Source organism: Bradyrhizobium sp. USDA 4506 (assembly GCF_054058795.1).
The window spans coordinates 2234312-2288695 of sequence record NZ_JBSSBM010000002.1 but is presented as its reverse complement, the minus strand read 5'-3'; the positions used below and the strand labels follow the sequence as shown (position 1 = coordinate 2288695).

Below are 54384 nucleotides of genomic sequence, written 5' to 3'. Positions count from 1 at the left end.
GCTGGCAGGGCAAGTGCGATTCCTGCGGCGAGTGGAACACGCTGGCCGAGGAAGACATCACAGGCTCGGTGCCGGTCTCGATCCGCAGCAAGCGCAAGGGGCGGACGTTTGCGCTGGAATCGCTGTCCGGCAAGACCCAGGACGCGCCGCGGCTGTCCTCCGGGATGGCCGAGCTCGACCGCGTCACCGGCGGCGGCTTCGTCCGCGGCTCGGTGCTTTTGGTCGGCGGCGATCCCGGCATCGGAAAATCCACGCTGCTGACCCAGGCGACCAGCATGATGGCGCGCGCCGGCCACCGCGCCGTCTATATCTCCGGCGAAGAGGCGGTCGCCCAGGTGCGGCTGCGCGCCGAACGGCTCGGCCTCGCGGACGCGCCGGTGCAGCTGGCTTCGGAAACCTCGGTCGAGGACATCGTCGCGACGCTGTCGGAAGGCGCGGTGCCGCGCCTGATCGTGATCGACTCGATCCAGACCATGTGGACCGACACGGTGGAATCCGCGCCCGGAACGGTGACCCAGGTCCGCGCCTCGGCGCAGGCCCTCATTCGTTTTGCCAAGAAGACGGGTGCCGCGATCATCCTGGTCGGCCATGTGACAAAGGACGGCCAGATCGCCGGTCCCCGCGTGGTCGAGCACATGGTCGATGCGGTGCTGTCGTTCGAGGGCGAAGGCTCGCAGCAGTTCCGCATTCTGCGCTCGGTGAAGAACCGTTTTGGCGCGACCGACGAGATCGGCGTATTCGAGATGACCGGCCTCGGCCTGCGCGAGGTCACCAACCCCTCGGAATTGTTCCTCTCCGAGCGCGAGCTCGGCAGCCCCGGCACGGCGGTGTTCGCCGGCATCGAGGGCACCCGTCCGGTGCTGGTCGAGTTGCAGGCGCTGGTGGCGCCGACCTCGCTCGGCACGCCACGCCGCGCCGTGGTCGGCTGGGACCCGAGCCGGCTGTCGATGGTGCTCGCGGTGCTCGAAGCGCATTGCGGCGTCAAATTGTCCGGACATGACGTCTATCTCAACGTCGCCGGCGGCCTGCGCATCCAGGAACCGGCCGCGGACCTTGCCGCGGCGGCCGCGCTGGTCTCCTCGCTGGTGAACGCGCCGCTGCCGACGGATGCGGTCTATTTCGGCGAGATTTCGCTATCGGGCGCGATCCGCCCGGTGGCGCAGACCCCGGCCCGGCTCAAGGAGGCCCTCAAGCTCGGCTTCGCCCGCGCCATCCTGCCCGAATCGGCCCGCGGCGAGAGCGGTGGCGATTCAGGGCTCACCCTCAACAGCGTCGGCAATCTCACCACGCTGGTCGCCGAAATTGCGGCACGCGGTACGCCAAGAGGCGACCGGGGAACACCGCGAGGCGACCGGCGCGACCCGGGCAGCTCCGGAGGCCCTGATGCGGCTGAGAAAAATGCCACACCGGCCCGATTCCGTCGCGAGACCAGCTAAAGCGGGCGTGACGTATCAGCCCCCCGCCGCTATACATCCGCCGCGCGGGACAGGTGGCGCTCTGGCCTTGCCGGATGCCCCCAATGCGCCTCAGTTAGGACGGCACCGACTTCGCCGATTCGCGAGAGCACTTAGCAGCGTAGGCCCTTAACAACGTAAGCCCTTAACAGCGTACAGAAACGTACCAGCGGACCTGACCAGCCGATGCCCATAACGATACTTGATCTCGTCCTGCTCGGCGTGATGCTGATTTCGGGCCTGCTCGCGATGGTGCGCGGCTTCATGCGCGAGATCCTGTCGATCGCGGCCTGGGGCGCCGCCGCGCTGGTCACGCTGTATGCGTTCTCGAAGCTTTTGCCGACCGCCAAGACCTACTTCAACAACGACACGGTCGCGGCCGTCGTCGTGGTGGCCGGCGTCTTCATCGGCACGCTGATCGTGGTCTCGATCGTCACGGTGCGGATCTCGGACATGATCCTGGATTCCCGGATCGGTGCGCTCGACCGCACCCTCGGCTTCCTGTTCGGGCTCGCCCGCGGCCTCCTGATCGTGGTCGTGGCGTTCATGTTCTTCACCTGGCTGGTTCCGGACAAGCAGCGGCCCGATTGGGTGACCGGGGCGAAGTCCCGCGTGGTGCTGCAGGGAACCGGGGATTGGCTGATGTCGCTCTTGCCTGACGACCCCGAGAACACCATCTTAAAGAAGTTCAAGAAGAATAAGCCAGACGACGATTCTGCGGCCGATACCAATGATCAGGCGACGCCGGCGTCGGGTGATGGCTATAGCAAACCTGCGCGTGACAGCTTGAAGAAGCTGATCGAGAAACCCGCGGGCCGATAAACTATTTGGGCCCTTACGAGAGGCGATGAACGAGATGCAGACCCCTTCGGATCATACCGACCAAATGGATCTCGACCTCGGCCCGATCGAACTGCAAGACCCTCTCAGATACCACCCCGACCTCGATGGCGACACGCTCCGCGAGGAATGCGGTGTGTTCGGCATCTTCGGCCATCCCGAGGCCGCCGCGATCACCGCGCTCGGCCTGCACGCCCTGCAACACCGCGGCCAGGAAGCCGCCGGCATCGTCTCCTTCGACGGCAGCCGCTTCCACAGTGAACGCCGCCTCGGCCTGGTCGGCGACGCCTTCTCCCGCCGCGAGGTGATCGAGCGCTTGCCGGGCAACGCCGCGGTCGGCCATGTCCGCTACTCCACCACCGGCGGCACCATCCTGCGCAACGTGCAGCCACTGTTCGCCGAGCTCAGCGCCGGCGGATTTGCGGTCGGCCACAACGGCAACCTCACCAATGGCCTGACCTTGCGCCGCGAGCTGGTCAAGGGCGGCGCCATGATGCAGTCGACCACCGACACCGAGGTGATCCTGCATCTCGTGGCGCAGTCCAAGCGCACCCGCTTCATCGACCGCTTCATCGAGGCGCTGCGCACCATTGAGGGCGCCTATGCGCTGGTCGCGCTGACCAACAAGAAGCTGGTCGGCGCGCGCGACCCGCTCGGCATCCGCCCGCTGGTGCTCGGCGATCTCGACGGCTGTCCGATCCTGACCTCGGAGACCTGCGCGCTCGACATGATCGGCGCGAAATACGTCCGCGACATCGAGCCCGGCGAGATCATCGTGTTCGACGAGCGAGGGGCTCACAGCCACAAGCCGTTCCCGCCGAAGCCGGCCCGGCCCTGCATCTTCGAATACATCTATTTCGCGCGCCCGGACTCGATCGTCGGCGGCCGTTCGGTCTACGACGTGCGCAAGGCATTTGGCGCCCAGCTGGCGCGCGAGAGCCATCCCGAGGTCGACGTCGTGGTGCCGGTGCCGGATTCCGGCGTGCCCGCCGCGGTCGGCTACAGCCAGTATTCCGGCGTGCCGTTCGAGCTCGGCATCATCCGCAACCACTATGTCGGCCGCACCTTCATCCAGCCGACCCAGAGCGTGCGCGAGCTCGGCGTGCGCATGAAGCATTCGGCCAACCGCGCCGCGATCGAAGGCAAGCGCATCATCCTGATCGACGACAGTCTGGTTCGCGGCACCACCTCGAAGAAGATCGTGCGCATGATGCGCGATGCGGGCGCCCGCGAGGTGCATTTCCGCCTCGCCTCGCCGCCGATCCTCTATCCCGACTATTACGGCATCGACCTGCCGGACCGCGGCGGCCTGCTCGCCGCGACCCATTCGCTCGAGGAGATGCGCGACATCATCGGCGCCGACTCGCTCGCCTTCCTGTCGATCGACGGCATGTACCGCGCGATGGGCTATGAGGGGCGCGACCCGGCAAATCCGAGATTCGCCGACCATTGCTTCACCGGCGCCTACCCGACCCACCTCACCGACCAGAGCGAAACCGAGGCCCCGCCGCGCCAGCTCTCGCTGCTGGCGGAGGCGAGCTAGCCACATCCGCGCTGTCGTCCCTGCGAAAGCAGGGACCCATAACCACCGGCCTATCTGGCTGGCGACAGTGTTAGACACGAACTTCCATTACCGCCGTCACGGCGTATGGGTCCCTGCTTTCGCAGGGACGACGATTTGTTAGAGTCCCTTCCATGACAACACCCCTCGCCTCCCGTATCGCCCTCGTGACCGGCGCCTCGCGCGGCATCGGCTTTGCGACCGCGGTCGCACTGGCCAAGGCCGGCGCGCATGTCGTGGCGGTGGCGCGCACGCAAGGCGGGCTGGAAGAGCTCGACGACGAGATCCGCAAGGCGGGTGGCAGCGCCACCCTGGTGCCGCTCTCGCTCACCGATTACGACGGCATCGCGCGGCTCGGCCTCGCGCTGCATGAGCGCCACGGCAAGCTCGATATCCTGGTCGGCAATGCCGGCACCGCAGGGCCGTCGTCGCCGCTCGGCCATATCGAGCTGAAGCCATGGAACGACGTGTTCGCGATCAACGTCACCGCCAATTTCCAGCTGATCCGCTGCATGGACCCGCTGCTGCGGCAATCCGACGCCGGCCGCGCGGTGTTCGTGACGTCGGGCGTGGCCCACAAGGCCAACGCCTATCTCGGCCCCTATGCGGCCTCGAAGGCCGCGCTGGAGGCACTGGTGCGCTCCTGGGCCAACGAGACCGCCAACACAAAGCTCCGCGTCAACCTGTTCAGCCCCGGCCCGATCCGCACCCGGATGCGCGCGCAGGTGTTTCCCGGCGAAGACCCGATGACGCTGGATACGCCCGACATGGCCGCCGAATTCATCGTGCCGATGTGTTTGCCCGCATGGACCGAGACCGGCAAGCTCTACGACTACAAGGCGCGCACGCTGCGCAGCTTCCAGCCGCCGGCGTGAGCGCGGCTCTCTCTCCCGTAGCCCGGATGGAGCGAAGCGCAATCCGGGATAATCTCTACGCGGAGAAACCGGCCCCGGATTTCGCTTCGCTCCATCCGGGCTACGCACCTCCTTGCGATTGACTCGCTCGCATCCCCACGATTGACTACGCTCCCCAGCGGGACGACCGCCAAGAAAAATCTCGGGAGGCAACCAATGACGCCGACGTTCAATCGCGCGCGCTCCATTCTGTCCGGATTGTTTCTCTCCGCCTGCATCGCATCATCAGCCCTCTTCGCTACACCAACCCCCGCGAAAGCCGGCGACATCCCGACCTTCACCGTGGATGCATCATGGCCAAAGCCGCTGCCGAACAACTGGATCCTCGGCCAGGTCGGCGGCATCACGGTGGATTGGCAGGGCCACATCTGGATGATTCACCGGCCGCGCTCGCTGACCGACGACGAGAAGGGCGCGAGCCTCAATCCGCCTCGCTCGAAATGCTGCGTCTCGGCGCCGCCGGTGCTCGAATTCGACGCTGACGGCAATCTGCTGCGGTCCTGGGGCGGTCCGGGTGACGGCTATGAGTGGGTTGGCCGCGAGCACGGCATCGAGGTCGACGAGCGCGGCTTCGTCTGGATCGGCGGCAACGCCGACAATGACAATGCGATCCTCAAGTTCACCCTCGACGGCAAGTTCGTCTCACAGATCGGCTCGATCGCACCGAGCAAGGGGTCGAACGACACCACGCAGCTCGGCAAGCCCGCCGAGACCGCGATCGACAAGGAGGCCAACGAGATCTACGTCGCCGACGGTTACGGCAACCGGCGCGTCATCGTGTTCGATGCCACCACCGGCGCCTACAAGCGGCACTGGGGCGCCTATGGCAACAAGCCCGATGACGCCAAGCAGCCGCCCTACGATCCGAAGGCGCAGGTCGCGCAACAGTTCGGCAATCCCGTGCACTGCGTGAAGATCGCCAATGACGGACTGGTCTATGTCTGCGACCGCATCAACAACCGCATCCAGGTGTTCAGGAAGGACGGCGGCTTCGTGAAGGAGTTCTTCTTCGAGAAGAGCACGCTCGGCAACGGCGCGGTGTGGGACATCGCGCTGTGGCCCGATCCCAAGCAGACCTACCTACTCTCCGCCGACGGCGAGAACAACGAGATCCGCGTCATCAGGCGTGACGACGGCGCGGTGGTCGGCAACTTCGGCCGCAACGGCCGCAACGCCGGGCAATTCCACTGGGTGCACGCGCTCGCGGTCGACGCCAAGGGCAACGTCTATACCGCCGAGGTCGACACCGGAAAAAGGATCCAGAAATTCAAGCTGACCTCCGACGCGCTCAAGTAAGGGTTTCACCGGATGACGCTTCGACGCAGGCCCACCCGGCTTTAGGCGGATTGCCGCGTCCCCCGGGAAAGGGTAAGCGGGAACTTGAGCGACCGGCAAAAAGGCTCCGCAAGAGGGCTGCCCGGGCTTTAGACAGTGGAGGGAATTTCATGACAACGACGTTTGCGCGGCGCTGCGCCGCGCTTCTTGCTTGCGCCGCACTCGGCCTTTCAACTTCTGCGTTCGCGCAGGACAAGACCGTCAAGATCGGCGTGCTCAACGATATGTCGAGCCTCTATGCCGACATCGGCGGCCCGAACTCGGTGGTCGCGATCAAGATGGCCGTCGAGGATTCCGGCCTGCTCAAGAAGGGCTGGAAGATCGACGTCCTCAGTGGCGACCACCAGAACAAGCCCGACGTCGGCGTCAACATCGCTCGGCAATGGGTCGACAACGAGAAGGTCGATGCGATCGCCGACACGCCGAACTCCGGCGTGGCGCTTGCGGTCAACAATCTCGTCAAGGAAAAGAACATCGTCCTGCTGAATTCGGGCGCGGCGACCGCCGACCTCACCGGCAAGGCCTGCACGCCGAACACGATTTCATATACCTACGACACCTACATGCTGGCCAACGGCACCGGCAAGGCCCTGACGAAGGCCGGCGGCGACACCTGGTTCTTCCTGACGGCCGATTATGCATTCGGCCACGCGCTCGAGCGCGACACCACCGCGGTCGTCAACGCCAATGGCGGCAAGGTGCTCGGAAGCGTCAAGCATCCGATCAACACCGCCGATTTCTCCTCGTTCCTGCTGCAGGCACAATCGTCCAAGGCCAAGGTGGTCGGCCTCGCCAATGCCGGCGGCGACACCACCAACGCGATCAAGCAGGCGGCTGAATTCGGCATCGTTTCCGGCGGCCAAAAGCTCGCGGCGCTGTTGCTGTTCATCAACGACGTGCATTCGCTCGGGTTGAAGACCGCGCAAGGCCTGACGTTCACGGAGTCCTTCTACTGGGACATGAACGACCAGACCCGCGCCTGGTCGAAGCGGTTCTCCGCTTTGGCCAACAAAAACGCGATGCCGTCGATGACCCAGGCGGGCAACTACGCGATGGTGCTGCACTATCTCAAGGCAATGGAAGCGCTCGGCGGCAATCCGCATGACGGCGCCAAGGTCGTCGCCAAGATGAAGGAATTGCCGACCGACGATCCGCTGTTCGGCAAGGGCCCGCTGCGCGCCGACGGCCGGCGCCTGATTCCGGCCTATCTGTTCGAGGTGAAGAAGCCCGAAGAGTCCAAATATCCCTGGGACTATTACAAGCTGATCGCCACGATCGCACCGGAGGACGCCGCGAAGCCGCTTGAGGCCAGCGACTGTCCGCTGCTGAAGAAGTGACCGCGTAGCGGTCATTCCGGGGGCGCGCAACGCGCGAACCTCAGATGCGCAATTGCGCATCGGGGACTCTCGAGATTCCGGGTTCGATGCTGCGCATCGCCCCGGAATGACTTTTTGCATCTTCTTACTTCGCCGCCGACTTCGCCTTGACGGGCGGCGGCAACGATGCCGATTCCCTGTCGGCACGGGGGCCGCCGACATCGCCGGTCAGGCCGACGAGCTGGCCCGGCTGCACGTCCAGCGTCTGCGTCCAGGTCTGGGTCTGGCACAGCAGCTTGAGCAGGCATCCCTTGAGCTTCAGCCGGTCGGACTTGTCGCGCCACAGCGAGACCGCATAGGACTTGCCGTCCTCGGCGTTGTAGATGTCGCCGTCGAACCTGCCCTCCGGCGTCAGCTTCAATCCGAGGATCAGCTGATGGCCGAGCAGCGCACGCGTCCGCCTGTCGGGATCGGGATTGAAGCTGTCGCGGAGCGGCTGGCCGTGTGAATCGAGCGGATCCTTCATCCACACGATGAAGCCGCAGACGCGGTCACGCGCCGTGCCGCATCGCTCGAGGCGGATGCGTGCGCGGCCGTCTTCGGTCAGCCAGGTGCCGCTGGGATCGGCCGGGGCGATCGTTTCGGCGCGGCCGGTCGAGCTCATCAGCAAGGCAGCGACGAGGCTGCGCAGAAACATGCGAACCAGAAAGTTCATGGTAAGGGACCTTTCAGTGTCGGGATGGTTTGCGGACGCGCGCGGCGCGCCTCACTTCAATTGCGCTATGAAAGCATCAGCGCCCTTGTCGATGCCAGCGGTGGCCGCGGCGAGATCGCCGACGCTGGCCTTGATGTCGTAGGCATTGGGATATTGCTTGCTGACATAGGCGCCGAGCAGGCGCGAGGTCGAGCTGTCGAACATCTCGACGGCATAGATGACGGAGCCAGTCATCGTTCCCTCGCCGTCGCGCGCGGCCTGCACGCCGTTGTAGACCGCGCCTGCCAGGTCGAAACGCGACAGCGTGCCGAGCACCGGCGTGTTGGTGACCGCGCCGGTCAGCGTCAGCCGCAGGCGGAACGTGTTCGGCCCGCGCGTGTTCACCAGCGTGAAGCGGCCGCGCAGCTTGTCGGCAAAGCGGGTCTGCATGTAGGCGGCGAGCGTCTGCTTGTCCTTCTCGGACATGTCGCCGAACTGATGATCCGCGCCGCGATAAATCACGACCGGATCGATCACCACCTTGTTGTAGCTGCGCCAGTCGACCGGCGGCGCATAGCGATACGGCACACGTCCCGAAGAATCAGACGTATCCGGCGTCATGTAGGCCGACGATGCCACCTCCGAATAGGCCACCGGCGTGACGGCGGCACATCCTCCCGCGAGGACGCAAAGCGCCATCGCTCCCAGACCGCGCGCGGCGATCGAGCTCTCCATTCCAACCTCCTCATCCGACCCTAAAGCGGAAGAGCAGCTCGGCCGCAGCCGCGTCCGGGGCTGAAAGTACGGCTGCGGCCGTCACTGCCGACCTAGCTCGCCGTCGCGGCGCCGCCAGATCTTGCCTCAGTACGATCAACTATAAAACCGACCAGTTGGTTTGTAAAGTTGCAATCGCAGGAAACGCGTCAGAAAAATGCGGCGGTCGAAATGTCGTGTTGGCTGGCGAGGCGGCTTCGCGAATGGCGGCCGCGCGTTGTCACAAACCCGCGACATCTCGTGTGGTACGGCAGAAATCGCCGGGGGATTTCAGGGGCCCGGTGCCGATCCAACGCCGCCAAGCGATCCATATTCCGCTTGGGCGGCGTTGTGCTTTCGGCAGCGCCGGAAATTCAGCCGCGCTTGCGCGCCGATGCCGGCTTTGCCGCGCGCGCGCCGGCCGGAGGCGAAGATGCCGTGCGCGCCGCCGTCGCCTTGGCTGGCTTTACTGCCTCCGTCGCGCCCTGCTCCATCGCGGTCCACTTGCTGTCGTCGAGCAAGCGCTCGAACAGGCGATCCCGCTCCGCCTCGGTCAGCGACAACATGCCGAACAACGAACTGAGCAGCAGCCCCCGCGCCGCCGCCCAGCGCAGCAGCGCGAGATCGGGATCGCTCGCCTCGGCCTTCATCAGCGCGACCTTCTTGATGTCGACATCGCGCGGCATCGCCATCAATTCGGGGTTCTCGTTCATCGCCGCCAGCAGTGCGAACGCCCCTGCCCGCGGCGTTGAGATCGCCTCCCGGAGCGTCGCGATCTGCGCCGACAGTTCGGGCTGGTCCGTGGTCCCGCGTACCTTTTCGATGTAGCGGTTCGAGAATTCCTCGAAATGCGCCATCTGCTGCTCAAGCAAGGCGCGCAGCACCGCTTCCTTGGTGCGGAACTGATGCATCACGCCGCCCTTGCTGAGACCGCTCTCGCGCGCGATCGCGTCCAGCGTCAGGCGCCCCGGACCGTCGCGCGTCACGATGGTGATCGCGGCGTCGAGTGCGGCGTTGCGGGAGCGTTCCGAGCGGGAAGGATTGTCCATGGTGTACTCAGGAAGGAGTCGCTTGAGATCACAGTATCTCAGCGGCTTCGGTCAATCTCAAGCGCTGCATCTGATCTGCGAGGCAGCGCGAACGGCGTCCCCGGAATGGCGGTGTCGCCGTCGGAAGACGCATCAATTTAGGAATCGGTCATCAAGCTATCCGATCGCTCACGCACACAAGCGAACCTTCTGCAGCAGGCCATGAAGGAAGCCGTAGGCCATTCGGCCGACGACCCGTTCCCCTCGACCGCGTGCGCGGGCGATGGCCTGCGCCTCGGCATAACTGGCGGCGACGATTGTCCCGTGCCTGCCGCCATCGAGCTTCAGGTCGGTCAGGTAGACAACGCCGCGCGACGTCAGCAGCGCCGCCTGCGCGGCGCTGAAGCGGGTCAACTCATCGCAGATATCAACGGCCTCGTCGGTCACCATGCTGCTCCTGGCAGAGCGCCCCCGGAGCGAGGCGCGCGTCTCCAACTGGTATCAGTTCTTATACAAACCAACCGGATGGTTTGCAAATGGACAATATGACGCAACCCGGCAGGTGCGGCCGGACGCATCATCGTGTCGGATCGGCGCGCTCGCATTCGTCCTCGAAGCATCAGCCAGCACTCGGAGGTACGCGAGCGATGACACACCAGAAACAGACGGCGGAAACCGAAATCAGGACGCTCATCGATGCCTGGACGGACGCCGTCCGCAGGCAGGACTATCCGGGCATTTTCGCCCATCACGATCCGGACATCGTGATGTTCGACGTTCCGCCGCCATTGCAGTCACGCGGATTGGATGAGTACCGGAAGACGTGGGACTTGTTCTTCAGGTATCACCGCCCCTCCTACGCCTTCGACATCGAGGAGATCGCGATCACGGCCGGCAATGATGTGGCCTTCGCGGTCGCGGTGATGCGGTGCGGCCCGCCTGATGCCGCGTTCCAGTTCAGGCTGACGATCGGATTCCGCAAGGTCGACGGCGCGTGGCGCGTCACGCACGAGCACCATTCGGTGCCGGCGACGGAATAGAACGTCTCGTGGTGGATCCGTCGGCGGCTTGCCCGCCCTAGGCTTGCTTCGCCGCTGTCGCGCGCCACGCGATGGCGAGCGCGAGCAGCAGCAGCGCGCCGGCCAGATAGAACGGCGCGCCGGGCATCTTCACCGGCACGTTGTCGCCGATGAAATACGCAAACGTCAGCGTGAACAGGAACGGGCCGATCAATTCCGACATGCTCTGCACGCTTGAAGTCGCGCCCTGCAACTGGCCCTGTTGATCGGCGGCGACGAGCTGCGTCGTCAGCGCCTGCGTCGCAGCGCCCGAGAGGCCCCACAGCGCCATCACGGGAATGCCGATCCAGAACAGCTGGCCGGTCGGCGCGGCGCCGAAGATCACGAAGCCCAGGGCGCCGCAGACGAGGCCGAGGAACAGCGCGTTGCGCTCGCCGAGGCGCTGCACGATCGGGCCGATCGCCGCGCCCTGCACGATCATGCCGCAGAGCCCGACCAGCGCCAGCGTCGCGCCGACGGTGCCGGTGTCCCAGCCATAGCGATAGGTGGCGTAGAGCACGAACACCGAGGGCAGCACGACATGCGCGAGCTGGCCGAAGAACGTCGCCAGCGACAGGCCGGCGAGCGTCCGGTTCGAGCGCAGGAAATGCAGCGCGCCGATCGGATTGGCGCTCTTCCATTTGAACGGCGCGCGCCGCTCCACGGGCAGCGATTCCGGCAGGATGAACAGGCCATACAGCCCGTTGACGAAGCTCAAACCCGCCGCCGCCCAGAACGGCAGCCGCGGGTCGATCTCGCCGAGCAGCCCGCCGAGCGCCGGTCCGAGGATGAAGCCGGCGCCGAAGGCAACGCCGATCTTGCCGAACATCGCGGCGCGCTGCTCCGGCGCAGTGACGTCGGCGATATAGGCGAACACGGTCGAGATGCTCGACGAGGTGATGCCCGAGATCGCCCGACCGATGAACAGCCAGATCAGGTTCGGCGCCAGCGCCATCAGCACATAGTCCGCGGCAAGGCCGAAATTCGACAGCAGCACCACCGGCCGGCGGCCGAAGCGATCGGACAGCGCGCCGAGGATCGGCGAGCAGACGAACTGCATCAAGGCCCAGATCGAGCCGAACACACCGAAGATGCGCGCCGCATTTGCGGTGTCGTTGTTGACGAAGCCTTCGATCAGCTTCGGCAGGATCGGGATGATGATCCCGAGCGCAAGCATGTCGAGCAGCAACGTGATGAAGATGAAGATCACCGCGCCGCTGCGCGGTTGCGCTACAGCAACCGTGTCACCCCCCGACCTTTCGCTCACGACGGGCGTTTGCGCTTGTGGGCGAACGGATTGGCCTTCTCGCGCAGCGTGATCCGGATCGGCGTGCCCGGCAGATCGAACGTCTCGCGCAGCGAGTTGATGAGGTAGCGCAGATAGGATCGCGGGATCGCATCGGCGCGCGAGCAGAACAGCACGAAGCTCGGCGGGCGCGCTTTCACTTGCGTGATGTAGTTCAGCTTCAGCCTGCGGCCCGAGACCGCCGGCGGCGGGTTGGCCTGGATCGCCTGCTCGAACCAGCGATTGAGCGCCGAGGTCGGCAAGCGCCGGTTCCAGACCGCGTAGGCCTCCTGGATCGCCGTCATCAGGCGGTCGATGCCCTCGCCCATCAGGCCGGAGACGGCCACGATCGGCGCGCCCTTGACCTGCGGCAGCCAGTGGTCGGCATCGGTGCGCAGTTGCGAGATCTGGTTGGGCTTGCGCTCGACCAGGTCCCATTTGTTGACCGCGAGCACGATGGCGCGGCCTTCGCGCTCGATCAGGTCGGCGATGCGCAGGTCCTGCTCCTCGAACTTGTTCTGCGCGTCCATCATCATCACGACGACTTCGGCAAAGCGCACCGCGCGCAACGCGTCGGCGACCGAGAGCTTCTCCAGTTTCTCCTCGATCCGCGATCGGCGGCGCAGGCCGGCGGTGTCGAACACCCGGAACTGGCGGCCCTGCCAGGTGATCTCGACCGCGATGGAATCGCGCGTGGTGCCGGCCTCGGGGCTGGTCAGCAGCCGCTCCTCGCCGAGCAGATGGTTGATCAGCGTCGACTTGCCGGCATTCGGCCGGCCAACGATGGCGACGCGGATCGGGCGCTGCGCGGCCTCCTCCTCCGAGATCTCCTCATCGTCCTCAAGCTCGTCGTCTTCCTCCGGCGTCTCCGGCACCAGCGCGCTCAGCGCCTCGTGGAGGTCACCCATGCCCTCGCCATGCTCGGCCGAGATCTGGACGGGATCGCCGAGCCCGAGCGCGTAGGATTCCATCGCGCCGATCTCGCCATGCTTGCCCTCGGCCTTGTTGGCGACCAGCACCACCGGCTTGTTGGCTTTTCGCGCGAAGTCGGCGAAGGCTCGGTCGGTCGGCGTCAGGCCGACGCGGGCGTCGATCACGAACATCAGGGCGTCGGCGAGTTCGATCGCGGTTTCGGTCTGCTCCTGCATCCGCGCCGTCAGCGAACCCTTGGCGCCTTCGTCCAGACCTGCGGTGTCGATGATGGTGAAGTCGAGGTCGTAGAGCCTGGCCTGGCCCTCGCGACGGTCACGCGTCACGCCGGGCTCGTCGTCGACCAGCGCGAGCTTCTGGCCGACCAGCCGGTTGAACAGCGTCGACTTTCCGACATTGGGCCGGCCGATAATGGCGATGGTGAAAGGCATGGATCATCCAGGCGCGGTCTGTTGTCCGCGGGTCAAGGTGCTGGAAAGAACTACAGCAGGAATGGGGAGCGGTCGAAGCAAATGATGGAGCATCTTCTCCCTCTCCCCGCTCTTACGGGGAGAGGGTTGAAACTCCCCCTCACCCGGAATTCAAGCTGTGCTTGAATTCCGACCTCTCCCCGCAGGCGGGGCGAGGTAGAATCCCGCTCGCAATTAGCGTGAAAATCCGCCGCTCGGTAGCGGTGCGGGGAAGGCGCCGCCGGATTGTTGCGTGGTCTGGGTCTGCTGAGCCGGCGCTGCAGGCTGCGCCTGCTGATCGTCGGCGGGTGGCGCGGTGGTGCGGCGGCGGACGATCTTCTTCGGCTTCGGCTCCGGCGGCAGCGCGGCGGGCGCGCCCTCCTCGGCTGCGGCATCGGGAGCAGCCGCCTGATCCGCGGCCGGCGCTGCGCTACCCTTGGCGTGCTTCTTGGCGCCCTTCGGCGGCTCCGGCGGCGGGGCCGGCTGGGCAGCGGCGGCTGCCGCGGCGTTCTGCTGATCGAGCTGTTCCTGCTGCGAGCCCTTGTACAATTCCTTCGGCACGCCCTGCTCCAGGCCGGGCACGCCTTCGGGGAATACGGGCTTGCGGTCGCCCTGTAGCTTCTTCTTGGAATCGAGGAAGTCGAGCAGGTCGCTCGGATCGAAATTGGACATGCCGCCACCGCCGCACCCCGCCAGCACGCTGCAAAGCGCTGTCAGAACTGCGGCTGCGATCAGGCGTTGCGAGCGGCGCATGGTCGATCTCTCACTCAAACTCGGGTTTCGCGCCAAGTCAGCTTTTCGCGACCGGCGGCAACAAGGCCTGCAGCGCTTCGGCACGCGAGCGCAGGCTCGGCGGCGTCTCGCCGTCATTGGCAATCTGGTCGAGCCACTGCCGCGCGGCGGTGGCATCGTTGGCGCGCCAGGCCGACAGCGCCAGCAGCTCGCGGGCTGAGTGACGGAACGTCGAGTCCTTCGCCGTTGCCGTGGCCTCGAGCCGTTGCAGCATGTTCGGATAGGTGGTGGTTTCCATCGCGAGCTGCGCGGCACGGATCCGCGCCAAGTCGTGCTCGGGACCGCCGACGCTGCGGTCGGCTGCGATCTCGTCATAGAGCTTCGCGGCAGCCGGCTGATCGCGGGTCGCGACCTCGGCGGCCATGCGCAGCCGCGCCAGATTGCGGTAGCCGGACGGTGCCTTGGTGATGAGAGCGGCGAACGCAGCCTCGGCCTCGGCGTGCTTGTTCTGATCGGACAATTCGACGGCACGGTCGAACGCCGCACCGGCCTCGGCGGCCTTCTTGGCCTCAAGATACTGGTAGCCGCGCCAGCCACCGACGCCCGCAACGATCAGGATCGCCAGGGCGATGATAAAGAGCGAGTACTTGTCCCACAGCTTCTTGAGCTGATCGCGACGGACTTCCTCGTCGACTTCGTCAAATAATTCAGACACTTAAGGCTATCCCATCCCCTCGGGACCGCTGCTATCGGTGGGGCCCAGCCCTACCCGATCCCCACATCGCGGCGGCGTTACCCTAATGGTGTGGCGGAGGCAAGGCAAAGCGAGGTGGATCAAAGCGTTAACGGGGGACGTTTGCGACTTGCCGCAACAGGCCCCCAGCCCGCGCTGCACGTGCCGACCTAAGAGCGAGCTTCGCTGTCTCGACCCCCGCAAGCGGGAGCGGTGCACCGAATTCGCGGATGGTACGTCCACGCCGCGCTACGCGCCTATCGCGGACAGGCTCTCCCTGATCTGGCGCTTGATCACCTTGCCGTTGGCGTTGCGCGGCAGCGGCTCTGCTGTCAGCGCCACTGTCTCCGGCACCTTGTAGTCCGAGAGCCGCTCGGCGCACCAGGCGCGCAGGCTCTCCGCATTCACGTCGGTGCGGGTCACGATCACGGCGTGCACGCGCTCGCCGAGCACCGGGCACGGCTTGGCGATGATCGCGCTCTCGACCACGGCGGGATGGCCGGCCAGAACAGACTCGACCTCGGCGGAATAGATCTTCAGGCCGCCGCGGTTGATCATGTCCTTCTGGCGATCGAACACACGGACGAAGTTTGCCGCGTCGATCGAGCCGAGATCGCCGGAATGCCAGAAGCCGGCCGTAAAACTCTCGGCTGTCGCCTTTGGATTGTTCCAGTAACCCTTGATGACCGAGGCGCTGCGGATCCAGAGCTCGCCGATCCCGCCGCGCGGCAGTTCGCGGCCGTCAGCGCCCATCACGATGATCTCGGCACCGGGGCACGGCAGGCCGACGCTGTCGATATGGGCGGCGGTCAGTTCGCCCGGCATCAGCGTCGAGGGCGACGTGGTCTCGGTCGCGCCGTAGCAATTCGCAAGCTTCAGCCCGGGAATCTTGGCGTCGAGTTTTTCGATGGTTGCGACCGGCATCGGCGCGCCGCCGAAGCCGCCGATCCGCCAGCTCGACAGATCGTAGCTGTCGAAATCCGGCTGCATCAGGCAGAGATTATACATCGCCGGCACCATCACCGTGTAGCTGACGCGCTCGCGCGCCGCGACCTTCAGATATTCCGAGGCCTTGAACTCCGGCATGATGATCAGCGCGCCGGCGCAGCGTGCCATGGTGGTGATGTTGGCGACCGCGCCGGTGACATGCGCGAGCGGCACCGCGGCGATCGAGCGATCCGACTTGGTCAGCTTCAGGCACGACACGAACACCATCGAGGAGTGGATGATGTTGCAATGGGCGAGCATGGCGCCCTTCGGCCGGCCCGTGGTGCCCGAGGTGTAGAGGATCATCGCGGTGTCCTCTTCCCTCACCTCCGCCGGCGCCTGGGCCGCAGCGTTGTCGGCGAGACCAGCGAATTGCGATGCGCCGTCATCGCTGACCGAGATGCGATGCTTGAGGCCGGGAACGTCGGCCGCATCAGGGATGCGGTCGGCAAGCGTGGCCTCATGGACCAGCAGCGTCGCACCGCAATCATTCAGCACATAGGCGATCTCGGGCTTCTGCTGGCGCGTCGAGAGCAGCACCGTGACCAGCCCGGCATGCGCGGCGGCAAACATCGTCAGCACGAATTCGATCCGGTTGCCGAGCAGGATCGCGACGCGGTCGCCGGGCGCAAGGCCGAGGTTTGCAAAGCCCGCCGCGACCTTGGCCGATTTCTCTGCGACCTCGCGCCAGCTCAGGCGCGTCGCGCCGCAGACCAGCGCCTCGCCGTCGCCGTTCTGCGCGACGGCGTCAGCGATCATCCCCCACAGGCTGCCCGGCCGCTCCGGGAAAGCCGGCACGACGCGGTCGCCGAACCGCGGCTCAAGCCGCATCGGTGGAATTGCGTGCTGCGACCAGTCCATGCGCGCCCCGTCAGCTCTTCTTCATGCCGTAGACGTGCTCCGGCCCCGGGAAGGCGCGGCTCTTCACGTCGCGCGCATAGCCCGCGATCGCCTCCTCGATCATTGGACCGAGATTGCCGTAGCGGCGCACGAATTTCGGCGCCCGCGGCGACAGGCCGAGCATGTCCTCCAGCACCAGCACCTGGCCGTCGCAGGCCGCGCTGGCGCCGATGCCGATGGTCGGCACCGCGATCGACTGCGTGATCTTGCGCGCCAGCGGCTCGGCGACCGCCTCGACCACGATCGAGAAGGCGCCGGCTTCCGCAATCGCCCTGGCGTCGTTCTCGATCGGCGCCCAGGTCTCCTCCTCGCGGCCCTGCGCGCGGAACGAGCCGAGCGTGTTGATCGACTGCGGCGTCAGGCCGATATGGCCCATCACCGGAATGCCGCGCTCGGACAGGAACGCCACCGTCTCCGCCATCCGCGCGCCGCCCTCGAGCTTGACCGCGCCGCACAGCGTCTCCTTCATGATCCGCACCGCGGATTGAAACGCCTGCTCCTTCGAGCCCTCATAGGAGCCGAACGGCATATCCACCACGACGAGCGCAGCTTGCGAGCCGCGCATCACCGCGCGGCCCTGCAGGATCATCATGTCGAGCGTGACCGGCACCGTGGTCTCGAAGCCGTGCATGACGTTGCCGAGGGAATCGCCGACCAGGATGGCGTCGCAATGACGGTCGACCAGCGCCGCGGTGTGCGCATGATAGGACGTCAGCATCACGATCGGCTCGCCGTTCTTGCGGGCGCGGAGATCGGGCGCGGTCTTGCGCTTGATGGCGGATTGAACAGACATAGTCAGGCTCCCATGACAGGCACGCCGATCACGACCGGGTGGAACGCAAACGCCAGCGCCAGATAGACGATGACACCGACCGCGATCGCGATCAGGTCGTTGGTTGGGCCGCCCACCGGAATCGGCGGCGCGCCGGCATCCGTGCGGCGCTTCAGCGAGATGCGGTCATAGACCGCCCAGCCGAGAAACGAGCCGAACAGGATGATCGAGCCGAGGTCGCCGTTGGCGAGCAGATGCGCGAACGCCCACAGCTTCACGCCGGCGAGCATCGGATGCTTCAGCGTGGTGTAGATGCGGCCGCGGATATAGGAGGCGACGACGAGGATGACGGCGGGCAGCATCAGCGCCACCGTGATGTGCTTGAACGCTGTCGGCGGGGTCCAGACGTCGATCCATCCGCTCGCGCGATAATGCGCAAAGCCCCAGATGATCAGCACGAGCCCGGCCGCGGAGGCGAGCGAATAGGCGATCTTGTAGCCGCCCTCGCCCATCGCCTTGATCAGGCCGGCGCGCATCTCGCGCAGGCTTGACAGCACATGGACGCCGAGGAACAGCACGAGACCCAGGATCATGACGAGCAGTCCCACGATGTTCCTCCCCTGATCGAATTAATGCCTTCGCGTATCACCTTCGCCGGGCGGGTGGCAATGCGTCACGCCACGACTCCGTCATTCCGGGATGGCCCGCAGGGCCAGACCCGGAATCTCGAGGTTGCCGGGCGCGCAAGCCAATCCCGGGATTCCGGGTTCGCGCTTCCAGCGCGCCCCGGAATGACGTGTCTCACGGCTTGTTGGCCGATTTGGCCAGCTCCCGGTTGTCGACATAGCGGATCATGATCGGCCGGCCGGCCAGCGCGCCGCCCAATCCGCCGGTGAATTTCAGCGGCAGGCAGGCATCCAGCGAGGCGTTGATCGCGTTGAGGTAGGTGGTGCGGGTGTCGGCCGGGATGCCCCGCGTCGAAAACGTCAGGCGCGGCGCGCCGATCATCTCGCCCGATCGTTTGAAGCTGAATCGCACCGACATCTGCATGCCCGCGCGCGCGTCGTCCGGCGGTGGCGGCGCCCAGCAGGCGCGCAGCGCGGCGAACAGATCGCCGATGGTATTGAGATCATGATCCGGCTTGCGGTACTTCTCGGCCTGATCCTGCGGTGGCACGGTCAGGATCGTGAGCTGGAGATTTTCGCCGTACGGATAATCCATCTCGGGCAGGCATGGCCCGTGGTTGAACACGCTGCAATAGGACGGGATGCAAGGCCCTTCGTCGAGCACGCTGCAAGGCGTGTGTGCGAAGGGCGCCGGGTTGGTTTGTTGCCGCTGCTGCGCAGAGGCCGCGCTCGCGAGCGCAAAGGCCGGCACGGCAAAAGCGAGGCAGATGGCGACGCGTCGGAGCATGCAGGCGGACCCGGATTGCACTCCGGAGAAAATGGGTCCGCGGCCGGACCGCATCAAGCGGGGCGGCGTTCAATTCCTCGCGCTTGTCAATACTAAAACCTAGGTTCGGCCGGTTCGTGTCCCCTTGATACCGGCGAGGATGAGATCGATGCCGGCGAGATAGTCGACACGGTCGTCGTGGTCCCGCATCGCGCCGGCCACGCTGCGTGCAAACGGGTAGTCGCTTGCGTCGAGCGCGGACCAGTCGGTCGCCACCGCATCCAGGAAGCTCGATCGGTCCAGGCCATGCGTCCGCGCGAACTGCGCGTTGGCTGCGTTCTGGCCACCGACGCCAAGGATGTAGTTCAGCAGGACCGAGACGATCGTCCACTGCGTGTCGGCAGCCACGCCAAGCGCGCGAACCTGCTGGCCGATGCACTCCAGAACGCGCACGGTCGGCAACTGCCCGGCGGCACGGATCAGCGCTGTCCCGACCCACGCATGCGCCTCCATTGCGTCGAACATGCCGAGCGCAAGGGCGCGAATGGTGGCCTTCGGCGATCCGCTGATCGCGTGCGCATCCACCATGCGCGCGACAATGGCGTCGCAGGCGGCGACCAGCAGATCACTCTTGTTGGCGATATGCCAGTAGATCGCGCCGGGACCGGTCGCGAGCCGTTCGGACAGGGCGCGGAACGTCAGACCGTCCTCGCCGCTTTCGTCCAGGAGTTCGATCGAAGCCTCGATGATGCGATCCCGCGAGAGCGAGTCCTCGCGTCGCTGGCTGCTGCGCGCCTTCTTGACCATGCCGCATCTTGACACGTCTGGAACGGCATTCCAAGTATATGGAACGACGTTCCATAACTTTCAGTCTCCGCGCCGGAAGGACTCCGCATGAAATCTCCCGTCACGATCGTCGGTGCCGGCCTCGGCGGCCTGACGCTTGCCCGCGTCCTCCACGTCCACGGGATCGCAACGATCGTCTACGAAGCGGAAGCCTCCGCAGAGGCACGAACGCAGGGCGGCATGCTCGATATCCATGAGCACAACGGCCAACGCGCGCTGAAGGCCGCAGGCCTCTTTGAGGAGTTCCGCGAGCTGATCCACCCCGGCGGCCAGGAAACCCGCGCGCTCGATACCCAAGGCAATGTCCTGCTGCATCATCCAGATGACGGCACGGGCGGGCGCCCCGAGGTACCCCGAGGCGAGCTACGTCGGATCCTGCTCAACTCGCTGCCCGAGGGCACGGTGCATTGGGGATCTAAGGTCACCGCGGCCACTCCGCTCGGCGGTGGAAGGCACCTATTGAGCTTTGCCGACGGCACGACGGTGACGACTGAGCTTCTGGTCGGCGCCGACGGTGCCTGGTCGCGCGTGCGATCGCTTCTCTCCGCAGACAAGCCGGCCTATGTCGGCACTTCGTTCATCGAGACATATCTGTTCGACGCCGATGTCCGTCACCGAGCGAGCGCGGAAGCGGTTGGCGGCGGCGCGATGTTCGCGCTGGCGCCGGGAAAGGGCATCGCCGCGCATCGTGAGCCGAACGGCGTGCTGCACACCTATGTGGCGCTGACCAAGCCTGAGGAATGGTTTGCCAACCTCGACTTCTCCAACCCTACGAGCGCCCTCGCCCGCGTCGCCGAGGAATTCGATGGCTGGGCCCGGGCGCTGACCGCGCTGATCACCGACGGCGAGACGGCGCCGGTGCTGCGCCTCATCCATGCGCTTCCGGTCGCGCATCAATGGGACCGCGTGCCCGGCGTCACGCTGCTCGGCGATGCAGCGCATCTGATGGTTCCATCGGGCGAAGGCGCCAATCTCGCAATGCACGATGGCGCCGAACTAGCAGCGGCGATCGTCGCCAACCCCGGCAATGTCGAGGCCGCGCTCGCCGCCTATGAAGAGGAACTGTTTCCCCGCAGCGCGTCCGAAGCCGCTGATGCGGCGGAACTCCTCGAGTTGTGCTACGGCGCTAACGCGCCGCAGAGCTTGATCGACTTTTTGGGCAGTCACCTCCCCGCCGAGAACCGTAGCGAATGACGGAGAAGCCGCGGCGTACCGGGCCCCCCCGCCTTCCCGGGGGACGACACAGGAGCAAGCGCCACTACGCCTTCTTCTTCACGTCCTTGACGTTGGAGAAGGTGATGCCCTCCGCGCGCTCCCGGGTGTAGCCGAGATAGAACTCGTTCTTGGCCATGAACACGGGATCGCCGTCGACGTCGTCGGCGATGCCGGAATTGTTGGCGGAGATGAAGGCGTCAAGCTGCTTGCGGTCGTCGGACGATATCCAGCGCGCCAGCGAGAATTCAGAGATCTCGAACTCGACCGGCAGCGAATATTCCGCATCGAGCCGCGCCTTCAGCACGTCGAGCTGCAGCGGGCCGACCACGCCGACCAGCGCGGGCGCGCCGTCGCGCGGGCGGAACACCTGCACGACGCCCTCCTCCGACATCTGCTGCAAGGCTTCCTTCAGCTTCTTCGCCTTCATCGCATCGGTCAGCCGAACGCGGCGGACGATTTCCGGCGCGAAGCTCGGCACGCCGACGAAGGTCAGATCCTCGCCCTCGGTCAGGGTGTCGCCGATCCTGAGCGTGCCGTGGTTCGGAATGCCGACGACGTCGCCGGCAAAGGCCTCGTCGGCGACCGAGCGGTCCTGCGCGAAAAAGAACTGCGGGCTCGACAGGCTCATGTTCTTGCCGGTGCGCACCAGCTTGGCCTTCATGCCGCGGCTGAGCTTGCCCGAGCACAGCCGGGCGAAGGCGATGCGGTCGCGGTGGTTCGGATCCATGTTGGCCTGGATCTTGAACACGAACGCGCTCATGCGCGGCTCCGATGCCTCGACCTTGCGCAAATCCGAGTCCTGCGCGCGCGGCGCTGGCGCGAACTTGCCGAGGCCTTCCAGCAAATCGCCGACGCCGAAATTGCGCAGCGCGCTGCCGAAATAGACCGGCGTCAGGTGGCCCTCGCGGAACGCCGCGAGCTCGAACGGCTTGCAGGCTTCCGACGCCAGCGCGAGCTCGTCCTTGACCTCGGCGACGTCGAGATTGGGGTTGCGCTTGCCGAGATCGGCGATATCGATCTGCTCCGTGGCGCCGGTCTTGGCGCCGCCGCCCTCGAGCAGCCGCACGCCGCCATTGACGACGTCATAGGTGCCGAGGAAGTCGCGGCCGCGGCCGACCGGCCAGGTCATCGGCGTGGTGTCGAGCGCCAGCGTCTTCTCGATCTCGTCCAGAAGCTCGAACGTGTCGCGGCTCTCGCGGTCCATCTTGTTAATGAAGGTGATGATCGGGATGTCACGCAGCCGGCACACCTCGAACAGCTTTCGCGTGCGCGCCTCGATGCCTTTCGCGGCGTCGATCACCATCACGGCGGAGTCGACCGCGGTCAGCGTGCGATAGGTATCTTCCGAAAAGTCCTCGTGGCCCGGCGTGTCCAAGAGATTGAACACGAGGTCGTTGAACTCGAAGGTCATCACCGAGGTGACGACCGAGATGCCGCGCTCGCGCTCGATCTTCATCCAGTCCGAGCGCGTGTTGCGCCGCTCGCCCTTGGCCTTGACCTGGCCCGCAAGGTTGATGGCGCCGCCGAACAGCAGCAGCTTTTCCGTCAGCGTGGTCTTGCCGGCGTCCGGGTGCGAGATGATCGCAAAGGTGCGCCGTCGCGCCACTTCCTCAGAAAGCGGCGAGCGGGACGGCGATTCGGCTGAAACTGAAATGTCGGACATGGCGGGGCATTTGGCAGGGAAAACGGGCGCAATCAAGGGCGTTTTGTCGCAATGCGGAACGCCCGCACCATCCCCATATAGGCACCGGAAGGACGACCTTCTCCTCACCATACCGTTCGCGGGGACGACCCTGCCTTATCTGGAGGGTTCGTGATGGCTTGGACCATTCTGTTCACCGCTGGCCTGCTCGAGATCGGCTGGGCGATCGGGCTGAAATATACCGAAGGTTTCTCGCGGCTGGTGCCGTCGGTGCTGACGCTGGCGGCGATGGCCGGCAGCGTCATCCTGCTCGGCCTCGCGCTCAAGACGCTGCCGATTGGAACCGCCTATGCGGTCTGGACCGGGAGATCGGCGCGGTCGGCACCGCGGCGCTCGGCATCATCCTGCTCGGCGAACCCGCGACCGCGATGCGGCTTGCCAGCATCGGACTGATCGTTGCCGGCATCGTCGGGCTGAAGCTGGTTGGCTGATTGCTCCTTTTTGAGACGCGTTTTCTTAACGCGAACCGGCTTCCACTTCGCTCAAAACGCTACTTCAGAATCTGCACCGCCCAATAGCTCGCGGCTGCGACCGCGGCCGACGCCGGGATCGTGATCACCCAGGCGTAGACGATCGAGCTCGCCACATTCCAGCGCACGGCGGAGAGCCGCCGTGCGGCGCCGACGCCGACGATGGCGCCGGTGATGGTGTGCGTGGTCGATACGGGAACCCCGAGATAGGTCGCCATGAACAGCGTCACGGCGCCGCCGGTTTCGGCGCAGAAACCCTGCATCGGCGTCAGCTTGGTGATCCGCAGCCCCATGGTGCGGACGATCCGCCAGCCCCCCATCAGGGTACCCAGCGCCATCGCGCCCTGGCAGGCCAGCACCACCCAGAACGGAATTTCGAAGGTGTCGCCGAGATGGCCCTGCGAATAGAGCAGCACGGCGATGATGCCCATGGTCTTTTGCGCGTCGTTGCCGCCATGGCCGAGCGAATAGAGCGACGCCGAGGCGAATTGCAGGATGCGGAATGCGCGATCGACCGCGAACGGCGTCGAGCGCACCGAGAGCCAGGACACGATCGCGACCAGCACCAGCGCCAGCAGGAAGCCGACCAGCGGCGACAGCACGATCGCGAGCAAGGTCTTGGAGAGCCCGCTCCACACCGCCGCCGAAATCCCCGCCTTCGCCATGCCGGCGCCGACCAGGCCGCCGATCAGCGCGTGCGAGCTCGACGACGGAATGCCCAGCGCCCAGGTGATCACGTTCCAGACGATCGCGCCGACCAATGCTGCGAAGATCACGGTCGCATCCACCACCGACGGCTCGATGATCCCGGTGCCGATCGTGTTGGCAACGTGCAGGCCGAACACCAGGAACGCGACGAAGTTGAAGAACGCCGCCCAGAACACCGCATACTGCGGCCGCAGCACGCGGGTCGAGACGATGGTCGCGATCGAGTTCGCGGCATCGTGCAGGCCGTTCAGGAAATCGAACAGCAGCGCGACCGCGATCAGGATGGTCAGAATTGGAAGACCCAGCGTGGCGTCCACGTGATGCCCCGCTCTACACTTGCTCGATCACGATCGAGTTGATCTCGTTGGCGACGTCGTCGAAACGGTCGGCCACTTTCTCGAGATGGTCGTAGATCTCCGCGCCGACGATGTAGTCCATCGTGTTGGCGTCGCGGTGCTTCAGGAACAGCTCCTTGAGCCCGATATCCTGGAGATCGTCGACCCGGCCCTCGAGCTTGGTCAGTTCCTCGGTGATCTGGGTCAGCATCGAGACGTTGTGGCCGATCGACTGCAACAGGGGCAGCGCGCGGCCGACCAGATTGGCGCATTCGACGATCAGGCCGCCCATCTCGCGCATCGGCGGCTCGAACTCGCGCACCTCGAACAGCATGACCGCCTTTGCGGTCGCCTGCATCTGGTCGACCGCGTCGTCCATCGAGGTGATCAGGTTCTTGATATCGCCACGATCGAACGGGGTGATGAAGGTGCGGCGAACCGCGGTCAGGACCTCGCGGGTGACGCTATCGGCGTCGTTCTCGAACTGATTGACGCGCTGGCAAAAGACCGGAGTCTCCTCCCCGCCCTTCAGCATGTCCTGCAACGCCAATGCGCATTGCACGGAGGTCCGGGCGTGTCGGGCGAACAGGTCGAAAAACCGCTCTTCCTTGGGCAGGAAGGCGCGAAACCAGCGCAGCATGTCTCAGTTCCATCATTCCGGGACAGCCCTTTTAGCGACTGTCACAGAACTGTCATAGAGCATCTGGCGGGGAAAGCATCGGGATCGACCGCCCGAGCGGGCGGTCGTCCACCGCTATGTCGGCCGAAAGTCGCCGGGACCTGCCCTACAGCGACCGCCGCAACAAATGGGCCAGCTCACCGACCAGGCCACGCCGGAACAGCAGCACGCAGGCCACGAAGATCACGCCCTGGATCACCGTCACCCACTGGCCGAAACCCGCGAGATATTGCTGCATGGCGATGATCACGAAGGCGCCGACCACCGGGCCGAAGATGGTGCCGAGACCGCCGACCAGCGTCATCAGCACGATTTCACCGGACATCGACCAGTGCACGTCGGTGAGCGAGGCATTCTGCGCCACGAACACCTTCAGCGAGCCGGCAAAGCCCGCCAGCGTGCCCGACAGGATGAAGGCGAGCAGCTTGTACTGGTCGGTCTTGTAGCCAAGCGAAATCGCCCGCGGCTCGTTTTCGCGGATCGACTTCAGCACCTCGCCGAACGGCGAGTTGATGGTGCGGTAGATCAGCAGGAACCCGGCGAGGAAGCCGACCAGCACCACATAGTAAAGCACCAGCGGCTTCGAGAGATCGAAGATGCCGAGCAGGTGGCCTTGCGGAATGCCCTGGATGCCGTCTTCACCATGGGTGAACGGCGCCTGCAAATAGAGGAAGTAAAGCAGCTGCGACAGCGCCAGCGTGATCATCGAGAAATAGATGCCCTGCCGCTTGATCGAGATGTAGCCGGTGACCAGGCCGAGCAAGGCCGCGGCCGCGGTGCCGACCAGGATGCCGAGCTCCGGCGTCAGCCCCCACACCTTCAGCGCGTGGGCCGAGACGTAGCCGGCGGTGCCGAGGAACATCGCGTGGCCGAACGACAGCAGGCCGCCATAGCCGATCAGGAGGTTGAAGGCGCAGGCGAGCAGCGCGAAGCACAGCGCCTGCATGACGAAGAACGGATAGATCCCCGTCCACGGCACGATCGCCAGCAGCAGCGCCATCGCGGCGAATACGATCATCTCGTCGCGCATCGCGCGCGGCGTGATCGGAAGTGTATCGTCGGTCAATGCTGACATATCAAGCCGCCCGTCCCGTCAGTCCCGTTGGCTTCACCAGCAACACCACCACCATCAGGACAAACACCACGGTGTTGGAGGCCTCGGGATAAAAATACTTGGTCAGTCCCTCGATCACGCCGAGCGCGAATCCGGTGATGATCGAGCCCATGATCGAGCCCATGCCGCCGATCACGACCACCGCGAACACCACAATGATGAGATCGGCGCCCATCAGCGGACGGACCTGGTTGATCGGCGCCGACAGCACGCCGGCAAGCGCGGCAAGACCGACGCCGAGCCCGTAGGTCAGCGTGATCATGCGCGGCACGTTGATGCCGAACGCGCGCACCAGCGTCGGGTTCTCGGTCGCGGCGCGCAGGTAGGCGCCGAGCTGCGTCTTCTCGATCAGGAACCAGGTCGCAAGGCACACCACGAGCGAGAAGATGACGACCCAGCCACGATAGATCGGCAGGAACATGAAGCCGAGATTGACGCCGCCCTTGAGCTGATCGGGGATCGAGTAAGGCAGGCCCGAGGAGCCGAAATAGTTCTGGAACACGCCCTGCACGATCAGCGCGATGCCGAAGGTCAGCAGCAATCCGTAGAGATGATCGAGGCCGGTCAGCCATTGCAGCATGGTCCGCTCGAGGATCATGCCGAAGATGCCGACCACGACGGGTGCGATGATCAGCGCCCACCAGTAATTGATGCCGCCCAGGTTGAGCAGGAAATACGCCACGAAGGCGCCCATCATGTAGAGCGCGCCATGCGCGAAATTGATGATGTTGAGCATGCCGAAGATGACGGCGAGCCCCAGACTGAGCAGCGCGTAGAACGAGCCGTTGATCAGTCCCACCAGAAGCTGTGCGTAGAGAGCCTGCATCGAATGAGCTTTCGCTAGATAGATGAAGCCCGCCGGCCACGCGCATGGCCGGCGGGCATGATCGTCACTTCTTCAGAAGCGCGCAGGTGCTCTTGTCGAGCGGCGTGAAGGCCTGGTTGCCCGGCACGGTGCCGACCAGCTTGTAGAAGTCCCACGGTCCCTTGGACTCCGAGGGCTTCTTCACTTCGAACAGGTAGGCGTCGTGGGTGACGCGGCCGTTGGCCTCGACCTCGCCCTTGCCGAACAACGGATCGTCGGTCGGGATCGTCTTCATCTTCGCGACCACCTTGGCGCCGTCATGCGGATTGCCGCCGAGCGCTTCCAGCGCCTTGAAGTAATGCATGAGGCCCGCATAGACGCCGGCCTGCACCATGGTCGGCGGCGCGCTGTTCTTCATCCGCTCCGAGAAGCGCTTGGAGAAGGCGCGGGTCTTGTCGTTGAGGTCCCAGTAGAACGTCTCGGTGAAGTTGAGGCCCTGCGCGGTCTCGAGCCCGATCGCCTTGACGTCGGTGAGGAACAGCAGCAGCGCCGCGAGCTTCTGGCCGCCCTTGACGATGCCGAACTCGGCCGCCTGCTTGATCGAGTTGGTGGTGTCGCCGCCGGCATTGGCGAGACCGATGATCTTGGCCTTGGAGGCCTGCGCCTGCAGCAGGAAGGAGGAGAAGTCGGCGGTGTTGAGCGGATGCTTGACGCCGCCGACCACCTTGCCGCCATTGGCGGTGACGACGGACGTGGTGTCGCGCTCGAGCGCGGCGCCGAACGCGTAATCCGCGGTGAGGAAGAACCAGGTGTCCCCGCCCGCCTTCACCAGCGCCTGGCCGGTGGCGTGGGCGAGCATGTAGGTGTCGTAGGTCCAGTGCACGGTATTCGGCGAGCACTGCGCGTTGGTGAGATCCGAAGTCGCGGCGCCCGAATTGATGTAGACGCCGTTCTTTTCCTTCACGACGTTGTTGACCGCGAGCGCGACGCCGGAATTCGGCACGTCGACGATGGTGTCGACCTTGTCGACGTCGAACCACTGGCGGGCGATGGTGGTGCCGATATCGGGCTTGTTCTGGTGATCGCCGGAGATCAGGTCGATGGTCCAGCCCTTGGCCTTGAGGCCGGAGTCCTCGATCGCCATCTGCGCCGCCAGCGTCGAGCCGGGGCCGGCGAGATCGGCGTAGAGGCCGGACTGATCCGACAGCGCGCCGATCTTGACCGTCTTGTCGAGCTTTTCCTGGGCGGAGGCGACGCTTGCGGCGGACAGCACCATCGCGGTGCCGAGCAGGAGCGCCGAAATCTTGTTCTTCATGTCGTATTCCCTCGTCCTAAATTTTCTGGTTCTGGCGATATCAGACGCCGAGATAGGTATGGAGCTTGTCCATGTTGGCCGACAGCTCGGAATTCGCGAAGCCGTCGATCACCTTGCCGTGCTCGACAATGTAGTAGCGGTCCGCAACGGTCGAGGCGAAACGGAAATTCTGTTCGACCAACAGGATCGTGAAGCCCTGCGACTTCAGGCGCGCAATGGTGTGCCCGATCTGCTGGATGATGACCGGCGCCAACCCTTCGGTCGGCTCGTCCAGCATCAGGAAGCGCGCGCCGGTGCGCAGGATGCGCGCAATCGCCAGCATCTGCTGCTCGCCGCCCGAGAGCTTGGTGCCCTGGCTGGTGAGGCGCTCCTTCAGGTTGGGAAACAGCGTGAAGATCTGGTCGAGCGGCAGGCCGCCCGGCCGCACCACCGGCGGCAGCAGCAGGTTCTCGCGCACGTCGAGGCTGGCGAAAATGCCGCGCTCCTCGGGACAGAATGCGATGCCGAGCCGCGCGATCTTGTCCGAGGTAGCGCGGATGATTTCCTGATTGTCGAAGCGGATCGAGCCGGAGCGCTTGTTGATGACGCCCATCACCGACTTCAACGTGGTGGTCTTGCCGGCGCCGTTGCGGCCGAGCAGCGTCACCACCTCGCCGGCCTTCACGTTGAAATTGATGCCGTGAAGGATGTGGGATTCGCCGTACCAGGCCTGCAGATCCTTGACCGTCAGCACGTCGGCGCCGGCCGCAGCGACGGGCTTCTCCGCCAGTTTTGCCTCAGCCATGACCCGCTCCCAGATAGGCTTCCTTCACGCGCTCGTCCTTGGAGAGGTCGGCGTAGTTGCCCTCCGCCAGCACCTGCCCGCGCGTCAGCACGGTGATGATGTCGGAGAGGTTGGCCACCACCGAGAGGTTATGTTCGACCATCAGGATGGTGTATTTCGCGGAGATCCGCTTGATCAGCGCCGCGATCTTGTCGATGTCCTCGTGGCCCATGCCGGCCATCGGCTCGTCGAGCAGCATCATCTCGGGGTCGAGCGCGAGCGTCGTTGCAATTTCAAGTGCGCGCTTGCGGCCGTACGGCATCTCGACCGCCGGCGTATTGGCGAATTCGCTCAAGCCGACGTCGTTCAGCAGCTCGTGGGCGCGCGGATTGAAGCGGTCGAGCACGCTTTTCGAACGCCAGAAATCGAACGACGAACCGTGCTGCCGCTGCAGCGCCACGCGAACGTTCTCGAGCGCCGTCAAATGCGGAAATACCGCCGAAATCTGAAACGAGCGGACCAGCCCGAGGCGCGCCACGTCGGCCGGCGGCATCGCGGTGATGTCGTGGCCCTTGTAGCGAATCTGGCCTGCCGACGGCTTCAGGAATTTGGTCAGCAGATTGAAACAGGTCGTCTTGCCGGCGCCGTTCGGCCCGATCAACGCATGGATACTGCCCCGACGCACTTTCAACGCGACGTCGCGAACGGCGAAGAAACCCGCGAATTCCTTGGTCAATCCGCTGGTTTCGAGGATGAACTCATCGGCCAAATAGATTCCCCCATACGCCATCGCTGCGAAGCCCCTCGCCCGCGTGGCCAGCTTTTTTCGTGTCCGACAGGCGTCCGATCCGTCTTGGAAACCGTCCGGGGCCCGTCGCCTCCGGGCCGGAATATGCCGTCATCTGCGGCGGTTACGCAAGGTGGAAAGCTGTGCACTGCGGCATCCGCGTGACCGGTTCCGGTTGATCCTTAGTCGAATGGCATTTCGGCGCGCTTTGCGCCTCGGGAAAGCGGTCGTTAACGGTGTTTTGCTCCGGACTCCCGCTTTCATAGAATATTTGCGCCTCTCGCCGAAGCTCCGGCCATTGCATGATGAACGGCTAGAGCCTTGCATTTCGAGCGCGCCAATCCTTCAGTCGTCAAATCGATCCCGCAACGTGATTTCCTCGGCACGTGGCTGCGACTTTATGCCCGCAGCCAAACCATCCCGCAGATCGATGAACTTGTCCCTGGCCGCATCCCGTCCGGGGATGTGCCTGAATTCGGCTAGCCGATGCAATTCAGAAGTGCCGATCCATCGGTGGTCAAATCGATCACGCAGCGTGTGCTGCTGAACGCCTGGCTGCGCGCGCTGCGCATGCCGGACGCGCTTCCCCTGCTGTGCGACTTCCACACCGAGGGCACCGCCGACGAGCGCGCCGACATGATGGGCTTTGACGTGGTCGGCAGTGGCGAGGCGGCACGTTTCCTGATTACGCAGGAAGGCGCGAGGCTGACGACGGCCTATGGCAACGAGCACATCGAGCCGCCGCTGCGCACCAACCGCTTTCTTGACGATGCGATCGGACCCGAGCGCTATGCCGGCGTGATCCTGTCCTATCGTGCTTGCCTCGCGCGCAAGCGTCCGACCTATACGGTTGCGGAGGTCACGGACGCCGACGGCAAGGACGTGTCCTATGAGCGGCTGCTGCTGCCGTTCGGACGCGGCGACAGCGTCGAGCACATCATCGGCTCCTACAAGGCGATCAGCATCGACGGCCGCTTCCGGCTGCACAACCTGATGGGCGTGAAGGCGAAGTCGGCCCCGGTGGTCACGGAGCGGGCGGTGATCGACCGCAGGTTCGTGCCGGCAGATCGTCCGGCAAGCCAGGATTCGGTCGAGCTGATCTAGACGCGTCGCGTCACGCGAAGCGGTCACGACATCGCTGGAAGCGCCTTAGCCCTTCTTGCGCGCCTTCGCCGGCACTTCCTTGGCGTAGATGTCCGGCTTGAAGCCGACCACGCGCTTGCCCCCGAGATCGAGCACCGGACGCTTGATCATCGAGGGTTGCTCGGCCATCAGCGCCAGCGCCTTGCGCTCGTTCAACCCTTCCTTGTCGGCATCGGGCAGCTTCTTGAAGGTCGTGCCGGCGCGATTGAGCAGCGTCTCCCAGCCGACCTCGTCGCTCCACTGCTTGAGCTTGTCCTTGGCGATCCCGGCGGTCTTGTAGTCGTGGAAGTCGTAGGCGACGCCGTGATCGTCGAGCCAGGCCCGCGCCTTCTTCATGGTGTCGCAGTTCTTGATGCCGTAGATGGTGATGGTCAAAGCCGTTCCCCGCATGCGATTGCGGCGGGGAAATTAGCCTCGCGGCAATCCCGGCGCCAGATCGGAGCCATCAGGTCTCCACACCGATATTGCCGGCGTTCAGTGCGCGTAGCACGTGAAGACGAAATCGTGATCGCTGGCGTGCGCCTCGTGGCAGGCAAAACACGTCTCGTGCTGGGCGGCATCGACCGGCTTGCCGTCGATGAAGCGGCCAAAGCCCCAGCCGCCGGTCGATGCATATTTGGCCGCGTCCTTGACCATGACCTGGACCGTGGTCGCCGGCCCCGTGATGAAGGCGCCGTTGAGGCCTGCAACCGGCTTGCGCTTCCAGGCCAGCTTGACCAGCACGGTGCCGTCGGGGAAACGCGCGGCGCCGTCCTGATAGGCCTTCACGGCGGTGGCGTTGCCGAGCACGCTGCGCAGTTCGTCGAGCCCGGTCTCCTCGCCGACCGCGATCAGCTTCCAGTCGCGATAGCCGTCGGGGATTTTCACGCCGAAGATCGGCGATGCCAGTGCGGCGTCATCGGCATGTCCGACGGCAAACGGCAATGACGCGCTGATGCAGGCTGCCGCGATCGCGGCAGCTGCCCATTTCAAAACCTGTCTCATGATCCTCGATCCGCTCCGTCTCAGACCTTGCTGACGTCGATGATGGCCTGGACGAAGGCCTGCGGCGCTTCCTGCGGCAGATTGTGGCCGATGCCGCCGGTCAGGAGCCGATGCTCGTAATGGCCGGAGAACTTCTTGGCATAGGCCGCGGGCTCCGGATGCGGCGCGCCGTTGGCATCGCCCTCCATCGTGATGGTCGGGATCGCGATGGCAGGCGCCTGCGCCAGCGTCTTCTCGAAGGCATCGTACTTCGCCTCGCCCTCCGCGAGACCTAACCGCCAGCGGTAATTGTGGATCACGATCTCGACGTGATCGGGGTTCTCGAACGCGGCTGCGCTGCGGTCGTAGGTGGCGTCGTCGAACTTCCACTGCGGCGAGGCAAGCTGCCAGATCAGCTTGTTGAAGTCGTGCCGGTTCTTGGCATAGCCCTCGCGGCCGCGCTCGGTCGCGAAGTAGAACTGGTACCACCATTGCAGCTCGGCCTTCGGCGGCAGCGGCATCTTGCCGGCCGCCTGGCTGCCGATCAGATAGCCGCTGACCGAGACCATCGCCTTGCAGCGCTCGGGCCAGAGCACCGCCATGATGTTGGCGGTGCGCGCACCCCAGTCGTAGCCGCCGAGCACGGCCATTTCGATCTTCAGGACGTCCATCAGCGCGATGATGTCGGCGGCGACCGCGACCGGCTGGCCGCTGCGCTTGGTATCGCCCGAGAGGAAGCGCGTGGTGCCATAGCCGCGCAGATGCGGCACGATCACGCGGTAGCCGGCCTCGGCCAGCGCCGGCGCGACGTCGGCATAGCTGTGGATGTCGTAGGGCCAGCCGTGCAGCAGGATCACCGCGGGACCGGACGCAGGACCCATCTCGACATAACCTGTATCAAGCACGCCGGCATTGATCTGCTTGACGGGACCGATCGAGGTGTGGGCGCCAGCCTTTATCGCAGGCAGCGCCGGTTTGGACTGGGCCTGAGCCGAACCGATGAAGCCGAGCCTGGAGGCGGCAAGGATCCCGCCGGCGATGCCAAGGAAGCGGCGGCGCTGCTGATTGATGGACTGCGACATGGCGATCTCCTTAAGTCTGGTGTCGGAATTGAATATTGCAGAGACCGACCCCGTCCGCTTTCAGAGGACGTGGATTTGTCCTTCAGACCGTCGTGATTTTGGCTCCACGCCGCCTGTGCTAGGTTCCGCCACGCATTCAGCTGCCGGCCACCGGACCTTCCAATTTGACCTACTACTTCAATGACTTCACCCTCGATTCCGAACGCCGGGAACTGCGCCGTGGCGATGCTCTGGTGGCCGTCGAGCCGCAGGTCTTCGACCTCCTCGAATTCCTGATCCGCGCCCGCGATCGGGTGGTCAGCCGCGACGAGGTGCTGGCCGCCGTCTGGCACGGCCGGATCGTCTCGGAAGCGACGCTGAGCAGCCGGGTCAATGCGGCGCGGACGGCGATCGGCGACAATGGCGAGGAGCAGCGGCTGATCCGCACCCTGCCCCGCAAGGGTCTCCGCTTTGTCGGCGATGTCAGGGAGGACACCGCGCACGATCGTCCGGCTGCAGGCAATGCCAGCCCGCCGCGGCCGAGCGAGGGCCCGTCGATCGCGGTGCTGCCCTTCACCAATATGAGCGGCGATCCCGAGCAGGATTATTTCGCCGACGGCATCGCCGAGGACATCACCACCGCGCTCGCGCGTTGCAGCCGCCTCACGGTGATCGCGCGCAACTCCGCCTTCACCTACAAAGGCAAGGCGGTCGACATCCGCCAGGTCGGCCGCGATCTCGGCGTCGGCTATGTGCTCGAAGGCAGCGTCCGCCGCGGCGGCGATCGGTTGCGCATCACCGGGCAGTTGATCGACGCCAGCTCCGGCGCGCATCTGTGGGCCGACCGCTTCGACGGCGCGGCCGCCGACGTGTTCGACCTGCAGGACCGCATCACCGAGAACGTGGTCGGCGCGATCGAGCCGACCCTGCTCGTCGCGGAAGCCGAGCGGCTGCGGGCGGCGCCGCCGGACAGGCTCGACGCCTACGACCTGCTGCTGCGCGCCTACAGCCTGCGTTACGAGTTCACGCCCGAGAGCATGGAAGCCGCGCTCGATTGCCTCGACCAGGCGCTGGCGCTCGACCCCGCCTATGCGCCCGCGCTGGCGGCCTCCGCCTATTGTCATGCGATGCGCCATGTCCAGGGCTGGCTGAAGCCGAACGACGCCTACCGGGAGCGCGCGGTGGCGCAGGCCTGGCGCGCGGTCGAGCTCGCGCCCGGTGACCCGCAGGTGTTGTGGATGGCGGCGTTCGCGATCTGGAACATGGCCGACGAGATCGAGCCCGCGCGCGACCTGTTCGAGCGGTCGCTTGCGATCAATCCGAACTCGGCGATGGCGCTCGTGCTCGGCGGCTGGATCGAGGCGATGCGCGGCAATCAGAAAGCTGGCCGCGCCATGATCGAGCGCGCGCAACGGCTGAACCCGCGCGACCCGCGCGGCTGGTTCGCTGCCGCGGCGCTGGCGATCTGCGCGGTGCTCGACCGGAATTTCGCCGAAGCGGTGATGTGGGCCGACAAGGCGCTGGCGCAGAACCGCCGCTTCGCGGTGGCGCTGCGCGTCCTGATCGTGGCGCTGGTGAAGACCGGCGACACCGCACGCGCGGCCCAGATCGCGCGCGAGCTGCTCAAGGTCGACCCGGAGTTCACGATCTCCGGCTTCCTGTCGCGGATCCCGTTCCCGGTGGAAGCGATGTCCGCGACTTATCGTGAAACCCTCACGGCGGCCGGCGTCCCGGACTGACGCCGCTCGCAGGACGCGACGATCATTCACCCGCTGGTTAGGCCAAAATACCTCCATCGACCACCAAGGCATGGCCGACCACAAAGCTTGCCGCCGAGCCGCATAACCATAGAACAGCCGCAGCGATTTCTTCAGGTTCGCCAAGGCGTCCGATCGGTTCGGCTGCTACGAACGCCTTGACGATCTCTGGATCGTTGTTCTTTGTAACCCGCTTCGCCATCGGAGTATTGCCGATAATGCCCGGGCAGACTGCGTTGATACGGATGCCCTTCCCGGCATAATCGAGTGCGGAGGCGCGGGTGAGACCTATCACCCCGAATTTGCTGGCGGAATAGGCGGCGCGCCCTTTGGAGCCCCTCATCCCGCCGATCGACGAGCAGTTGACGATTGCGCCGCTTCTTTGTGCGGTCATGTGGCGAAGCTCCGCCTTCATGCAGTTCCACACGCCGCGCAGATTGACATCGATGATGTTGTCAAACTCGGCATCTTCCGTTTCAACCAATGGCGCAGCATCGCAGTTTATGCCCGCATTGTTGAAAGCTGCATCGAGCTTCCCGTAAGTCTCGATCGCCTGCTCGATCATTGCGTTCACCTGGCCCCGATCCGTTACATCGCAGCCGATGGCAAGGACGTCATGACCCGCGGATCGCAGTTCCGCAGCGGCAGTTTCGAGCAACGCTGTGTTGCTGTCTGCAACGACCACGGACGCGCCTGCAACACCAAATGCCCTGGCTGTCGCCAGACCAATGCCACCAGCGGCGCCGGTAACAAGCGCAACCTTTCCTTCGAAGCTGTCTACCATTGCTGACCTTTCAAAATGCTGGATCTCGTCGAGCAGGCGACGCTGCTCAGAGTGACGGAATTGGCTTACTCAGCTTGCTCAGTGTCGTCACGCGCGCATGCGGGTGATCCAGTATTCCAGAGGCGCCGATTGTTGAGCCGAGAGGCCGCGGCGTACTGGGTCGCCCGGTCGAGTGCCGGGCGATGACAGGTGGAGGGGACAAGGCTCTCTCCACTTGTCGTCCCTGCCGAGTGCGCTATTGCGCACGGAGCAGGGACCCATATTCCGCGGCGGATGTTGTGGACGGGCCTCGTCGTTCTGGCATCGCTCGACGATGACCATCGGTGGTTATGGGTCCCTGCTTTCGCAGGGACGACGGTGAGGATGAGTCGCAATTCAAGATGCCACACCCCGCGGCGTCATCGCCCGGCCGGGCGACGACAACGGTGGGTGAGGACAAAGCTTCGCATCCTCTCAGAGTCCGTCCACAGTGTGCCTTCGGGAGCGACGCCAGGGCGTCCGCGCCACATCGGCGGAGGCGTCGATCATTTCGTCTTTGCGCTGAGCCCTCAACTCACCTTCGATACTGCTCATCGGAGACCTTCTCCATCCAATCCACGTTCTTGCCATTCACTGATTCCTGGATGGCGATATGCGTCATTGCGGTGGTAGGCGAAGCGCCGTGCCAGTGCTTCAGCCCGGGCGGAAACCACACGACGTCGCCTGGACGGACCTCCTTGACGGGCCCGCCCTCGCGCTGCACCCAGCCGAGCCCCGCCGTGATGATCAGCGTTTGCCCGAGCGGATGCGTGTGCCAGGCGGTCCGGGCGCCGGGCTCGAACGTGACTTGGCCGGCGCCGACGCGTGCGGGATCCGGAGCTTGGAACAGAGGATCGATGCGGACCGATCCGGTGAACCAGTCCGCAGACCCCTGGGCAGCGGGACGAGAGCCGTTTCGTTTGATGTCGATATCCATATCCGAACTCCTTCGCTGCACGTTCGAGGTTTCCGCGGTGGCGCTCGTCGCGGCGAATGCAGCAAACGCCGCGGTGGCGACGACGACTTGTCGACGTGAATACGTCACTGCTAGCGGGGCCTTTTCTCGATGACTTCCTTGACCACCGCTGCGGCCGAGAACGCGTTGGGCCAACCCGCATAGAAAGCAAGATGGCCGACGACCTCTCCGGCCGCCTCCTTTGTCAACCCGTTGTCCATCGCCCGGTTCAAATGATAGGTGACCTGGGCGACCTGGCCGGTCGCGACCAAGGCGCTGACGGTGACCAGGCTCCTGTCCCGCGGCGCGAGTCCCGGCCTCAGCCAGAGGTCTCGGAACAGCACATCGGTCGTGTACTGCACGAGGCTGGGCGTGATCTGTCCGAATTGCTGCCCGACGCGCGTGGCACGCTGCGACTCCGCCGCCTCATCCAGGGGAAGTTGTGGTCCGGAAGCCGGCGGCAGTTGATCGGCTCCGATATTGCGACTCTTGAACACGTCCTTTGTTGCCGGAACGGCGTCGATGGCGTTGGCCCAGCCGGTATAGAATGCAAGATGCGTGATGATCTCCGAGATCTCGGCGGGCTTCACGCCGCTGTCGAGCGCGACATTGAGATAGTACGGCAGTTCGACCGTCTGATCGCGCGCGATCAGAGCGGCGACGGTAACGATGCTCCTGTCGCGCGCCGACAGTCCCGGGCGCTTCCACAGATCGCCGAGCACGACGCCTTTGGCATATTTTTCGAGGACGGGCGCGACGGCGCGAATGTCTTCTGACGTAGGCATGACCTTGGTTCCTTCCATCCTGGTCGCCGCCGTCCGGGCAGAGGTCTGTGCCACCAGGCAAAGCGTAATGGCGACCGTCGCGAGGGCTCTCATTAGGAACTCCTTCTTGTTGAACGTGACCCCGCCCGGCTGAATCCGCGCAAAATGCCTAAGATCGGCATACCCCACGGTATGGTCCTCAGTGCGCGGTGAAGCCGCCGTCGACCGGCAGGCCCACGCCGATGACAAAACTCGCGGCCGGACTGCATAGCCACAACACGGCGGCTGCGACCTCCTCGGCCCGGCCGAGGCGGCCGATTGGCTGCTGCTTCATGATTTCGGCCATCGCGTCGGCCTGGCCTTTGAGCATGTCGGCGACCATCGGCGTATCGATTGTGCCGGGGCAGACCGCGTTGATGCGGATACCGCGCGGGGCATATTCGACACCCGCGCTCTTGGTCATTCCGAGCACGGCGTGTTTGGTGCCGTGATAGGCTGCGCGTTGCGGGAGGCCGACGAGACCGCCCAAAGAAGAGCAATTGACGATCGCGCCGCTCCCTTGATCGCGCATCACGCGCAGCTGATGCTTCATGCAGGTCCAGACCCCGCGCTGGTTTACCGCGGTGACGCGCTCGAAATGCTCGATCGGCTCCTCGGCGGCGTCCGACGGCGGCACTTGGATGCCCGCGTTGTTGAACGCCATGTCGAGCCGTCCGTATTCTGCGACCGCGCGATCGACCATCGCCGCCACCTGCGCCTCGTCGGCGACGTCGCAGGCCAAGCCGATTGCGGTGCCGCCGTCTCGGATGATCCGCTCCGCCTCCTTCGCGGCGAGATCGCCGTCCAGGTCGGCCAGCACGACGGAGGCGCCGCTCTCGGCGAACATCCGCGCCGTTGCCAGTCCCATGCCCTTGGCGGCACCGGTGACCAGGGCCACCTGTCCTTTGAAATCATAGACGGGGTTCATTCAGCTCCTCATTTCATCTTGCAGGATCATTCGATCCGTTCGGTTGTCATGCCGGTTTCAGCGCCTCCGCCTCGAATGCCCCTCGGCCAGGACACCGGGCACGCCCGCTCTCGTGACGAGTGCCATCGAATGGCGCTCCCTGCCGCCGCGCGTCGCGCCGACCAGGCTGAACCTAGGTCTTTCGGACGTTAAAGATTAGGTGATAGAACCTGATTGGAATCATTAGTGGAGCTTATGAATGGACCGCGAGAACGCAGGCGACCTCCTCGCATTTCTGGCGGTCGCGAGGGAACGCAGCTTCACAGGCGCGGGAGCCAAGCTCGGCATTTCGCAATCCGCTCTCAGCCAGACCGTCCGCGGTCTGGAGGAACGGCTCGGGGTGAGGCTCCTCAACCGCACCACGCGAAGCGTTGCACCGACCCCGGCGGGAGAGCGCCTGCTCCGGAGCATCGGGCCGAAATTTGAGGAAATGGACGCCGAGCTGTCGGCCCTTGGCGAGCTGCGGGAGAAACCGGCCGGCAACATCCGGATCACGGCGACCGAACACGCCGCCGAAGCGATCCTGCTGCCCGCCCTGGCGAAGATCCTGCCGAATTACCCGGACATCAGCGTCGAAGTCATTGTCGACTACGGCCTCGCGAACATCGTTGCGCAGCGATACGACGCTGGCATCCGGCCCGGCGAACTGGTCGCGAAAGACATGATTGCCGTTCGAGTCGGACCGGATTTGCGGTCCGCGGTCGTGGGCGCTCCGTCATATTTTGCCAACCGAAAGAGGCCGCGCACGCCCCAGGATCTGACCAGCCACAACTGCCTGAACCTGCGCTTGCCGACCCATGGCGGGCTCTACGCTTGGGAATTCGAGAAGGACGGCCGCGCGCTCAACGTGCGGGTCGACGGCCAGCTCGTTTTCAATGGCGCAGGACCGCTCTTGCAAGCGGCGTTGAACGGCTTTGGCCTCGCATACCTGATGGAGCGTAACGTGCAGCCCTACGTCTCCGACGGACGGCTCGTTCGGGTGCTGTCGGATTGGTGTCCTCCATTTTCCGGATACCACCTGTACTACCCTAGCCGTCGTCAATCTTCACCGGCATTCTCGCTGCTGGTTGACGCTCTTCGATATCGAGGGAAGTAGGCGGCACTTCTGCTTGTGGGCCTTCGGCGATCTCGCGAGATGACCGCTTTTCCGCCGCTGTGGGGGTTAAGCGGGGATCAGGCGCCAGCCGCTTATCAGTACACGGCCCAGGCAGTAGACTTGTAAGCGCGAAGCCACAGCCGGATTGAAGCGAGCATTACAATCCCGGTGATCTCGCCGCCCAAGCCTTGGTGGCCTGGCAGCTCTCCATCGCTCGGACGTAGGCAGGGCGTGCCGTCGTGCGGGCGAGATAGTCCCGCTCGGTAGGACCGGGGACGTAATTGCCGGTTCGCATGCCGAGCAGGAGGGCGTAGCTCACCGAGATATCGGCAGCGGTGAATCGGTCGCCGGCGAGATAGGGGCAATCCGCGAGGCGGCGGATAACCAACCCCAGCCGGCTCTCGAAGGTCTCGAATGCCCAACAAGTAACCCGGGCATCTCGCTCGGCTTCGGGCGCCAGTTGGCGACCGACAATGACGGCGTTCATCGGCCCGGCGAGCCCGGCCTCGCCCAGATGGAGAAATTGCAGATAGGACGCGAAGGCGGGATCGTCAGGGGCGACGGCAAGCGAACCTGAGCCGTGGCGGGCGAGCAGGTACTCAAGAATCGCGATCGATTCGACCATGATCGTCTCGCCGTCCTGCAGTACGGGAATGAAGCCGGCGGGATTGATGGCGAGGAAATCGCGATCAACCCCGCCGGCTGCGAGCAGATCGACCGGGCGCAGCCGATAAGCCAATCCCAATTCCTCGAGCAGCCAGACAACACGGAAGCCACGACCTTCGCCATAGACGGTGAGCATAGTTAAGCATTCCTGGATTGGGCTGGATGAACGAACTCGCAGAGGCAAGCCAGCGGCGCAACGGACGATCGACGACGCATCATACACTCAAGGCTTGGCGCATAGTTGTCATCCTACCGTGCGGGCGCTTCCACCTTACGAGTTCACGACCTGGGCTGCGGCCGCGAACAAGGCGCGTTCCCTCTCCCGCCTGCGACGTGGAAGCGTCGGTTGCAGAAGCCCGCAAATGCCATATGCGAAAGCCGTGGGACGAGCGGACGCCTGCGCAATTTCGGAATATTAGAAGAATATCCCTGAGTTGCCCGACGTGTCAAGTTGCTTGGTCGAACGCCGGCTGCCACCGGCAGCGTTGCATGGGGTTGTTTTCGATCTTTTGGCAGCGCCCCTGCGACGGCCCCATCACTTCATAGTGCTCTAGCCTGAGCCGCCCGGCTCGAGCGCCTCGCCGAGCTCGAGCGGATGCGCCATCGTCTCGTGCAGCGCTTGCTTGTCGAGCTCGCCTTCCGACAGGCTGATCACGACGCAGGCGACGCCGTTGCCGATCAGGTTGGTGAGCGCGCGGCACTCGCTCATGAACTTGTCGATGCCGACCAGGATCGCGATCGACTGGATCGGAATATCGGGCACGATCGACAGCGTTGCGGCGAGCGTGATGAAGCCGGCGCCGGTGACGCCGGACGCGCCCTTCGAGGTGATCATGGCGATGCCCAAAATGCCGAGCTCCTGCCAGATCGTCAGATGCGTGTTGGTGGCCTGCGCCAGGAACAGCGTCGCCAGCGTCATGTAGATGTTGGTGCCGTCGAGATTGAAGCTGTAGCCGGTCGGCACCACGAGGCCGACCACCGAGCGCGAGGCGCCGAGATGCTCCATCTTCTGGATCATCTGCGGCAGCACCGTCTCCGACGACGATGTGCCGAGCACGATCAGGAGCTCGTCCTTGATATAGGCGATGAAGCGGATGATCGAGAAGCCGGCGAGCCGTGCGATGGCGCCCAGCACGATCAGCACGAACAGGATGCTGGTGAGATAGAAGGTCGCGATCAGCGCCGCCAGATTCAACAGCGAGCCGAGGCCGTAGGCGCCGACCGTAAAGGCCATCGCGCCGAATGCGCCGAGCGGCGCGACGCGGACGATGATCCGGATGATGCCGAAGAACATCTTGGCGGCCGTGTCGATCGCGGACGCAATCGGCTCGCCGACGTTGCCCATGAGAGCGATGGCGAAGCCCGAGAGAATCGAGATCAGCAGCACCTGCAACAGGTCGCCACGCGCGACCGCGCCGAGATAGCTGTCCGGAATGATCGCCATCAGATGGGCAACGATGCCCTGCTCTTTGGCCTGCGTGACGTAATTGGAGACCGATTTCGGATCGATCGTGGAAGGATCGATGTTGAAGCCGTGGCCGGGCTGCAGCAGCTCGCCGACCAGAAGACCGACCGCAAGCGCCACCGTCGACACCGCCTCGAAATAGATCAGGGTCTTCAACCCGACCCGGCCGACGCGCTTGAGGTCGCCCATCGAGGAGATGCCGTGCACCACGGTGCAGAAGATGACCGGCGCGATCATCATCTTGATCAGCGCGATGAAGCCGTCGCCCAGCGGCTTCAATTCCTTGCCGAGATTCGGATAGAAATATCCGATCAGGACACCTGCCACGATCGCGATCAGCACCTGGACGTAGAGGATCTTGTACCAGGGCTGATGACGGGGATGGGCAACGGGCTTGATCGCGGCTGTGGTCATGAGGTGCCCCGGCTGGGATGAACTCAACTGGTGATGCCATCTTGGCGGAGCCGCGCGCAAGCGACAATGCCCATTCGTGGCGTCGCGAGCGCACACGAATCTGTCATAGACTGCGGCCGGCTCGCACCGGGAGGCTGGGAATGGAATTCACGGCATTATTTCTCGCCATCACCATCGCCATGCTGGTGGCCTGGCGTGGCCCGCGGCCCGTCGCGATCGGCCTGTTCGCGGTGATCCTGATCGCCTGCGTCGCGACCTTGCTGCACCACGCCACCGACCGTCTCACCTTCTCGTTCTGAGGCCGGCCATGAACGACACGCAGGCCGTCACCCTCAATGCCGTCGCGCTCTATGGGCTGGCGCTGGTACTGGCCGCCGCCTTTGCCGCGCAGCTGCTGCTCCACGAGCTGCCCTGTCCGCTCTGTCTGTTGCAGCGCATCCTGTTCGCCCTGCTGGCGATCGGGCCGATCCTCAATATCCGCTTCGGGCCACGGCCGAGTCATTATGCGTTGTCGCTGCTGACGGCCACGGTCGGCGCCACGGTCTCGATCCGGCAGGTGCTGCTGCACATCCTCCCCGGCGACGCGGGTTACGGTTCGGCGCTGCTCGGCTATCATTATTATACGTGGGCGCTGATCGGATTCATCGCCGCGATCGTGCTACTCGCGGCGATGCTGCTGTTCGACCGCCAGTTCGAGCACCGCGGGGCGCCGGGCAGCTCGCCCGGCAGGTTCGCGCAAGCTGCGGTATGGCTGGTGGTCGGGCTGACGGCACTGAATGTGCTCTCCACCCTGCTCGAGTGCGGCTTTGCCGCCTGCGCCGACAATCCCGTCGTCTATGAGCTGCTGAAGTAGGTTGCTTAGGGACGCTTCGGAATATTCAATCCGCGCTCCACCGCCGGCCGCTTGAGACCGCGCTCCAGCCAGGCCGCGACCTGCGTGAACTGGTCGAATTCGACGAGCTCGCGCGCACCGTAGAAGCCGATCAGATTGCGCACCCAGCCGAGCATCGAGATGTCGGCGATGCTGTATTCATCGTCCATGAACCACTGCCGTCCGGCGAGATGCGTCTCCATCACGCCGAGCAGGCGCTTCGACTCGGCGATGTAGCGCTGCAGCGGCCGCTTGTCCTCGTAATCCTTGCCGGCGAATTTGTGGAAGAAGCCGACCTGGCCGAACATCGGTCCGATGCCGCCCATCTGGAAATGCACCCACTGGATGGCCTGATAGCGGCGCGCGACGTCCACCGGCAACAGCTTGCCGGTCTTGTCGGCGAGATATTGCAGGATAGCGCCGGATTCGAACAATGGCAGCGGCTTGCCGCCGGGGCCGTTGGGATCGAGGATCGCCGGAATCTTGCCGTTCGGGTTCAGCGACAGGAACTCCGTCGTCTTCTGGTCATCCTTGTTGAAGTCGACGAGGTGGACCTCGTAGGGCAGCCCGATCTCCTCGAGCATGATCGAGACCTTCACGCCGTTCGGCGTCGGCAGCGAATAGAGCTGCAGGCGGTCCGGATGCTGGGCGGGCCAGCGTTTTGTGATGGGAAAGGCAGACAAGTCGGTCATGTCGACATTCTTTTGCAGGGTTGTTGTTGGACGGCTAATGTACGGAGCTCAGTGAAAGCCGCAAGGTCTGCAACCGGCCATGAACGATCAACAGACGGGCGCAACGACAGGCGCAATGCTCGGCCTCTCCGACGACGAACTCGCAACGCACCCGACCGTGTTCGCCCCCGATGCGCTCGCCGGTCGGGTGGTCGTGGTGTCCGGCGGCGCCGGCGGCATCGGCAGCGCCATCGCATGGCTGTTCGCCCGGCTCGGCGCGCATGTCGTCGTCGCAGGCCGCAATGCCGGCAGGCTCGACGCACTGGTCGATCGTCTCGTCCATCGCGGGCTCAAGGCGTCCGCGCATGTCGCCGACATCAAGGATCCCGACGCGGTCGATGCAATGTTCGAGGCGCTGTGGACCGAGCACGGCCGTGTCGATCATCTCGTCAACAGCGCCGGCGGCCAGTTCCCGCACCCCGCGATCGACGTCTCGATCAAGGGCTGGAATGCGGTCATCAACACCAACCTCAACGGCACCTGGTACATGATGCAGGCCGCGGCGCAGCGCTGGCGCGACCGCAAGCATCCCGGCAGCATCGTCAACATCGTCGTGGTCACGACGCACGGCCTCTACGGCATTGCGCACTCGATCGCGGCACGCTCCGGTGTGATCGGCCTGTCGCGCGCACTCGCGGTCGAATGGGCGCCGCTGAACATCCGCATCAACTGCATCGCGCCCGGCGCGATCGAGACCGAGGGTTGGAACGTTTACAGCGAAGCGGCGCGCGCCGCCTACCCGCGCTCCAATCCGATGATGCGCCCGGGCACGCCCTGGGACATTGCGGAGGCAGCCGCCTACCTCGCCGCGCCCTCCGGCAAGTTCATCACCGGCGAGACGCTGACCGTCGACGGCGGCGGCCAGCATTGGGGCGAGACCTGGACGACCGGCAAGCCCGACTATTTCAGAGGCGGCGAATAACGCACGCATGGCGGTCGCCCTGACGCACTTGCGTCACTTGCCGTCGTCGAAGCTGACGATGACGGCGGCATTCGCGATCAGGATCGGGTCGTTGCCGAGATCGGACGGAATCTCGAGCCCGCCCGCGATCGCCTTCACGGTCTTGGTGCCATAGGGCAATTCCTTCGCGACCGCTTCGATATCGACATCTTCGGGATTCGGCACGGCGATCGTGACGTCGACGAACATGTCGTTGGCGGTCTTGCCGAGCATGCGGAAGAAGCCGAGGCTGGAATGGCGGATGGCGTCCGAGACGGCCCGCTTGGCGGCCTTGGTGGCGTCGCGGCCATGGACGTCGACGCCCATGCCCATTTCGGTGATACAGCGCACGCGTGTCATGAAGGTTCCTGTTGTCGTTGGCGTGAGAGACCTTCATTCCTTCGGCCCCTGCGCGCGCGGCGTCAAGCCGGGTCCCTCGCCTCGCTTACGCTGTTGTGATCGCCGCGCGCCAGCATCCACGCCGCGAGACCGGCAAGGATCGCCGCAGCCACCACCATGACGCAGGCCGCGCGCCAGCCCCATGCCGAGACCACAGCGCCGACCGCGATCGGACCGGTGACCTGGCCGAAATTGCTGCCCGTCATCAACAGGCCCATCATGACAGGCACCATCGCCGCCGATCGCGCCGCCGCGGGTGCGGTTGCCAGCAACGTCGCCGGGATCAGGCCGCCGATCGCGGAGAACAAAAGGCACAGCCAGAATGCGCCCCAGCCGCCGAGCACCGGCAGGAAGATTCCAAGCGCGGACGCGCCCATCACGAATGCCGCCACGGCGATCAGCAGGTTGCGGCTGACGCCGCGCGCAAGCAGATGACCGGCGGCGAGATTGCCGACGATGTTGCCGGCCGCGGCCAACGCACTGAGCCCGCCGGCGCCTTGGCTGGACACGCCGAGCCGCTCGGTCAGCAGGATCGGCAGGAAGCTGAACAGCGCAAAGAACATCAGGCTGTAGAGCGCAAACAGCACCATCAGAAGCGCCGGCGTGCGGCGCTGTGCCAGCGCGGTGGCTTCCTGCATCAGGCCGCTCCGCGCCGGGCCGGTCCGCGATGCCACTTCAGGCACAATGACGCCGGCGAGCACGAACAGCAGGGCGACAAAGGCAGCACTGGCCCACCAGATCGTGCGCCAGCCATCGAAGATCGGACCGGCGACCAGCGCCAGCGCGATCCCGAACGGCATCACGCAGCTCCACACCGCCATGGTGACGTCGCGCGCGCTGACATCGACGACACGATCCAGCAATGCAGGAGCCGCGACCATCACCAGCAGGAAGCCGAGCCCTTCCAGCAGGCGCGACGCCAATAGCACCGCTAACTGTGGCGCGAGCGCGCCCGAGGCTGCCCCCAGCGTGATGGCCGCGAGCCCGCACAGCAGCACCTTGCGAGCACCAACCGCGGCAATCACCACGCCCGCCGGCACGCTGCCGACAAGGCCGAGGACCGCAAAGATGCCGGCGATCGTTCCGACCGCGGCAAGGTCGATGCCGAGGCTCTGTTGCAGCATCGAGGCGGCAATCGGAACCTTGCCGACCTGCAGCGCCGCGCCGATCCCGCAACCGATCACGATGGCGACCGTGGCCCATCGCTTCGCCTCGGTCTGCTGCATCACGGCCGTCTCGATCGTCATGCGTCCACTCCGCCCTGGTCAGAGCACAGAGATAGCGTTTCCCGACCATCGACAGGAGTGATATGTTTTGCATCCGATTGATCGATTTCATAGATCATGCTCGACAACCTGACGCTCGATCAGATCCGCACCTTTGTCGCCATCGCCGAGCGCGGCAGCTTTCGCGCCGCCGCGGCCAAACTGGCGCGGGTGCAATCCGCGGTCAGCCATGCCATCGCCAACCTCGAAGCCGAACTCGGGCTGACGCTGTTCGACCGCTCCAGCCATCGCCCGGCGCTGACGGCCGAGGGCAAGGCACTGCTGGGCAACGCGCGCGACCTGCTGCTCCGTGTCGACGCGATGCGGGCGCGGGCACGCGGCCTGGGCGACGGGGTGGAATCGGAACTCTCGCTCGTCGTCGATACGCTGTTTCCGATCGCCGCCGTCGGCGCGGCGCTGACGGAAATGCGGGCGGCCTATCCGTCCGTCAGCGTGCGGCTCGCGGTCGAACCGATGGGCGGTCCGATCGCTGGCTTGACCGAACGGCGCAGCGCGCTCGCGGTTACGGTCAGCGAGGATTTTCGCGATCCCCGCCTCGCGCTCGATGCGATCTGCGCGGTGCAGATCGTCGCCGTTGCCTCCGCCGGCCATCCGCTCGCGCGCCGCGGCCGCAAGAGCGTGGCGGATCTCGCCGATCATCTGCAGATCGTGCTGTCGGATCCGACCCCGCTGTCGGAGGGCCGCAGCTTCGGCGTGCTCTCGCCGCAGATCTGCCGGGTGAGCAATCAGGACACTAAGCACGCCATGATCCTGGCCGGGCTCGGCTGGGGCCGGCTGCCGCTCTGGCAGGTGGCGCGCGACCTGAAGGAGCGCCGCCTGGTGCGGGTCGAAACCGGCGCGCTCGGCCGCAACGCCGCGCTTGCGATGGAGGCCTATCTCGCCCACCGGCTCGACGAACCGCTGGGACCTGCGGCACGTGCATTTGCCGATGCATTGACGCGGATCGCTGCGGGCACGCATGCGCCGAAGATCAGGGCGAAGACGGCGAAGAAACACTGAGCCGCAGCGATCGCTCGCCCGGCCCTGTGGCGGCCGACCGCAAGCGCCTCAGTCCTCGATCTCACCGCTGCGGATCGCAAGCCGGATGGCCTGCGCTGTCGTGGCGACGCCGAGCCGAAGCCGCGCACGCCGCAAATGGTTCTCGACCGTGCGTTCGGACAGGCCGAGCGATGCCGCGATGTCGGCCTGGCGTCGTCCCGCCGAAATCCAGCGCAACACCTCGCGCTCCCGCGGCGACAGGCTCGACGCACCGTTCGGCTCGTGCGCTTCCATCAGCCCGCGGGCGGCGCGGAAGGCCGCCGCGCCGATCATCGTCAGCGCCGCACGCGTCCGCGGCGACGCATCGATCCGCGTTCCGGCGAAGCTCATCGCGCCTTCGAGGCCGGTGCGCCCGAACACCGGAACCTGCAGCCCATGGAAACCGGGCCCGCGCGGCGTGCGCACCACGCGATACTTCTCGCCGCGCGCCGACATCACCTTGGTCCAAAAAAACGCCTGGTCCACATTGAGGAAATTGCGCGTCACCGGACAATGCCGGACATAGGTCTCGGCATCGACGGTCACGCCTTTGCCGAACCAGTCGCCTTCGACCCAATAGATCCGGTCAACCAGGTCCTCACGTGCCGGCGACGCCGAGAACATCACGAACCGGTCGTAGCCGAGCGGCACGCTCGCGGACCGCACCGCCGCCTGGATCGCGGGCAAGCTCTCGCTGCCCTCGATCGCAACCACGGCTTCGATGTAGCGGTCCATGCGGTGCCATCGTGTCGTGCGGAAGGCCGGTCGCGCGCGGCCGAGCGCGTTGAGGATTTTCCCTCAAGCGAGGTCGGCCTGCAAGGCGCGCGACATTGGCGCGCCGCCGGCGGCGCGGCGAGATTCGCGCCGCCCGGGGGTTAAGCCGCCGCCCGCTCAGCGCCCGCCGAGCGTATCGAGCAGAGCCTGTGCGGCTGCCTTGCCGACATTATTGGCGGCGAAGGGGCTGTCACCGGTGATCAGCTTGCGATCCTGATGGGTCTTGCCGGTGATGTCCTTGTTCAGGATCTCAACCCCGAGCGCCTGCAACTGTTCGCCGAACGCCCAGGTCAGCGCGCCCGGCATGTAGCCGATATCGGGCGTGGTCCGATCGATGGCGTCGGGAAATGCGCAGATCTTGTAGCCCTTGAAGGGATAGTCGCCCTTGGCTTCGCCGACCGCGGACGCCAGCAGCGCCGCCGGGCCATGGCAAAGCGAGATGATGTGCTTGTCGTTGTCGAGAGCCCATTTCAGGGCGGCCTTCACGTCGGTGCTTTCGGGCAAGCCGATCAGCGCACCATGGCCGCCGGGAATGAACACCGCGATGTAATCGGAATCCTTGCCGAGTTTTTTTTCGATCACGTCGGAGAGCTTCAGCGGCTGCTTCAGCCTGGCGAGATATTTCTGGTAGATGCTCTTGACCGCGTCGTCCTCCTTCGGAAACGCCCAGAGCTCGAATTTGACCGGATTGCCCGACACGGTCGCGATATCGAATTCGAAGCCCGCCTTGTCGAGGTGATACATCGGCAACAAGGTCTCGACGGGATGGTTGCCGGTCGAGAACATCGTGCCGTTCTGCAACAGCAGATAGCGCTCGTCCGCGGCGATCATCAGAATTTTCCAGCGGCCGCCTCTGTAGGCGTTGGGATAGTCAGCGCCGGAGAGATCCGACTTGGCCGAGGTGAATTGCCCAAGCGAGTAAGGCGACGGAAAGAAAGCATTGTTCTCCGCCGGATCGGGTACGGGACGCTTGTCCTGGGATTGCTCGGACATCGAGATATCCTCTCTCATCGTGTTGCGATCCGGCAAAGGTAAGCACGAGATCCGCGATGAGGAATGAGGGATTTCCCTCAACCCACTTTCCCGGGCATCCCTATCCCTGTTTCTGCAACACCGTGATGTGCAGGCGGCGGCGGATCTCCATGCCCTGGCGGCGATAGAGCGCGATCGCCGAGACGTTGCTGGTGAAGACGTGCAGGAATGGAATTTCGCCACGCGCCACGATCTGGCGGGCGACCGCCGACAGCAACGCCTGCGCGTAGCCACGGCCGCGATGCTCCGGATGCACGCAGACGGCGGTCATCTCGGTGTAGTTCCCCGGCTTCATCCGTTCGCCGGTCATCGCGACCAGTTCGCCATTGATGCGGATGCCGAGAAAGCTGCCGAGCTCATGCGTCCGCACACTAAACGGGCCGGGCTTTGTCAGCTCCGTCAACGCCATCATCGCAGGAACATCGGTAGCGCCGAGCGTGACGATCTCGACGCCGGGCGCAGAATGGTCCGCGGGCACGCCGATCATCTGCTCGCCGGTCTCGGCCAGCAGCACCTTGAACTGCGGCGGCACCGGGACAGGATCAGGCGTGAACAGCACCGCGATGTCAGGTCCCGACAGTAGCGCACCGAGCGCGGCAAAGCTCCTTGGCGACATGTCGACCATGTCGGCGAAGGGTGCGATCGCGAGCGGAAAGCGCCTTGCATCGGCGCCGCCTTCCGCCAGCTCGCGTTGTCTCGTGGTCAGCGCGCTCCAGATCGGGCGATCGAGCGGATGATTGGGCGGGACTTCGGACATGCGGCGCTTCGCTCCTGATTTTTTTGGAGCAGAGCAAGAAGCGCAGGCAAAATCCAGCATGGCGTGTTGTGGTTGTGGCTCACAATCACGCCAGCAGGTGAAACCCCGCTACGCCACCTTCAGGCAGAGCTCGGTGCCACCTTTGAGCGGCAGCGTGATCGACACGAAGCCGTTGTCGGGACCGCGCACGAACTCCAGGAAATCCGCCTCGGCATTGTCGTTCATGACGTAGCCGCCGACGCGCAGTTGCGGCGCGACGATCTCGACCACCTGGCGCGCCAGCGTCGGCCCCTTGTCGCCCGGCCAGCCGTCGATCAGGATGAAGTCAACGGGACCACCGAGATCGCGCAGCGTCTTGCGCGCATCGCCCTCGCGGATGTCGGCGTAGTCGGCAAGGCCGGCCTCCGCAAGATTGCGCTTCGCCGCTGCGACCTTGGCCGGAACGATCTCCGACCCGATCACGGTGCCGCCGCCATTGTCGCGCATCGCGGCGGCGAAATAGAGCGTCGACATTCCGACCGAGGTCGCGAACTCGGCGACGCGCTGGGCGCGCAGGCCGCGGCACAACAGATAGATCAGCTCGCCCTGCTCCGGGTGGATCGAGAATCCCTGCTCGGCATAGTCGTGCGGGTCGCGGCTGCCGCTCTGCGTCGGATTGCCCCTCACGGGCGCCCGGCGGGTGGCCTGCAGGCGCTCGATGACGGCGGTGACGCGGGCATCACGGATCGCGCTGTGCGGTTCGGCGTTGTACATGAAAGGTCTCCTTTGCTGCGACGGCGTCATTGCTGCAGGATCTCAGCGGCCGCGCGGTCGAGGATCTTTGCGATCCGCCGCGCCTCCGCGGCATCGCAGCCGCGCTTCTGGCGCAGCGCGCTCTTCAGCGCGTGACGGGCGCGGTGCACCTCGTCGGACGCCTCGCCGTCGAGATCGCTCACGCCGGCGAAGGCTTCGCGCACCTCCTCCATGCGGCGGCCGATCCGCGACAGCGCCTCGAGGATGGTATCCGCGGTCGTGCGGTTCTCGCCGAGATACGCCCTGCCCTGCTCGGTGATGCTGTAGAGTTTGCGTGCCGCGTCCTGGGTGACGCTGGCATTGCCGATCTCCTCGAGGAATGTCAGCGCCGGATAGATCACGCCCGGGCTCGGGCTGTAGAAGCCGTCCGACCGCTCCTCGATCCTCTTGATCAACTCGTAGCCGTGCGCCGGCTGCTCGCCGAGCAGCGCCAGGATGACCAGTTGCAGATCCTGCGACGAAAGCCGCCGCGATCCCGGAAAATCACCGCCGCCACCCCGCCCGAAGAAGCCATGGCCGCCGCGGCCGAAGCGATGGCCGCCCCGGCCGTGCCGGCCAATGGCGAAGAACCCAAACCGGAAGCCGTCATCGTCCCGGTCGCGAAACATCGATCGTCTCATTTGCTCATTTCTTACTAAAAACATATCTTACGATATATCTACAGATGGAAAGGCGACAACCCACATTTTCGTGAGATTTCCGAAATGGGCGGCGACCAGAGCTGGCCAAGGATGGCCGGCTCGGCCCCGGGGGCTTGTCGACCCTCGCGCGGCTGGCCTATGGCTTTGAACGCCTTCCAGCCCTGCGACTCATGCGCCCCAAGACCTTCGAAGCCCATTGTCTGCGCCTGCCCGCCGCCACCAAGGTGGTGCAATGGGAAGGCACGTCGGTGTTCAAGGTCGGCGGCAAGATGTTCGCGCTGGCCGGCGGCTACATCGAGAGCACCGGCGGCTTCATGTTCAAGACCTCGAACATGGCCTACCAGCTGCTGATCGAGCAGGGCTTGGCGCGGCCCGCGCCATATCTGGCGCGCGCCACATGGGTGCAACTGGTGAGGAACGACTCCCTGCCCGACGCTGAGCTCAAGGCCTATCTCGGCCAGGCGCATGCGCTGATCGTCGAAAAGTTGACGCGGAAGTCGCGCAAGGCGCTCGGGCTCGACTGATCGGCCAAGCTGCGACGCTATTCAGCCACCCAGCGGCTTGTCGGAATCGCCCGACAGCAATTTCGGAAACAGCTCCTTGAAGGCGAACTTGTCGTCGCCCTTGGCGCGGTCGAAGCGCAGCACGACGTCGAACCGGCTGCCCTCCCATTTGGTCGGCGGGGTGCCCTTGCTGACCGGGATCAGCGGAAGGATATCGGAGATGATCGCCTTGTGCTCCCAGCACAGCAGCACGACGCCCTTCAGCGCCAGCACCGCAGGCACCAGCCTCGGCTCATCGCCCTTGCCAAAGCTTTCGTTCGGGGTCAGGCCGCGCCGTGCGGCAAGCGCCGAGATCGTCTCGGCCGGACGGCTCGACGGCGGCTGATTGGCCGTGGTGCCCGGTGTCGCGGCATAGATTGCATCGGGCTTGGCATAGTCACCGCCGGTGAGATCGGTGCCGAACAACGCGGTCCACGCGCCCGCACGCTCCCACCCACGGAGCACAAGCGAGTCAGTGTCGGAGACGCCATCCGCGGTGAAACCGGGTCCCGGCCAGGAATCGCCCGGCTTCTCGGCATGACGGATGATGAAGAGCGTGAGCGCGTCCATGGGCGGCCTTTCGGGAGAAGATGTGTGGCAGGATCCGGCGTCGGTGACGTCGATCCTATCCCCGTTACAGCCTCCGGTTGACGAACCGCATCACAGTTTGCGAAAACTAGCGCGGTACTGCGCCGGCGACACGCCGAGCCGCTCGCTGAACACGATCCGCATCCGGTCGGCCGAACCGAAGCCGCAGTCGAACGCAACCGCCTTCAGCGGCCGGTCTGAGCCCTCGAGCAGCCGGCGCGCGGCGTCGACCCGCGCCCGCTCGACGAATTCATGCGGCGTGATTCCGGTCTCCTGCAAAAAGGCGCGGCCGAAATTGCGCACGCTCATGCCGACGGCTTCCGCCAGCGACTGCAGCGTGTGGCGATCGCCGACATGCTGCATGACATGCGCCTGCGCGCGCGCAATCGGCGAATCCTCATCGACCGGCGCGGTGAGATAGGGACTGAACTGCGACTGCCCGCCCTGGCGCTGCGCCACCACGACCAGCCGCTTGGCCACCGCGACCGCAACCTGCGGCCCGTGCCGCTCGGCGACCAGCGCGAGCCCGAGATCGATCCCCGCGGTCACGCCGGCCGAGGTCATCAGATGCCCATCGCGAATGTAGATGCGATCGAAGATTACCTCGGCTGCCGGAAAGCGCGCCGCCAGCCGCTGCGCGTTCTGCCAATGCGTCGTCACCTTGTGGCCGTCGAGCAGCCCGGCATGGCCGAGCGCGAAGGCGCCGGTGCAGATCGAACCATAGAGCTCGGCGCGCGCGGGCGCCCCGCGCAGCCACTGTGTCAGTTCGGGATCCGGCGCGGCGTCGGGCAATGCCGGCCCGCCCGCCACCAGCAGGATATCGAACTTCTCCTGTGCCTCGGCGAAGCTGAGATCGGCCGATATCTTCATGCCGTTCGACGCGCGCAGCGGTTCGCAGCCGGCGCCGACCAGCACCGTCTCATAGCCATTCCCCGCGGGCACAAAGCCGTTCGTTTCTGCGAACACGTCGACGGGACCCGCGACATCGAGCGCCTGAACCCCTTCGTGAATCGCGATCGCGACTCTCTGAATCGCCATACCTTCTCCCTGCCCGCTGGCGCGAAACGACGTCTGGTTGGCCCGATCCGGCGGCGCGCGATCGTTGCGGGATCGGGCCCAAACGGGCGACAAGCACGCCACGGATCGCGCCATCCGGCGATCCGCACACACCGCAGAGACGAGCGCCGGGCTCGCGTGTTCGCACGCCACGGCATCGTCTTGCCATATCGAGGAGCGTCTTGAAATGACCGAGATCATCGCCGGCATCCGCGTACCCGACAGCGCGATGGCCCGCGCCGCCACCCAGCTGGTGCGCGATACCGAGGACGACCTGCTCTACAATCACAGCCGCCGCGTGTTCTTCTGGGGCGCGCTGACCGGCAACCGCCGCAAGCTGAAATTCGATCCCGAACTGCTCTATATCGGCGCCATGTTTCACGACATGGGCCTCACCGCTGCTCACGCGAGCCCCGATCTGCGCTTCGAAGTCGACGGCGCCAACGCCGCGCGCGACTTTCTCAAGGGCTATGGCATTCCGGAGCGTGACATCGAGGATGTCTGGACCTCAATCGCCCTGCACACCACGCCTGGCGTCCCCGAGCATATGCGTCCGACCATTGCGCTGGTCACCGCCGGCGTCGAGATGGACGTGCTCGGCATCGCCTACGACGAATTCTCGCACGAGCACCGCGACCATGTCTGCGCGCACCATCCGCGCGAGGCGAACTTCAAGGAGAACATCATCGATCATTTCGCCGCCGGCACCATCAGGAAGCCGCTGACCACCTTCGGCAACGTCAAGGCCGACGTGCTGGCGCTGAAGGACATGAACTATACCAGGATGAACTTCTGCTCGATCATCCTCGGCTCGAAATGGCCGACATGACGCGACGTCAATGGCGGTTGGCGGGACCGTGGTCGGGGCCGGGATCCCGACCGGCGGCCGCGTGGGAGAGCCGGCCCATGTAATGCGCCCAACCCTTGTCGTGGCTCTCGCACTGCGCGGCGTTCGGCAGGCCGCTATGGGTCATGCGGAGCAGCGTGCCGTTGT

At 65.1% G+C, this 54384-nt stretch carries 59 protein-coding genes and 1 pseudogene (2 of these 60 only partly in view); 19 read left to right on the top strand and 41 right to left on the bottom strand.

Annotated features, from left to right (window positions below; genetic code table 11):
• From radA to ACVIHF_RS12795, 6 genes are all read left to right on the top strand, one after another.
• Window positions 1-1436, top strand: the 3' portion of a protein-coding gene (gene radA / locus ACVIHF_RS12820) for a DNA repair protein RadA (protein ID WP_456780669.1). It extends 55 nt beyond the left edge of the window; the window shows 1436 of its 1491 coding nt (coding positions 56-1491); its start codon lies off the left edge, out of view; it ends in the stop codon at window positions 1434-1436.
• Between the two features lie 204 nt (window positions 1437-1640).
• Window positions 1641-2276 (top strand): CvpA family protein, encoded by a 636-nt coding sequence (locus tag ACVIHF_RS12815; RefSeq protein ID WP_026192677.1) that lies wholly within the window; start codon window positions 1641-1643, stop codon window positions 2274-2276.
• Window positions 2277-2310: 34 nt separating this feature from the next.
• Window positions 2311-3837 (top strand): amidophosphoribosyltransferase, encoded by a 1527-nt coding sequence (gene purF / locus ACVIHF_RS12810; protein ID WP_456781918.1) that lies wholly within the window; start codon window positions 2311-2313, stop codon window positions 3835-3837.
• 152 nt (window positions 3838-3989) lie between these two features.
• Entirely contained in the window at window positions 3990-4730 is a 741-nt protein-coding gene (locus tag ACVIHF_RS12805; protein WP_456780670.1) for an SDR family NAD(P)-dependent oxidoreductase, read from the top strand.
• 195 nt (window positions 4731-4925) lie between these two features.
• Window positions 4926-6065: a hypothetical protein gene (locus ACVIHF_RS12800; protein ID WP_456780671.1), complete on the top strand. Its 1140-nt coding sequence runs from the start codon at window positions 4926-4928 to the stop codon at window positions 6063-6065.
• Window positions 6066-6214: 149 nt separating this feature from the next.
• On the top strand, window positions 6215-7441 hold the full coding sequence (locus tag ACVIHF_RS12795) for an ABC transporter substrate-binding protein (protein WP_456780672.1): 1227 nt from the start codon (window positions 6215-6217) through the stop codon (window positions 7439-7441).
• 124 nt (window positions 7442-7565) lie between these two features.
• Here ACVIHF_RS12795 and ACVIHF_RS12790 read toward each other — a convergent pair whose 3' ends face one another.
• The 4 genes from ACVIHF_RS12790 to ACVIHF_RS12775 all read right to left on the bottom strand — a co-directional run bounded on the left by ACVIHF_RS12790 (window position 7566) and on the right by ACVIHF_RS12775 (window position 10345).
• The gene (locus ACVIHF_RS12790; RefSeq protein ID WP_456780673.1) at window positions 7566-8135 is read right to left on the bottom strand and encodes a DUF2147 domain-containing protein; all 570 of its coding nucleotides are present in this window, start codon (window positions 8133-8135) and stop codon (window positions 7566-7568) included.
• A 51-nt stretch (window positions 8136-8186) separates the two neighbouring features.
• A complete protein-coding gene (locus ACVIHF_RS12785; protein WP_456780674.1) occupies window positions 8187-8849 on the bottom strand; it encodes a DUF3313 domain-containing protein in 663 nt (220 codons plus the stop codon).
• Window positions 8850-9241: 392 nt separating this feature from the next.
• A complete protein-coding gene (locus tag ACVIHF_RS12780) occupies window positions 9242-9916 on the bottom strand; it encodes a TetR/AcrR family transcriptional regulator (RefSeq protein WP_456780675.1) in 675 nt (224 codons plus the stop codon).
• A 168-nt stretch (window positions 9917-10084) separates the two neighbouring features.
• Complete coding sequence (locus tag ACVIHF_RS12775; protein WP_456792158.1) at window positions 10085-10345, bottom strand: hypothetical protein; 261 nt, start codon at window positions 10343-10345, stop codon at window positions 10085-10087.
• Between the two features lie 197 nt (window positions 10346-10542).
• On the opposite strand from ACVIHF_RS12775, the gene ACVIHF_RS12770 reads away from it, so the two are divergent.
• A complete protein-coding gene (locus ACVIHF_RS12770; protein WP_456780677.1) occupies window positions 10543-10935 on the top strand; it encodes a nuclear transport factor 2 family protein in 393 nt (130 codons plus the stop codon).
• Window positions 10936-10972: 37 nt separating this feature from the next.
• On the opposite strand, the gene ACVIHF_RS12765 is transcribed toward ACVIHF_RS12770, so the two are convergent.
• The 9 genes from ACVIHF_RS12765 to ACVIHF_RS12725 all read right to left on the bottom strand — a co-directional run bounded on the left by ACVIHF_RS12765 (window position 10973) and on the right by ACVIHF_RS12725 (window position 19940).
• On the bottom strand, window positions 10973-12220 hold the full coding sequence (locus ACVIHF_RS12765; protein ID WP_456792157.1) for an MFS transporter: 1248 nt from the start codon (window positions 12218-12220) through the stop codon (window positions 10973-10975).
• Window positions 12217-13599 (bottom strand): ribosome biogenesis GTPase Der, encoded by a 1383-nt coding sequence (gene der / locus ACVIHF_RS12760; RefSeq protein WP_456780679.1) that lies wholly within the window; start codon window positions 13597-13599, stop codon window positions 12217-12219. Before der ends, ACVIHF_RS12765 begins: the two co-directional genes overlap by 4 nt.
• Before the next feature lie 213 nt (window positions 13600-13812).
• Window positions 13813-14370 carry a hypothetical protein gene (locus ACVIHF_RS12755; protein ID WP_225159102.1) on the bottom strand — a complete coding sequence of 186 codons (558 nt, stop codon included), beginning with the start codon at window positions 14368-14370 and terminating at the stop codon, window positions 13813-13815.
• Window positions 14371-14407: 37 nt separating this feature from the next.
• The gene (locus tag ACVIHF_RS12750) at window positions 14408-15064 is read right to left on the bottom strand and encodes a tetratricopeptide repeat protein (protein ID WP_456780680.1); all 657 of its coding nucleotides are present in this window, start codon (window positions 15062-15064) and stop codon (window positions 14408-14410) included.
• A 267-nt stretch (window positions 15065-15331) separates the two neighbouring features.
• Window positions 15332-16930, bottom strand: a complete 1599-nt coding sequence (locus ACVIHF_RS12745; protein WP_456780681.1) for a class I adenylate-forming enzyme family protein — start codon at window positions 16928-16930, stop codon at window positions 15332-15334.
• Between the two features lie 10 nt (window positions 16931-16940).
• Window positions 16941-17762: a 3-methyl-2-oxobutanoate hydroxymethyltransferase gene (gene panB, locus ACVIHF_RS12740; protein ID WP_016839889.1), complete on the bottom strand. Its 822-nt coding sequence runs from the start codon at window positions 17760-17762 to the stop codon at window positions 16941-16943.
• Window positions 17763-17764: 2 nt separating this feature from the next.
• Window positions 17765-18349: an NnrU family protein gene (locus ACVIHF_RS12735; protein ID WP_092088328.1), complete on the bottom strand. Its 585-nt coding sequence runs from the start codon at window positions 18347-18349 to the stop codon at window positions 17765-17767.
• A 193-nt stretch (window positions 18350-18542) separates the two neighbouring features.
• Complete coding sequence (locus ACVIHF_RS12730) at window positions 18543-19154, bottom strand: hypothetical protein (RefSeq protein ID WP_225159105.1); 612 nt, start codon at window positions 19152-19154, stop codon at window positions 18543-18545.
• A 99-nt stretch (window positions 19155-19253) separates the two neighbouring features.
• Complete coding sequence (locus tag ACVIHF_RS12725; RefSeq protein WP_253608943.1) at window positions 19254-19940, bottom strand: TetR/AcrR family transcriptional regulator; 687 nt, start codon at window positions 19938-19940, stop codon at window positions 19254-19256.
• 87 nt (window positions 19941-20027) lie between these two features.
• On the opposite strand from ACVIHF_RS12725, the gene ACVIHF_RS12720 reads away from it, so the two are divergent.
• Entirely contained in the window at window positions 20028-21173 is a 1146-nt protein-coding gene (locus ACVIHF_RS12720) for an FAD-dependent oxidoreductase (protein WP_456780682.1), read from the top strand.
• Window positions 21174-21237: 64 nt separating this feature from the next.
• Here ACVIHF_RS12720 and ACVIHF_RS12715 read toward each other — a convergent pair whose 3' ends face one another.
• On the bottom strand, window positions 21238-22857 hold the full coding sequence (locus tag ACVIHF_RS12715) for a peptide chain release factor 3 (protein ID WP_028335130.1): 1620 nt from the start codon (window positions 22855-22857) through the stop codon (window positions 21238-21240).
• Window positions 22858-23010: 153 nt separating this feature from the next.
• Here ACVIHF_RS12715 and sugE point away from each other — a divergent pair.
• A pseudogene (gene sugE / locus ACVIHF_RS12710) lies at window positions 23011-23327 on the top strand (quaternary ammonium compound efflux SMR transporter SugE).
• Between the two features lie 59 nt (window positions 23328-23386).
• On the opposite strand, the gene ACVIHF_RS12705 reads toward sugE, so the two are convergent.
• From ACVIHF_RS12705 to ACVIHF_RS12675, 7 genes are all read right to left on the bottom strand, one after another.
• Entirely contained in the window at window positions 23387-24391 is a 1005-nt protein-coding gene (locus ACVIHF_RS12705) for an inorganic phosphate transporter (protein ID WP_092088304.1), read from the bottom strand.
• A gap of 13 nt (window positions 24392-24404) precedes the next feature.
• Window positions 24405-25049, bottom strand: coding sequence for a DUF47 domain-containing protein (locus tag ACVIHF_RS12700; RefSeq protein WP_057019846.1), 645 nt, complete (start codon window positions 25047-25049; stop codon window positions 24405-24407).
• Between the two features lie 145 nt (window positions 25050-25194).
• Window positions 25195-26163, bottom strand: coding sequence for a branched-chain amino acid ABC transporter permease (locus ACVIHF_RS12695; RefSeq protein WP_057019845.1), 969 nt, complete (start codon window positions 26161-26163; stop codon window positions 25195-25197).
• Window position 26164: 1 nt separating this feature from the next.
• Window positions 26165-27028 carry a branched-chain amino acid ABC transporter permease gene (locus ACVIHF_RS12690; protein ID WP_016839880.1) on the bottom strand — a complete coding sequence of 288 codons (864 nt, stop codon included), beginning with the start codon at window positions 27026-27028 and terminating at the stop codon, window positions 26165-26167.
• A gap of 64 nt (window positions 27029-27092) precedes the next feature.
• Window positions 27093-28322, bottom strand: coding sequence for an ABC transporter substrate-binding protein (locus ACVIHF_RS12685; protein WP_253608945.1), 1230 nt, complete (start codon window positions 28320-28322; stop codon window positions 27093-27095).
• Window positions 28323-28362: 40 nt separating this feature from the next.
• Window positions 28363-29106 (bottom strand): ABC transporter ATP-binding protein, encoded by a 744-nt coding sequence (locus ACVIHF_RS12680; RefSeq protein ID WP_076831885.1) that lies wholly within the window; start codon window positions 29104-29106, stop codon window positions 28363-28365.
• Complete coding sequence (locus ACVIHF_RS12675) at window positions 29099-29854, bottom strand: ABC transporter ATP-binding protein (RefSeq protein WP_016839877.1); 756 nt, start codon at window positions 29852-29854, stop codon at window positions 29099-29101. Before ACVIHF_RS12675 ends, ACVIHF_RS12680 begins: the two co-directional genes overlap by 8 nt.
• Window positions 29855-30193: 339 nt before the next feature.
• On the opposite strand from ACVIHF_RS12675, the gene ACVIHF_RS12670 reads away from it, so the two are divergent.
• Together ACVIHF_RS12670 and ACVIHF_RS12665 are read left to right on the top strand one after the other, a co-directional pair.
• The gene (locus tag ACVIHF_RS12670) at window positions 30194-30355 is read left to right on the top strand and encodes a hypothetical protein (protein WP_225159108.1); all 162 of its coding nucleotides are present in this window, start codon (window positions 30194-30196) and stop codon (window positions 30353-30355) included.
• A 3-nt stretch (window positions 30356-30358) separates the two neighbouring features.
• Entirely contained in the window at window positions 30359-30976 is a 618-nt protein-coding gene (locus tag ACVIHF_RS12665) for a hypothetical protein (protein WP_253608947.1), read from the top strand.
• A 45-nt stretch (window positions 30977-31021) separates the two neighbouring features.
• Here the strand turns inward: ACVIHF_RS12665 and ACVIHF_RS12660 are convergent, their stop codons facing one another.
• From ACVIHF_RS12660 to ACVIHF_RS12650, 3 genes are all read right to left on the bottom strand, one after another.
• Entirely contained in the window at window positions 31022-31390 is a 369-nt protein-coding gene (locus ACVIHF_RS12660) for an ArsC family reductase (protein WP_085967190.1), read from the bottom strand.
• A gap of 99 nt (window positions 31391-31489) precedes the next feature.
• Window positions 31490-31999 (bottom strand): cytochrome P460 family protein, encoded by a 510-nt coding sequence (locus tag ACVIHF_RS12655; RefSeq protein WP_456780683.1) that lies wholly within the window; start codon window positions 31997-31999, stop codon window positions 31490-31492.
• Window positions 32000-32019: 20 nt separating this feature from the next.
• Window positions 32020-33060: an alpha/beta fold hydrolase gene (locus tag ACVIHF_RS12650; protein WP_456780684.1), complete on the bottom strand. Its 1041-nt coding sequence runs from the start codon at window positions 33058-33060 to the stop codon at window positions 32020-32022.
• Between the two features lie 164 nt (window positions 33061-33224).
• Here ACVIHF_RS12650 and ACVIHF_RS12645 point away from each other — a divergent pair, with 164 nt between their 5' ends.
• Window positions 33225-34778 carry a winged helix-turn-helix domain-containing tetratricopeptide repeat protein gene (locus ACVIHF_RS12645; protein WP_253608950.1) on the top strand — a complete coding sequence of 518 codons (1554 nt, stop codon included), beginning with the start codon at window positions 33225-33227 and terminating at the stop codon, window positions 34776-34778.
• Between the two features lie 37 nt (window positions 34779-34815).
• On the opposite strand, the gene ACVIHF_RS12640 is transcribed toward ACVIHF_RS12645, so the two are convergent.
• The 4 genes from ACVIHF_RS12640 to ACVIHF_RS12625 form a co-directional block, all read right to left on the bottom strand.
• On the bottom strand, window positions 34816-35580 hold the full coding sequence (locus ACVIHF_RS12640; RefSeq protein WP_253608951.1) for an SDR family NAD(P)-dependent oxidoreductase: 765 nt from the start codon (window positions 35578-35580) through the stop codon (window positions 34816-34818).
• A 553-nt stretch (window positions 35581-36133) separates the two neighbouring features.
• Window positions 36134-36529: a (R)-mandelonitrile lyase gene (locus ACVIHF_RS12635; protein ID WP_253610027.1), complete on the bottom strand. Its 396-nt coding sequence runs from the start codon at window positions 36527-36529 to the stop codon at window positions 36134-36136.
• A gap of 116 nt (window positions 36530-36645) precedes the next feature.
• Complete coding sequence (locus tag ACVIHF_RS12630) at window positions 36646-37431, bottom strand: carboxymuconolactone decarboxylase family protein (protein ID WP_253610028.1); 786 nt, start codon at window positions 37429-37431, stop codon at window positions 36646-36648.
• A gap of 85 nt (window positions 37432-37516) precedes the next feature.
• Window positions 37517-38284, bottom strand: a complete 768-nt coding sequence (locus ACVIHF_RS12625) for an SDR family NAD(P)-dependent oxidoreductase (RefSeq protein WP_253608952.1) — start codon at window positions 38282-38284, stop codon at window positions 37517-37519.
• A gap of 238 nt (window positions 38285-38522) precedes the next feature.
• On the opposite strand from ACVIHF_RS12625, the gene ACVIHF_RS12620 reads away from it, so the two are divergent.
• Window positions 38523-39419: a LysR family transcriptional regulator gene (locus ACVIHF_RS12620; RefSeq protein ID WP_253608953.1), complete on the top strand. Its 897-nt coding sequence runs from the start codon at window positions 38523-38525 to the stop codon at window positions 39417-39419.
• A 157-nt stretch (window positions 39420-39576) separates the two neighbouring features.
• Here ACVIHF_RS12620 and ACVIHF_RS12615 read toward each other — a convergent pair whose 3' ends face one another.
• Both ACVIHF_RS12615 and ACVIHF_RS12610 read right to left on the bottom strand, forming a co-directional pair.
• Window positions 39577-40221 (bottom strand): glutathione S-transferase family protein, encoded by a 645-nt coding sequence (locus tag ACVIHF_RS12615; RefSeq protein ID WP_253608954.1) that lies wholly within the window; start codon window positions 40219-40221, stop codon window positions 39577-39579.
• Between the two features lie 414 nt (window positions 40222-40635).
• Window positions 40636-41964 carry a dicarboxylate/amino acid:cation symporter gene (locus ACVIHF_RS12610; RefSeq protein WP_456780685.1) on the bottom strand — a complete coding sequence of 443 codons (1329 nt, stop codon included), beginning with the start codon at window positions 41962-41964 and terminating at the stop codon, window positions 40636-40638.
• Window positions 41965-42104: 140 nt separating this feature from the next.
• Between ACVIHF_RS12610 and ACVIHF_RS12605 the strand changes: the two genes are divergently transcribed.
• Both ACVIHF_RS12605 and ACVIHF_RS12600 read left to right on the top strand, forming a co-directional pair.
• Window positions 42105-42263, top strand: a complete 159-nt coding sequence (locus tag ACVIHF_RS12605) for a DUF5993 family protein (RefSeq protein ID WP_456780686.1) — start codon at window positions 42105-42107, stop codon at window positions 42261-42263.
• A gap of 8 nt (window positions 42264-42271) precedes the next feature.
• Entirely contained in the window at window positions 42272-42817 is a 546-nt protein-coding gene (locus ACVIHF_RS12600; RefSeq protein ID WP_253608955.1) for a disulfide bond formation protein B, read from the top strand.
• Between the two features lie 5 nt (window positions 42818-42822).
• Here the strand turns inward: ACVIHF_RS12600 and ACVIHF_RS12595 are convergent, their stop codons facing one another.
• A complete protein-coding gene (locus ACVIHF_RS12595; protein WP_253608956.1) occupies window positions 42823-43527 on the bottom strand; it encodes a glutathione S-transferase family protein in 705 nt (234 codons plus the stop codon).
• Window positions 43528-43606: 79 nt separating this feature from the next.
• Between ACVIHF_RS12595 and ACVIHF_RS12590 the strand changes: the two genes are divergently transcribed.
• Window positions 43607-44488 (top strand): SDR family oxidoreductase, encoded by an 882-nt coding sequence (locus ACVIHF_RS12590; RefSeq protein ID WP_253608957.1) that lies wholly within the window; start codon window positions 43607-43609, stop codon window positions 44486-44488.
• 33 nt (window positions 44489-44521) lie between these two features.
• Here the strand turns inward: ACVIHF_RS12590 and ACVIHF_RS12585 are convergent, their stop codons facing one another.
• Together ACVIHF_RS12585 and ACVIHF_RS12580 are read right to left on the bottom strand one after the other, a co-directional pair.
• The gene (locus ACVIHF_RS12585) at window positions 44522-44866 is read right to left on the bottom strand and encodes a Lin0512 family protein (RefSeq protein WP_076831854.1); all 345 of its coding nucleotides are present in this window, start codon (window positions 44864-44866) and stop codon (window positions 44522-44524) included.
• Between the two features lie 62 nt (window positions 44867-44928).
• Entirely contained in the window at window positions 44929-46152 is a 1224-nt protein-coding gene (locus ACVIHF_RS12580; protein WP_253608958.1) for an MFS transporter, read from the bottom strand.
• Between the two features lie 96 nt (window positions 46153-46248).
• Between ACVIHF_RS12580 and ACVIHF_RS12575 the strand changes: the two genes are divergently transcribed.
• Entirely contained in the window at window positions 46249-47190 is a 942-nt protein-coding gene (locus tag ACVIHF_RS12575; protein WP_253608959.1) for a LysR family transcriptional regulator, read from the top strand.
• 48 nt (window positions 47191-47238) lie between these two features.
• Here the strand turns inward: ACVIHF_RS12575 and ACVIHF_RS12570 are convergent, their stop codons facing one another.
• The 5 genes from ACVIHF_RS12570 to ACVIHF_RS12550 form a co-directional block, all read right to left on the bottom strand.
• Window positions 47239-47943 carry a PA1136 family autoinducer-binding transcriptional regulator gene (locus ACVIHF_RS12570; RefSeq protein WP_092089840.1) on the bottom strand — a complete coding sequence of 235 codons (705 nt, stop codon included), beginning with the start codon at window positions 47941-47943 and terminating at the stop codon, window positions 47239-47241.
• Window positions 47944-48099: 156 nt separating this feature from the next.
• Window positions 48100-48975: a glyoxalase III HchA gene (gene hchA / locus ACVIHF_RS12565; RefSeq protein WP_456792156.1), complete on the bottom strand. Its 876-nt coding sequence runs from the start codon at window positions 48973-48975 to the stop codon at window positions 48100-48102.
• Window positions 48976-49075: 100 nt separating this feature from the next.
• Window positions 49076-49771, bottom strand: a complete 696-nt coding sequence (locus tag ACVIHF_RS12560; protein WP_253608963.1) for a GNAT family N-acetyltransferase — start codon at window positions 49769-49771, stop codon at window positions 49076-49078.
• Between the two features lie 108 nt (window positions 49772-49879).
• A complete protein-coding gene (locus tag ACVIHF_RS12555) occupies window positions 49880-50524 on the bottom strand; it encodes an O-methyltransferase (protein WP_253608964.1) in 645 nt (214 codons plus the stop codon).
• Between the two features lie 26 nt (window positions 50525-50550).
• Window positions 50551-51171, bottom strand: a complete 621-nt coding sequence (locus tag ACVIHF_RS12550; protein WP_456780690.1) for a PadR family transcriptional regulator — start codon at window positions 51169-51171, stop codon at window positions 50551-50553.
• Window positions 51172-51374: 203 nt separating this feature from the next.
• Here ACVIHF_RS12550 and ACVIHF_RS12545 point away from each other — a divergent pair, with 203 nt between their 5' ends.
• The gene (locus ACVIHF_RS12545; RefSeq protein WP_253608966.1) at window positions 51375-51728 is read left to right on the top strand and encodes an MmcQ/YjbR family DNA-binding protein; all 354 of its coding nucleotides are present in this window, start codon (window positions 51375-51377) and stop codon (window positions 51726-51728) included.
• A 21-nt stretch (window positions 51729-51749) separates the two neighbouring features.
• Here ACVIHF_RS12545 and ACVIHF_RS12540 read toward each other — a convergent pair whose 3' ends face one another.
• Both ACVIHF_RS12540 and ACVIHF_RS12535 read right to left on the bottom strand, forming a co-directional pair.
• Window positions 51750-52316 (bottom strand): histidine phosphatase family protein, encoded by a 567-nt coding sequence (locus ACVIHF_RS12540; RefSeq protein WP_456780691.1) that lies wholly within the window; start codon window positions 52314-52316, stop codon window positions 51750-51752.
• A 90-nt stretch (window positions 52317-52406) separates the two neighbouring features.
• Window positions 52407-53372, bottom strand: a complete 966-nt coding sequence (locus ACVIHF_RS12535) for a GlxA family transcriptional regulator (RefSeq protein ID WP_253608968.1) — start codon at window positions 53370-53372, stop codon at window positions 52407-52409.
• Window positions 53373-53577: 205 nt separating this feature from the next.
• Here ACVIHF_RS12535 and ACVIHF_RS12530 point away from each other — a divergent pair, with 205 nt between their 5' ends.
• On the top strand, window positions 53578-54219 hold the full coding sequence (locus tag ACVIHF_RS12530; protein ID WP_253608969.1) for an HD domain-containing protein: 642 nt from the start codon (window positions 53578-53580) through the stop codon (window positions 54217-54219).
• Between the two features lie 7 nt (window positions 54220-54226).
• Here ACVIHF_RS12530 and ACVIHF_RS12525 read toward each other — a convergent pair whose 3' ends face one another.
• Window positions 54227-54384, bottom strand: the final stretch of a protein-coding gene (locus ACVIHF_RS12525; RefSeq protein WP_057019819.1) for an SRPBCC family protein. Its footprint extends 301 nt past the window's final position; 158 of the gene's 459 nt are visible here — the last part of the coding sequence; its start codon lies off the right edge, out of view — the gene reads right to left on this strand; its stop codon occupies window positions 54227-54229.

Excerpts from the sequence above, each read along its gene's own strand:
- ACVIHF_RS12690 (WP_016839880.1), bottom strand. The coding sequence starts at position 27,028 with ATGCAGGCTCTCTACGCACAGCTTCTGGTGGGACTGATCAACGGCTCG.
- der (WP_456780679.1), bottom strand. The coding sequence starts at position 13,599 with ATGCCTTTCACCATCGCCATTATCGGCCGGCCCAATGTCGGAAAGTCG.
- ACVIHF_RS12790 (WP_456780673.1), bottom strand. The coding sequence starts at position 8,135 with ATGAACTTTCTGGTTCGCATGTTTCTGCGCAGCCTCGTCGCTGCCTTG.
- ACVIHF_RS12640 (WP_253608951.1), bottom strand. The coding sequence starts at position 35,580 with ATGGTAGACAGCTTCGAAGGAAAGGTTGCGCTTGTTACCGGCGCCGCT.
- ACVIHF_RS12695 (WP_057019845.1), bottom strand. The coding sequence starts at position 26,163 with ATGTCAGCATTGACCGACGATACACTTCCGATCACGCCGCGCGCGATG.
- ACVIHF_RS12540 (WP_456780691.1), bottom strand. The coding sequence starts at position 52,316 with ATGGACGCGCTCACGCTCTTCATCATCCGTCATGCCGAGAAGCCGGGC.
- ACVIHF_RS12530 (WP_253608969.1), top strand. The coding sequence starts at position 53,578 with ATGACCGAGATCATCGCCGGCATCCGCGTACCCGACAGCGCGATGGCC.
- ACVIHF_RS12655 (WP_456780683.1), bottom strand. The coding sequence starts at position 31,999 with ATGAGACAGGTTTTGAAATGGGCAGCTGCCGCGATCGCGGCAGCCTGC.
- ACVIHF_RS12770 (WP_456780677.1), top strand. The coding sequence starts at position 10,543 with ATGACACACCAGAAACAGACGGCGGAAACCGAAATCAGGACGCTCATC.
- ACVIHF_RS12600 (WP_253608955.1), top strand. The coding sequence starts at position 42,272 with ATGAACGACACGCAGGCCGTCACCCTCAATGCCGTCGCGCTCTATGGG.
- ACVIHF_RS12625 (WP_253608952.1), bottom strand. The coding sequence starts at position 38,284 with ATGAACCCCGTCTATGATTTCAAAGGACAGGTGGCCCTGGTCACCGGT.
- ACVIHF_RS12630 (WP_253610028.1), bottom strand. The coding sequence starts at position 37,431 with ATGAGAGCCCTCGCGACGGTCGCCATTACGCTTTGCCTGGTGGCACAG.
- ACVIHF_RS12575 (WP_253608959.1), top strand. The coding sequence starts at position 46,249 with ATGCTCGACAACCTGACGCTCGATCAGATCCGCACCTTTGTCGCCATC.
- panB (WP_016839889.1), bottom strand. The coding sequence starts at position 17,762 with ATGTCTGTTCAATCCGCCATCAAGCGCAAGACCGCGCCCGATCTCCGC.
- ACVIHF_RS12555 (WP_253608964.1), bottom strand. The coding sequence starts at position 50,524 with ATGTACAACGCCGAACCGCACAGCGCGATCCGTGATGCCCGCGTCACC.
- ACVIHF_RS12745 (WP_456780681.1), bottom strand. The coding sequence starts at position 16,930 with ATGGACTGGTCGCAGCACGCAATTCCACCGATGCGGCTTGAGCCGCGG.
- ACVIHF_RS12615 (WP_253608954.1), bottom strand. The coding sequence starts at position 40,221 with ATGCTCACCGTCTATGGCGAAGGTCGTGGCTTCCGTGTTGTCTGGCTG.
- ACVIHF_RS12665 (WP_253608947.1), top strand. The coding sequence starts at position 30,359 with ATGCAATTCAGAAGTGCCGATCCATCGGTGGTCAAATCGATCACGCAG.
- ACVIHF_RS12775 (WP_456792158.1), bottom strand. The coding sequence starts at position 10,345 with ATGGTGACCGACGAGGCCGTTGATATCTGCGATGAGTTGACCCGCTTC.
- ACVIHF_RS12570 (WP_092089840.1), bottom strand. The coding sequence starts at position 47,943 with ATGGACCGCTACATCGAAGCCGTGGTTGCGATCGAGGGCAGCGAGAGC.
- ACVIHF_RS12550 (WP_456780690.1), bottom strand. The coding sequence starts at position 51,171 with ATGTTTCGCGACCGGGACGATGACGGCTTCCGGTTTGGGTTCTTCGCC.
- ACVIHF_RS12785 (WP_456780674.1), bottom strand. The coding sequence starts at position 8,849 with ATGGAGAGCTCGATCGCCGCGCGCGGTCTGGGAGCGATGGCGCTTTGC.
- ACVIHF_RS12700 (WP_057019846.1), bottom strand. The coding sequence starts at position 25,049 with ATGCTGCGCTGGTTTCGCGCCTTCCTGCCCAAGGAAGAGCGGTTTTTC.
- ACVIHF_RS12610 (WP_456780685.1), bottom strand. The coding sequence starts at position 41,964 with ATGACCACAGCCGCGATCAAGCCCGTTGCCCATCCCCGTCATCAGCCC.
- ACVIHF_RS12580 (WP_253608958.1), bottom strand. The coding sequence starts at position 46,152 with ATGACGATCGAGACGGCCGTGATGCAGCAGACCGAGGCGAAGCGATGG.
- ACVIHF_RS12795 (WP_456780672.1), top strand. The coding sequence starts at position 6,215 with ATGACAACGACGTTTGCGCGGCGCTGCGCCGCGCTTCTTGCTTGCGCC.
- ACVIHF_RS12535 (WP_253608968.1), bottom strand. The coding sequence starts at position 53,372 with ATGGCGATTCAGAGAGTCGCGATCGCGATTCACGAAGGGGTTCAGGCG.
- ACVIHF_RS12805 (WP_456780670.1), top strand. The coding sequence starts at position 3,990 with ATGACAACACCCCTCGCCTCCCGTATCGCCCTCGTGACCGGCGCCTCG.
- ACVIHF_RS12800 (WP_456780671.1), top strand. The coding sequence starts at position 4,926 with ATGACGCCGACGTTCAATCGCGCGCGCTCCATTCTGTCCGGATTGTTT.
- ACVIHF_RS12590 (WP_253608957.1), top strand. The coding sequence starts at position 43,607 with ATGAACGATCAACAGACGGGCGCAACGACAGGCGCAATGCTCGGCCTC.
- ACVIHF_RS12560 (WP_253608963.1), bottom strand. The coding sequence starts at position 49,771 with ATGTCCGAAGTCCCGCCCAATCATCCGCTCGATCGCCCGATCTGGAGC.
- ACVIHF_RS12605 (WP_456780686.1), top strand. The coding sequence starts at position 42,105 with ATGGAATTCACGGCATTATTTCTCGCCATCACCATCGCCATGCTGGTG.
- ACVIHF_RS12780 (WP_456780675.1), bottom strand. The coding sequence starts at position 9,916 with ATGGACAATCCTTCCCGCTCGGAACGCTCCCGCAACGCCGCACTCGAC.
- purF (WP_456781918.1), top strand. The coding sequence starts at position 2,311 with ATGCAGACCCCTTCGGATCATACCGACCAAATGGATCTCGACCTCGGC.
- ACVIHF_RS12755 (WP_225159102.1), bottom strand. The coding sequence starts at position 14,370 with ATGCGCCGCTCGCAACGCCTGATCGCAGCCGCAGTTCTGACAGCGCTT.
- ACVIHF_RS12715 (WP_028335130.1), bottom strand. The coding sequence starts at position 22,857 with ATGTCCGACATTTCAGTTTCAGCCGAATCGCCGTCCCGCTCGCCGCTT.
- ACVIHF_RS12680 (WP_076831885.1), bottom strand. The coding sequence starts at position 29,106 with ATGGCTGAGGCAAAACTGGCGGAGAAGCCCGTCGCTGCGGCCGGCGCC.
- ACVIHF_RS12730 (WP_225159105.1), bottom strand. The coding sequence starts at position 19,154 with ATGCTCCGACGCGTCGCCATCTGCCTCGCTTTTGCCGTGCCGGCCTTT.
- ACVIHF_RS12815 (WP_026192677.1), top strand. The coding sequence starts at position 1,641 with ATGCCCATAACGATACTTGATCTCGTCCTGCTCGGCGTGATGCTGATT.
- ACVIHF_RS12620 (WP_253608953.1), top strand. The coding sequence starts at position 38,523 with ATGGACCGCGAGAACGCAGGCGACCTCCTCGCATTTCTGGCGGTCGCG.
- ACVIHF_RS12595 (WP_253608956.1), bottom strand. The coding sequence starts at position 43,527 with ATGACCGACTTGTCTGCCTTTCCCATCACAAAACGCTGGCCCGCCCAG.
- hchA (WP_456792156.1), bottom strand. The coding sequence starts at position 48,975 with ATGTCCGAGCAATCCCAGGACAAGCGTCCCGTACCCGATCCGGCGGAG.
- ACVIHF_RS12650 (WP_456780684.1), bottom strand. The coding sequence starts at position 33,060 with ATGTCGCAGTCCATCAATCAGCAGCGCCGCCGCTTCCTTGGCATCGCC.
- ACVIHF_RS12720 (WP_456780682.1), top strand. The coding sequence starts at position 20,028 with ATGAAATCTCCCGTCACGATCGTCGGTGCCGGCCTCGGCGGCCTGACG.
- ACVIHF_RS12545 (WP_253608966.1), top strand. The coding sequence starts at position 51,375 with ATGCGCCCCAAGACCTTCGAAGCCCATTGTCTGCGCCTGCCCGCCGCC.
- ACVIHF_RS12725 (WP_253608943.1), bottom strand. The coding sequence starts at position 19,940 with ATGGTCAAGAAGGCGCGCAGCAGCCAGCGACGCGAGGACTCGCTCTCG.
- ACVIHF_RS12685 (WP_253608945.1), bottom strand. The coding sequence starts at position 28,322 with ATGAAGAACAAGATTTCGGCGCTCCTGCTCGGCACCGCGATGGTGCTG.
- ACVIHF_RS12585 (WP_076831854.1), bottom strand. The coding sequence starts at position 44,866 with ATGACACGCGTGCGCTGTATCACCGAAATGGGCATGGGCGTCGACGTC.